The organism is Novosphingobium kaempferiae, from assembly GCF_021227995.1.
GTDB classification, from domain to species: Bacteria; Pseudomonadota; Alphaproteobacteria; order Sphingomonadales; family Sphingomonadaceae; genus Novosphingobium; species Novosphingobium kaempferiae.
Genome location: NZ_CP089301.1, coordinates 4,687,801 through 4,741,209, shown reverse-complemented (window position 1 = coordinate 4,741,209; position 53,409 = coordinate 4,687,801). Strand labels below are relative to the sequence as shown.

The following is a 53,409-nucleotide window of genomic DNA, read 5'->3' as shown; positions in this document are numbered from 1 at the left end:
GCCGTCCGTGCCGGTCGCCGAAATGGCCGAACACCATCGCCCCGACGGGCCGCATGAGATAGGCCATGGCGAAGCCCAGCAGCGCCGTCAGCACCGCGTCCTCGCCAAGGAAGAACACCCGCGACAGCACCGTCGCGAGGTAGAGGTAGAGCGTGAAGTCGTACCACTCCACCACGGTCGAAAGCGCCGCCAGCGCGAGCGAGCGCCTATCCAGCGAGCGGGGGGCGAGCGGGCGGGAGATCATGGGCGCAAGCGTAACGGGGGGAGTGTGCGCGGGCAACCGGGGCTCCCCGTTTCGTCATTGCGAGCGCAGCGAAGCAATCCAAGGTCGGCCCGTGACGCTGGATTGCTTCGCTACGCTCGCAATGACGAAATGAAGAAGCGCTCTCTCCGCCCCTCGCCCCTGCGCAGGCAGGGGCCCATCAGGTCTTTCGGCACGACACCTTGCTCACCGTAAGGACGCGAGCTTGGGATAGGCCCCTGCCTGCGCAGACGGCGTAGAGGTCAGGTTGAAATGCGGCGCACGCGCGCCCCATTTTCCTACACGGCCCGAATGTGATCTGATGCCGCGAAGGCTCGCCCTCCCCCCTTTCGCGTACCGGCATCGAGCGGCCGGAAAAGCGCTGCACGCGGAAGGTCACACCGTCCGCACACGGAAACCGCATCCGACGGCAACCAAAAACCGATGTTTTCCGCCATTCCTGACCTGCAAAACCGGCTCCGCGCCGCTCAGATCCCCGACACAAACAGCCCGTTTTTATTCAACGAAACCCTCAGCTCCAGGTGGCCTCGGGCGGCAGGCTCATCAGGATGGCGTCGATGTTGCCGCCGGTCTTCAGGCCGAACAGCGTCCCCCGGTCGTAGACGAGGTTGAACTCGGCGTAGCGCCCGCGCCATTCCAGCTGGGTCGCCTTGTCGGCGGGAGTGAACTCCATCCCCATGCGGCGACGGACGAGGCGAGGGAACACGGCGAGGAACGCCTCGCCTACGGCCTGCGTGAAGGCGAAGTTGGCCTCCCACGCGGCCTCGTCGGCGCATTCGAGGTGGTCGTAGAAGATGCCGCCGACGCCGCGATGGACCTTGCGGTGGGGGATGTAGAAATACTCGTCGGCCCAGGCCCGGAAGCGGTCGTAGTAGTCCGCGCCGTGGGCATCGCAGGCCGCCTTGAACTCGGCGTGGAATGCCTCGGTATCCTCGGCATAGGGCAGCGGCGGGTTGAGGTCGGCCCCGCCACCGAACCACGCCTTGGTGGTGGTCAGGAAGCGGGTGTTCATGTGGACCGCCGGGACATGCGGGTTCGCCATATGCGCGACAAGGCTGATACCGGTGGCCGAAAAGGCGTTGTTCTCGGCCGAAGCACCGCTGATGGTCGCGGCGAAGTCCTTCGCCAGCCCGCCCGATACGGTGGAGATGTTGACGCCGACCTTTTCGAACACGCGCCCTTTCATCAGGCCCCGCGTGCCGCCCCCGGTCTCGGCGCCCTCACCCTCGACGGCGGCGCGCTGCCAGGGGGTGTAGTCGAAGGCGGAGTCCGAACCGGCCTCGCGCTCGATCGCCTCGAACTCGGCGCAGATGCGGTCGCGCAGGGTGCGGAACCAGTCGCTGGCGCGGGCGGTGAAAGGGGTCCAGTCAGTCATCGGTGTCCTCATGGCAGGGTCCGCCCGTTCTGGCAGCCTTTGCTTTGCGCGGCGCTTGCCAAATCGGACAGGCTGCGGCAAGGGAAAGCCATGGTTCCCTTTTCGTTCTGCGGTGAGGAAATGCTGCTGCTCGACGGCGGCGGCAAAGGCGCGAGCGCACTCTACTGGCCGCGCGAACAGGCACTGCTGGTGGCGGACCTCCATCTGGAGAAGGCCAGCTTCTTCGCCCGCACCGGCCAGATGCTGCCGCCCTACGACAGCCGCGAAACGCTGGAGCGTTTAGCATCGGCAGTGCGGGCTACGGGGGCGCGGCGGGTCTTCGCGCTGGGGGACAATTTCCACGACAGCCGCGGGCCGGACCGGCTGGAACCCCACGCGGCAGGGATGCTGGCCGCCCTCACCCGCGCGCTCGACTGGGTGTGGATCACCGGCAACCATGATCCGCATCTGGGCGCCGAGGCAGGCGGGACGCGGCTGGAGGAACTGGTGCTCGGCGGGTTGGCGCTGCGGCATCAGGCACTGCCGGGGACGCAGGAGGCGGAAGTCTCGGGCCATTTCCACCCGCGCCTGATGATTGAGGCGCGCGGTCGGCGGATCGCACGGCCCTGCGCGGTGCGCGGCGGCAACCGGCTGATCCTCCCCGCCTTCGGTGCGCTGACCGGGGGCATGAACGCGGGCGATCCGGCGATCCTCTCCGCCCTGCAACCGGTGGAGGCGATCGAGGCGCTGGTTCCGGCGCGCGGGCAGCTTGTGCGTTATCCGCTCTGGCGAAAGGCGGCATGAATACCTATATCGCGCGCCTTGCCGGGAAACCGGCTCGGGGCCCCAGATGCAGCGTTGCGAAATCCCGCTTTGCGCGGGAGCACGAATCGCATTAATGACCGCCGAATCCCGCCACGTCGACAGTAACGACTCAGGAGAACGCATATAGCACCCCCACCCCGGCGCATGATGACGCCACCGGTCAAGAGTGGACCGCGCTACAACAACATGATCCAGACCGACAAGGTTCGCGTCATCGACGAGAACGGTGAGAACCTCGGCGTCATGTACACGCGCCAGGCGATCGAGCAGGCCATGGATGTCGGCCTCGACCTCGTTGAGGTTTCGCCGAACGCCGACCCGCCGGTGTGCAAGTTCCTCGACGTGGGCAAGTACCGGTACGAGGCGCAGAAGAAGGCCAACGCCGCTCGCAAGACGCAGAAGACGCAGGAGATCAAGGAGATCAAGATGCGTCCGAACATCGACGACCATGACTACGACACGAAGATGCGCAATGTCGTGCGCTTCATCGAGGACGGAGACAAGGTCAAGGTGACGCTGCGCTTCCGCGGGCGCGAGCTTTCGCACCAGCAGCTCGGCATGGACCTCCTCCGCCGCGTCCAGCAGGACGTCGAGGAAATCGCCAAGATCGAGGCCTATCCCCGCATGGAAGGCCGCCAGATGCTGATGGTGCTGTCGCCGAAGTAAGCGACGCTCGCCAGTGGAAGGCAAATGCGAAGGGCGCGGCCGGTGGCTGCGCCCTTCGTCGTTTCCGGCAGCAGCCCTGTCAGGTCGGCGGCGTGGACAGATCCGGCGGCGTGCCCGGCTTCGGTTTGCCCCGGCGCAAGCGCATGACGGCGGGCGGATCTGCGCCGTCGGTCTCCTCGAGAAACACCAGCCCCTTCCCCTCCAGCACCAGCGCCGCAGCGCCCTGGGGCCGGATCAGGTGAAGCGCGCAGCGCATCTCGCCCAGTTCGGACTGCTTCGTCGGCAGTACTCCGAGCGCGGTCAGGTTGCCGAACTCCTGCCGCAGCACCTGTCGCGTCACCGGTCCGAAATCGCGGTTCGTAACGAAGGCGATGCGTGTCTGCGCCCTCCCCGCCATCACCGTCACGATCTTGGCATGAACCGAGATGCCTTCGTCCGGGCGCGTTCCGTTGACCCAGTCGCCGAGGAAATCGGCAATGTGGCAATCCGGCGTCAGCCTCGTAGCGGCGGGAGAGCATCCCTCCAGCGACAGCGCGCCCGCAAGGAACAGCAGGGCCCACGTGGTCCGGCCACTCATGTCTGCAACCCCGGCAGGTAGGTGATCCGCCCTGTCTTGCGGTTCTTCTGCGCGGTCAGCACGGAGCGGCGGTTGCCCTGCCGGACCAGCGAGCAGTGAACCCACCCGGACGACGGCTCTCCGGCGGTGTAGAACTCGAGGATGAGTTGGTCGAACACAAGGTTGCCCTTGATCCAGAGCGCGATCTCCGCATTCGCGATGCCCGGCACCTCGAAGTCGACGGCCTCGGCTTTCATGTGTTGCGACTTGACCGAGCCACCGACGAGATCGTTGACCGCCTTCGAACGATAGCCGCTATTGACCTTGACCGACCGCCCGAACTGGCCGCGCACTCTCTCCAGAACCCAGTGGCAGATATATTGCAGCCGCAGGATCTCGTCCGGACTGGAGGGCCAGTTGTCCGCGCCGTGCGTGGTCCTGATGAGTTCGGAAAGGCGGAAATGCGGCGTGAGCATGATGTCGCGCCGCTGCTCGATCACGGCTGCGAGGCTCTGCACATCATAGTTCATCCCGACTCCTTCCAGGCGCCTGGGCGTCATCCGGGGGATCAGATGTTCTGCTTATGCGAACCCGCCCGAACGCTCCGCCGGAACATCCGGCGGCAAGCCACTATTCGATCATCAGCGCGAGCCCGGGATCGGCAATCGATTGATACCGTCCATTTCGGAGTAGCAAGGTTTGCGACCGACGCAAGCCCGCTACACTTAGGTATCGTAGCCTGGATACCCCGATTCGAGACGCTCAGTTACCCTTCCACTCGCGGCGCTCTTCCGCTGCGCGCAGGACTTCGTAGGCAAGCTGATAGGTCTGGAACGCCTTGGCGGCCTCCGGGTCGTTGGGCTTGACGTCGGGGTGGACTTCCTTGGCCCGGCTGCGCCACGCCTTGCGCACTGCGTCGAAATCCGCATCGGGATCGAGGCCGAGAGCTTCAAGTGCCCGCAGTTCATCGCGACTGCGGGTGCCGTCGCCGGAGCCGCCCCAACCGTAATGCGCGGATTCCTTGTAGCCCGAAGTCTCCGCCTGCTCGCTCGCCTCGCGCGCCGCGGCTTCCTCGGCGTCGAGACCGGCGAAGTAGTCCCAGCCCGCGTTGTATTCGGCGGCGTGCTTCTGGCAGAACATCCAGCGATCGGGGCTGTTCGGGCTTTTGGGCGCAGGACAATCGCCCGGTTCATTGCAGCCGTGCCGGTCGCACAGGCGCACCTGCGCTGCCTCGCGCGAGCTGCCGTAGCCGCGCCAGCGCGGAAAACCCCAGTCTGCGGATCGGCGTGCGCGGCTCATCCGGTCGGCGATACGCTGCGAATCGACTGCGATGCAACCCTTCGCGGCTGCAAAATTACGAAGCCCGAATGCAAAAAGGCCCGGCGCAGCACGCCGGGCCCTTCGCTGTTCGACCAGTCGGCCGATCAGTCGATCGTGACGGTCACCGCGCGGCGGTTCTGCGCCCACGATGCCTCGTCCGAGCCAAGCGCGATCGGGCGCTCCTTGCCGTAGCTTACGGTGGTGATGCGCGAGGGGTCGATGCCGAGGCTCGCCAGATAGTTCTTGGCGGCATTGGCACGGCGCTCGCCCAGCGCGATGTTGTATTCGCGGGTGCCGCGCTCGTCGCAGTGGCCTTCGATGGTGGCGCGCTTGTTCGGATACTGCTGCAGCCACTGCGCCTGCTTGGCGAGCGAAGCCTGATCCTGCGCATCGACGTCCGACTTGTCGAGGTCGAAGTAGATGGTGTCGGCACCCATCATCTTGGCGACGAAGTCAGCCTGGCTGCCGGCGGCCGGACCGTAGGATTCGGTCGGCTGCGTGGTCGAGGTCGCAGGGCCCGGATCGGGGGGAAGCTGCGCCAGAGCCTTCTTGCCGCAAGCGGAGATCGCCAGCGCGCCTGCCACGACGAGCGCCGTGGCGCCAACGCGGCTGATATGCAGGGATGAGAGGGAGGAAGGCATCGACAGTCTCCTAAGCTGCTCGACCCGATAGAATGGGCGGCAGGCGTGATAGTTCCGTTCAATTTTCTACACAGCGAACCTGAACACAAGCCAACGAGCCCGAATTTCTTCGAGCTCGCTGCCTTATGCAAGCGATATCAAGGCCGGATAGGGCCCCAGGCCGGGTCCGATGCCCCCACGGGGGTGGGCAGCTTGCGCTCGTTGCGGCCGGTCAGGTCGACCTGCCAGATGGAGGCGACGCCGGTGCTCTTGGTGGTGCGGAAGAACTGCACGATGCGGCCGTTGGGCGACCACGTCGGCGCTTCGTCCTGCCACGAATCCGTGAGGTGGCGCATGCCTCCGCCGTTCGGGTTCATGACCGCGACGCGCAGGTTTCCGGCGATGTGCGTGAAGGCGATCTGGTCCCCGCGCGGGCTCCATTCGGGCGTGGCCGCACGGCCGCCAAAGAAGCTGATGCGGCGCTGGTTCGAGCCGTCGGCGTTCATCACGTAGACCTGCTGCGAACCCGAGCGGTCGCTCTCGAACACGATCTGCGAGCCGTCCGGCGAATAGCTGCCGCCGATGTTGATGCCCGGGCCGTTGGTCAGGCGCTGCGGCGTGCCGCCACCGGCCGAGGAGATGCGGTAGATGTCGGTCGTGCCGCCACGCGCCATCGAGTAGAGCACCCACTTGCCGTCCGGCGACCAGCGCGGCGCCAGCGTCGGCGCGCCGGTGCGGGCGATCAGGGTCTGGCGATCGGTCGCCAGATCATACGCATAGATGCTCGGCTGCCCGTTGAGGTAGGACAGGTAGAGGATCTTGCTGTAGTCCGGCGAATAGCGCGGCGTCAGCGCCATCGACTGACCGCTGGTCAGGAAGCGGTGGTTCGCGCCGTCCGAATCCATGATCGCGAGGCGCTTCATGCGGCGGTCCTTGGGACCGGTCTCGGCGATATAGGCAATCTTGGAGTCGAAGAACGGACTCTCGCCCGACAGGCGCGAGTAGACCATGTCGGCGCATTTGTGCGCGGCGCGGCGCCAGTCGGACGGCGGAACCTGCCAGCCACCCTTCACCAGCTGCTGCTTGAGCTGCACGTCGTAGAGATAGCACCCGATCGTCAGGTTGCCGTCCCCGCCCGAGCGCACGAAGCCCTGCACCAGCATGTCCGCGCTACGCGAGGACCACGTGGCGTAGTCAGGCGCCTGCACCTGCGCATAGGCGGGCTGCGGCAGGCCGTCCGGACCGGAGGGCTTGAACAGGCCGTTGTTCTTGAGGTCTCCCGCGACGACCTGCGCAAGCGCGCGGCCGAGCTGGCCGGTGGTGCCGGCATTGGTGCGGGTCGGCACGTCCTGATCGGTCGCGAAAGTGGTAATGGCGATGCCGAGATCGTTCCAGGCGCTTTCGTCGGAAACGGTGACCTCAAGCCCGCCGTCTTCCTGCGGCGGCGGTGCATTCACCACGGGCGCCTGCTGGGCGAAAGCCGCGCCCGATACCGTAAGCATCAATCCCATTGCGATAATGCGGGTTATCTTCATTGCGATAGCCTTCTGTCAAACGTGGTCGTGACGACCTTCCAGCCCTCGTAGAGGTCGTCGGGCAAATCAAATGGTGCAGCGAGCTTCACGGCGCGCACGGCCTGTTCCTGGTGGCGGGCCACCTGCGCCTGGTTGGAAGCGGTGACGCCGCTGGTGCCGATCACCTCGGGCGCACTGGCCAGACTGCCATCGCGGTTGAGGCGGAACCGCACGCGGGTGACGAGCAGTTCGACGTCCGCGCCCTGCGGCGCCTGCCAGTGCGGCTTCAACTGCCGATTGATCGCCGCACCCAGCGCCGAGCGCGCCGAGGCGCCGATGGCCGCTGCGGGCGTGCCCGTCTGCTTGGGCGCGCTCGCTCCGGGAGTACCCGCCTTGAAGGCATCGTCGAACGCGCTCGTGCCGGCCTTCTTCGGCGGGGTGTTCGCCTTGCTGGACGAGCTCTGGCCGGTGGTCGCAGGCTTCGGCGACGGCTTGTTGACGATGGCGTCGATGGCGTTCGACTTGCGCGGGGGCTGGGCCGGCTTGGAAGCAGGCTTTGGCGGCGCAGGCTTCGGCTTGGGCGGCGCGGGCTTCGGTTGCGGCTTCGGCTGAGGCTTCGGCTTCTCGACCGGCTTCGGCTTGGGCTTCGGAACGGGCTTGGGTTCCGGCTTCGGCTCCGGACGCGGCTTCTCGACCGCGCGCGGTGCGGGCTCAGGCGCAGGAGCGGGTTCCGGCTCTGCCACCGGCGCAGGTTCAGGCGGCGGCGGTGCAGCCTCCGGCGCGGGTTCGCCCTGTTCCGGGCTCTTGTCGGGGCTCGCCTCGCCGGGATCGGGCGCGGTGGAGGTCATGCCGACCTCGTCGCTGATCGTCACCTCGATGCGCTCGGGCGGCTTGACCACGTCGTTCGAGCGTGGGCCGAACAGGATCAGGCCCAGCACCGCGACGTGCAGAAGCACCGCGACGACGAGGCCGATCCGCTCTTCCTTGCGCATCCCGCCGGAATGCTTGGTCGGATGTCCTGCTGCCGATGCCATCAGGCCGACCCTACCCGACGCGCCTTAACCGCCGCTGACATCGGTCACCAGCGAGATCGAGGTGAATCCGGCGCGGTTCAATTCGCCCATCACTTCCATCACGCGGCCGTAGTCGAGCGCCTTGTCGGCGCGCAGCGTCACCAGCGGCGGCTTGCCATCGGGACCCGGCTGGGTCGCGGCGAGGCGATCCGCCAGTTCACCGGGGGCAAGTTCGTCGGTCTCGTAGAATACCGCGCCATCGCGGCGCAGGGTGATCGTGATCTGGCCCTGCTCCTCGCTCATCGCCTTGGCGCGGCTTTCTGGCAGTTCGATCGGCACCGCCGCCTTGAGCAGCGGCGCGGTGACCATGAAGATGATGAGGAGCACCAGCATCACGTCGACCAGCGGCGTGACGTTGATCTCCGCCATCGGGCCACGACCGCCGCGCCCGCGACGGCGACCGCCGCCGCCTCCGGACATTCCCATGGCCATCAGCGCTGCTCCAGCTGGCGGGTCAGCGCGGCGTGGAGGTGATCGGCGAAGCGCTGGAGGCGCGCCTCGAAGCCGTTAACGCGGTGCGAGAAGCGGTTATAGGCGATGACCGCCGGGATCGCCGCGAACAGGCCGATGGCGGTGGCGAAGAGCGCCTCAGAAATGCCCGGCGCGACGACCGCGAGCGAAGAATTCTGCTGCTGCCCGATCTGGAAGAAGCTGTTCATGATGCCCCAGACGGTGCCGAACAGGCCGACGAAGGGCGCCACCGAACCGACGGTCGCAAGGAAGTTCAGACGATCGGAAAGCTTCTCCGCTTCCTCGCCCACGGACGAGTTCAGGATCGTCGCGATGCGCTGACGGGCGCCTTCGATGTCGATACCGGCACCGACGTTGCGCTTGAATTCGCCGAGGCCCGCGCCCGCGACCTTGCCCATGGGCACGTCGCCGCGCTTGCGCTCTTTCTGGTAGACGTCGAAGTTCTGGGCTTCCCAGAAGCCTTCTTCGTACTCGTCACAGCGGCGGTTGACCGCGCCGATGCGCAGCATGAAGGTGATGATGATCGTCCAGACCCACACGCTGGCGAGGATCAGGCCGGCCATGATCGCCTGCACGACGATGTCGGCATCGAGGAACAGTTTCACCGGGTTGAGATGGTCGTTGTCGCCGGCGAAGCTGATGGTCGAGGCAAGCAGGTCGAGCGTCATTCTGGTCCTTCCGGGGCCGGAGCGGCGATGGGAATTAGGGTTGTGAAGGCCTGTTGCCAGGCTTCGGGCTGTCGGCGCGGTCGTCCTTCAGGGCCGATGAACCCGACCTTTACGAGCGCCTCGCAAAGTCGGACACCCTCCCGCCAAGCGGTCTGGCGCAAGGTACAGGCGACCCGGCCCACATTGACCGCCGAAGTCTCGATCACGACGGTATCGCCGAGCCGGGCGGGCGCGAGATAGCGCAGGTTCGCCTCGGCTACGGTGTAGAGCCCGGTGCCGTCGTCGAGCGCCTTGCGCTGGTCGATGCCGAGCACGTCGAGCAGGTCGGACCGGGCGCGTTCGAACCAGCGCAAATAGTTGGCGTGATAGACCACGCCGCCCGCGTCGGTGTCCTCGTAGAACACGCGAAGGGGATAGCGGTGGACTTCGCCGTCGATCACGCCGGAAACCGGCGCGAGGGGGGGAACTGGTGCGTCCGTCATTGGGGCCGGTTGTGTAACGGGCAGGCGGGCGACTTCAACCCCGGGCCGCCAATAAGCGGCGTCGAGGGCTGATTTGCAGGGTAAATTTTCCGTGGATTGCCAGAAATCGGTCGGCGATCAGTCGGCGATCATCTGGAAGAACTGGCGACCGCCGAAGATGTGGACGTGCAGATGCGGCACTTCCTGATGGCCGTTGCCACCCATGTTGACCATCAGCCGATAGCCCGGCCCGTCGAGTTCGAGCTGGCGCGTGACGTTGCCGACTGCGCGCATGAACGCGGCGATCTCGGCGTCATCGGCCTTGGCGGTGAAGTCGTCCCACGACACGTACTTGCCCTTGGGAATCACCAGAACGTGGATCGGCGCCTGCGGGCGGATATCGTTGAAGGCGAGCGCGTGGTCATCCTCGTAAACCTTCGAGCACGGCAGTTCGCCGCGCAGGATCTTCGCGAAGATGTTGGCGTCGTCGTAGGGCAGCTTCGGGTCGATGGGCATCGCGGTCTCCACTGAGATGACGAGATCAGGATGATTTGCGGGCAGCCTTCTCGGCGATCCCCGAGACGCCTTCGCGACGGTCAAGCTCGGCCATCACATCGGCCAGCGGCACGCCCTTGGCGCCGAGCAGGACCATGAGGTGGAACAACAGGTCCGCAGCCTCTCCGACGAGGGCCTTCTCATCCTCGGTCAGCGCGGCGATCACCGTTTCGGTCGCTTCCTCGCCCAGCTTCTGCGCGATCTTGCCGAGGCCGCGGGCGTTCAGCTTGGCGACGTAGCTGGAATCGGGATCGGCCGAGCGCCGCTCGGCAATCGTGGCTTCGAGACGCGCGAGAGTGTCGGGGCTGCTCATGATGCGGCCATGCGGGCTCACGCACGCACGGTCAAGAGCGCGTCAGTCCTCGCGGCGCTTGGACGACAGCTTGCGGCCCACGGCGACGCCGACGACGCCAAGGCCGAGCAGCAGCATGCTGCTGGGTTCGGGAAGCGGGATGCCTCCTGCGGCAAAGGCGGGAACCGGCACGGCAAAGGCCGCGGCGAACGCCGGAAGATACTTCAAAAAAGGCACCGCGAATCCTCCTGTTGATCCGATGGCCGCATTCGCCATTGACGAGAGGGCGCGCGCCAGCAAGCGCGGTTCCGGCCGTGTCCCGATACGGATCAGTTCGTAACTCGGCGGTAATCCGCCATGAACCGTTAACGCTTGCGTGCGTTCACCCGCGCGCTGGCAGGCCCGCTGCGCGCAGGGCCGCGTGCGCTTCGGCAACGGTATGCTTGCCGAAGTGGAAGATCGAGGCGGCCAGGACCGCGCTCGCCTTGCCTTGCGTCACGCCTGCGACGAGGTGGTCCAGATTGCCGACGCCACCGCTCGCCACCACCGGCACCGAGACGGCTTCGGCAATGGCGCGGGTCAGTGCGAGATCGTAACCGTTCTGCGTACCGTCGCCATCCATCGAGGTGACGAGCAGTTCGCCCGCGCCGTAGTCCGCCAGCTTCACCGCATGCTCCAGCGCATCGATGCCGGTGGCCTTGCGCCCTCCGTGGGTGAATATCTCCCACTTGCCGGGAGCCGTCCGTCGCGCGTCCACCGAGGCGACGATGCACTGCGAGCCGAACTTCTCGGCGATGTCGGCCACGACTTCGGGGCGCGAGACGGCGGCGGAGTTCACCGCCACCTTGTCCGCGCCCGCCAGCAGCAGGGCACGCGCATCCTCGGCCGTGCGCACGCCGCCGCCAACCGTCAGCGGCATGAAGCAGACTTCGGCCGTGCGCTGCACCACGTCGAGCAGGGTGCCGCGTCCCTCGTGGCTCGCGGAGATGTCGAGGAAGCACAGTTCGTCCGCCCCGGCGGCGTCATAGGCGCGGGCCTGCTCCACCGGATCGCCGGCGTCCTTGAGGTCGACGAAGTTGACGCCCTTGACCACGCGCCCGTCACGGACGTCGAGGCAGGGGATGACGCGGATGCGGACGGTCATGGTGTCACTCCGGCTTGAAGAACAGCAGCACGGCGAAGACCGCGACCACGGCGCAGAGCGCGACGTTGAACGCGGTGTATAGCGCGAACTTGCGCGGGTTTTCGGCCTGCGTCGTTTCCACCTTCGAACGCGCGCGGCTGAACAGCATCAGCCTTGCCTTGCCCTCGCGCCAGTCCCGGAACGCGAACAGCGCTCCGGGCACGAAGATGGCGAGCGCCAGCACCGCCATGAGGCGGTTCTCGTTCACCCTTCGCGCTCCGCGAACTGGATCGCGGCGGCAAGGTCGAGGCGACCGTCGTAAAGCGCACGACCGGTGATGACGCCCTCGATCCCGTCCTTGGCATGAAGCGCCAGCAGGCGGATGTCGTCGAGGCCCTTCACGCCGCCCGATGCGATCACCGGCAGGTCGGTGCGGCGGGCAAGGTCCACGGTGGCGTCGATGTTCACGCCCTTGAGCAGACCGTCGCGGCCGATGTCGGTGAACAGCAGCGAGGCGACGCCCGCGTCCTCGAACCGGCGGGCCATGTCGACGATCGAGACGTCGGAAACTTCCGCCCAGCCCTCGGTCGCGACCATGCCGTCGCGCGCGTCCACGGCGACGACGATGCCGCCGGGGAACTCCTTCGCCATGTCCTTGACGAACTGCGGATCCTTCAGCGCGGCAGTGCCCATGACTACGCGCGACACGCCAAGGTCGAACCAGCCTGCCACAGCCTCGGGCGTGCGGATGCCGCCGCCGAGCTGGACGTGGCCGGGGAACACTTCGAGGATCGCTTCCACCGCCTCGCGGTTCTCGGCCCGGCCCGCGAAGGAGCCGTCGAGATCGACGACATGGAGGAACTGCGACCCGGCCTCGGCAAACAGCATGGCCTGCGCGGCGGGGTTGTCGCCATAGACGGTGGCGCGCGCCATGTCGCCTTCGGCGAGGCGGACGACCTGCCCTTGCTTGAGGTCGATGGCGGGAAAGACGATCATGATCTCAGGGCTTCCATTCGAGGAAACGGGACAACAGCGAGAGGCCGTATTGCTGGCTCTTCTCGGGGTGGAACTGCACGCCGACGACATTGTCCTTCGCCACCGCCGCGACGAGGCCGCCGCCATGGTCGGTCATCGCCGCCACAGTCGCGCCGTCATCGGGCTGGAAGTGATAGGAGTGCAGGAAATAGGCCTCGCCCGCGTCGATCAGGCCCTGTGCCGGATCCTTGCGGCCGAGCGAAACATCGTTCCAGCCCATGTGCGGGATCTTGATCTCGCGGTCGGTACGCTCGATCAGGCGGACTTCGCCCTCGATCCAGTCGAGTCCGCGCGTGACGCCATGCTCCAGCCCGCGCGTGGCGAGCAACTGCATGCCGACACAGATACCGAGGAACGGCGCGGCGCCGACGTGGACCCGCTCGGTCATCGCCTCGACCATGCCGGGGATCGCGCGCAGGCCCTCGGCGCAGGCCTTGAACGAGCCGACACCGGGCAGGACGACGCGATCCGCCGCGCGCACCACGTCGGGGCTGGCCGTGACCGCAAGATCCTCGCACCCCGCCGCGCGCAAGGCATTGGCGACCGAGTGCAGGTTCCCCGCGCCGTAGTCGACCAGCGCCAGCGTCATCCGCCGAGGCCTGCCACGCTATCGTCGAGGAAGCCGTGCGCCCACTCGATCACCTCGATGGTCGCGACGCCGCCGGTGACGAAGGGATCCTGCGAAGCGAGCGCTTCCACCGCCGCGCGGCTCTCGCCCTTCGCCAGCAGGATGCCGCCCTCGCGCGGAACCTTGCGGCCCCAGCCCAGCAGGTGCCCCGCCGCGTGCTGCTCGCGCAGCCAGGCGACGTGCGCTTCGAGCAGCGCGTCCACCGCCTCGATCGGGGCGGTGTAGGTCAGCGAAACGATGAAGCTGCTCATTTACAGGGACTCCTGTCCGAGAATGCCCTTGGTCGAGGGGATCGCCCCGCCCTTGCGCGGATCGAGTTCCACCGCCGTGCGCATGGCGCGCGCGAAGCCCTTGAAGATACCTTCGCAGATGTGGTGGTTGTTGGTGCCGTAGAGCAGTTCGATGTGGAGCGTGATGCCCACCGCCTGCGCGATCGAGTGGAACCAGTGCTCCACCATCTCGGTATCGAACTCGCCCAGCTTTTCCTGCGTGAAGGCCGCCTTCCACACGAGCCAGGGGCGGCCCGAGATGTCGAGCGACACCCGGCTCAGCGCCTCGTCCATCGGGGAGTTCACATCGCCGTAGCGGCCGATCCCGGCCTTGTCGCCGAGCGCCTTGGTGATCGCCTGCCCGATGGCGATGGCGCTGTCCTCGGTCGTGTGATGCTGGTCGACGTGGAGGTCGCCCTTGATGTGGCACTTGATGTCGATCAGCGAATGACGGCTGAACTGCTCGATCATGTGATCGAGGAAACCGATGCCGGTGGAGACGTCATAAGCTCCGCTGCCGTCGAGGTTGACCTCGACTGCGATGTCGGTCTCGTGGGTCTTGCGGGTGATCGAGGCGGTGCGCATGGCCCGTGCCTATATACTCGTATACGCCGGAATCAATTGCCCGCCCTGCCTGCGTGGCACAAGAATGCGCCAACGGCGTTTCATGAGTAATCTTCGGTCGTCAGGACGGCAAGCTAGGGAAAACCCGGTGAGCCATGCTATTTTCCGTTCGAACACGCTTGACCGGCCAAGGAACCATGAGCACGTAGGGCGCGATGAACGATACCACGCAAGACAGCCTGATCCCCTACGACGAGATCGTGCAGGAAGCGCTGCGCGCCGTCGTCGGCCGCGTACTCGGACAGGTGGAAAGCTCCGGCGGCGTCCTTCCGGGCGGCCACCACTTCTACATCACGTTCAAGACCGGAGCGCCCGGGGTCAGCATTCCCGCCGACCTCAAGGCCCGCTTCCCGGACGAGATGACGATCGTGCTCCAGAACAAGTTCTGGGATCTCGGCGTTTCGGAGAACGGCTTCACGGTCAGCCTCTCGTTCAACCAGATGCCCGCCAAGCTGGACATCCCGTTCTCGGCGATCACCGCCTTCGTGGACCCGGCGGTCGATTTCGGCCTCCAGTTCCAGGCCATGGCCGACGACGAGGCCGAGGAAGTCGCTCCGGCGGAGAACGATGCGGAACGCGATATCGCCTCGCGCATTACTCCCAGCGAAGACGGCTCCAACGTCGTCTCCGTGGATTTCGGCAAGAAGAAGTGACCGGGCTCGCCCGGAGATAGGGCGAAAATGGCGATCAAGCCGACCGGCAAGGTTCTGAAGGCACAGGCGAAGAAGGCGGCGAGCGTCGTCTCCGCGCCCGCGAAGGGCCTCAAGACGCTTGCCGACAACGGCGGGGAACTCCACGGGCCGAGCCCGAACCCCGCCACCAACCTCGTCATCGCCGACATCGCGCTGCGCACCGCGACCACCATCGCCCGCCGCGCCGTCGAACGCGGCGTGCTGGGCGCGAGCTATTCGCCGCGCAAGGCCAAGTCGATCCTCAAGGGCCGCACGATGGGCGAGACGCTGCTGCATGGCGCCCTTGCCCGAGTCGCGCTGACCTCCGTTCCCGGCGCACTGGTCGTCGGCGGGGCGCTTGTCGCCAAGACGCTCTACGACCGCAGCCGCGCCAGACAGGCGCGCGCCGAAGGGGCCGAACAGCTTCAGGACATGGCCGAGGACGGCGCGGAGGAGTAACGCTTCCCGCCTCGTCATTGCGAGCAAAGCGAAGCAATCGGGCGACCGACGCAGTCTTGGATTGCTTCGCTTTGCTCGCAATGACGAACGATATGGATCAGGTTGCGCCTTGATTTGCGGGCCGACCATCGCCATCGGAGGCCATGGTCCAGACTGCACCCTCCCCCGAAAAGACTCGCGCGCTGGCACGGCGCGGCCTCATGTTCATCCTGTCCTCCCCCTCGGGCGCGGGCAAGACGACGATCGCGCGCATGCTGATCGAGCATGACCCGCACTTGCGCAACTCCGTGTCCTGCACCACCCGCGCGCCCCGCCCCGGCGAGATCGACGGCGAGCATTATCACTTCGTCAGCCACGAACAGTTCGATCGCATGGTCGAAGCCGGCGAGTTCCTCGAATGGGCAACCGTGTTCGGCCAGAGCTACGGCACGCCCAAGGCGCAGGTGAAGGCCGGCCTCAAGGACGGCATCGACTACATGTTCGACATCGACTGGCAGGGCACGCAGCAGCTCTACCAGAAGCTGGAGCGCGACGTTGTGCGCGTGTTCCTGCTCCCCCCCAGCATCGAGGAACTGCGCCGCCGCCTGACCGGGCGCGGCACCGACAGCGCCGAGGTGATCCACGGCCGCATGGAGCGCGCGCGCTCGGAGATCAGCCACTGGGACGGCTACGACTACGTGGTCGTCAACGACGATATCGCCAGCTGCTTCGAGGAAGTGAAGAAGATCCTCCACGCCGAGCGCCTTCGCCGCGCACGCCAGACCGGGCTTATCGGCTTCGTGCGCGAACTGATGCAGCCTGACGACTGACTACACACAATTCGTCATTGCGAGCGCAGCGAAGCAATCCAGGGCCGAGGAAGCTGCCCCGGATTGCTTCGCTGCGCTCGCAATGACGAGATCGGACAGACGGCCTTGCCCCGCGCCCCATCTCCCTCTAGGCCGCGCCGCGACAGATTCATCGCTTCCGGAGACCACACAATGTCCGACCTCGCCGCCCAGATCGAAGCCGCGTTCGACGGGCGTGACACCGTCACCCCCGCGAGCGCGGACGTGCGCAAGATCGTCGACGAGGCGCTGGAACTGCTCGATTCGGGCCAGGCCCGCGTCGCCGAGAAGGTGGACGGCGAGTGGGTGGTCAACCAGTGGCTCAAGAAGGCGGTGCTGCTCAGCTTCCGCCTGAACGACAACGCCGTGATCGACTACGGCGCGGCCGGTGCGCCCGCCTACGACAAGGTGCCGCTCAAGTTCGCGGGCTGGGACGACGCGCGCTTCAAGGCTGCGGGCGTGCGCGTGGTGCCGGGCGCGGTGGTGCGCCGCAGCGCTCACATCTCCAAGGGCGTGGTGCTCATGCCGAGCTTCGTGAACCTCGGTGCCTACGTCGGCGAGGGCACGATGGTCGATACCTGGGCAACCGTCGGTTCGTGCGCGCAGATCGGCAAGAACGTCCATATCTCGGGCGGCGCGGGCATCGGCGGCGTGCTTGAGCCGCTGCAGGCCGGCCCGGTCATCATCGAGGACGGCGCATTCATCGGCGCCCGTTCGGAAGTGGCCGAAGGCGTGATCGTCGGCGAAGGCGCGGTTCTCTCGATGGGCGTGTTCATCGGCGCCTCGACCAAGATCATCGACCGCGCGACCGGCGAAGTCCACATCGGTCGCGTCCCTCCCTACGCGGTAGTCGTCCCCGGCTCGCTCCCCGGCAAGCCGCTGCCCGACGGCACCCCCGGCCCGTCGCTGTACTGCGCCGTCATCGTCAAGACCGTCGACGCGCAGACCCGCTCGAAGACCGGCATCAACGAGCTGCTGCGCGACTAAGTCATGGATACGCGGGGCAGGCGGCGGAACGTCGCCTGCCCTGGCGTGTTGAAGATTGAAACGGCCGCTTTCAGGCAGCCCGCAATCGGAGACACGCCATGGAAACCCGTGGACAGGAAGTCCATCTCGACAAGGAAGAGGCCCGCAGCGGCGCAACGCCGGGCGTCGTTCGCTATGTCCTCGTCATCAGCCTCGCCCTTGCGATCATCGGCCTTTCGGCGGCCTGGATCACCGGCGCGCTGACCACGCCGGAAACCGGCGGGACCGCCGACACGCAGAAAGCCGTAGCCGAGCAGCAGGGTCAGGCCCAGTGACCACCGCCTTCCGCAAGGGCGCGCAGGTCCGCTGGAACTGGGGCACCGGTACTGCCACCGGCAAGATCGCGGAACGCTTCGAACGCCGCGTCAGCCGCACCATCGCGGGCAAGCGCATCGTGCGTAACGGCTCTCACGACAACCCCGCCTACCTCGTCGAGCAGGAAGACGGCGCCCGCGCCCTCAAGAGCGGCTCCGAACTGGTACGCGCTGGATGAGCCTCGACCGCTTCGTGACCGCGCAGGAGAATATCTTCGATCAGGTCCGCAGCGAACTCGTCCATGGCGAAAAGCGGACGCACTGGATGTGGTTCGTGTTCCCGCAGATCGCGGGCCTCGGCTCAAGCCCGATGGCACGTCATTTCGCGATCGAGGGATTGGACGAGGCGCGACGTTACCTTGCCCATCCCCTGCTCGGCACGCGACTGGCGGAGGCGACGCAACTGATACTCGGCTGGGCCGGACGCTGCAGCGCTGTCGCGATCCTCGGCCAGATCGACGCGATGAAGTTCTGCAGTTCGATGACGCTGTTCGAGACCGCATCGCTCGGCGCCGAAGCCTCTCCCCGCTTCGCTCATGCCCTAGACGCCTTTTGCCAGGGACGTCGCGACGAGCGCACGATCCGCCTGCTGAACCGCACTCCGCCCCCATCCTGCGCGGCGTGAGCTTCCGGGAACTTTCCGCCCCGCATCGCCGTTCCCGAAGACGGCCCGATAGATAGCGCGGTCATGAAGGCCACCGTCGGGCCGACGGGAGAGCAGTCATGTATCGTTCCGGCGACGAGGTTCATCTCGACGACGACGAAGCGCGTGGGGGCAGTACGCCACATGTCGTTCGCTACGTGCTCATCACCAGCCTTGCGCTGGCAATTCTTGCGATGTCGACGATCTGGATAGCCCGCGCCCTCTCCGACAGGACGGAACGCGCCCCGGTCACGGCGGAGCAGCATGCGCTGAGCAACTAAGGGCGGGGAACAGGCGAAATGTCAGGAGCCGCCATGGAGTGCGGCTTCGGATCTTTCGCCCCCCGACGAACGATCCTCACCGGCTCACCGGCGGCTCCTGCCAATCCGGTGGCCGAAACCACCGTCTCCTGTGATTCCGGTTCTAGGGGCAAGGCGTTGCGAACTCGTTAACGGCACGCTTACCCTGCGATCAAAGGAGCGCTTCCGAAATCGCACGCCATTGCGGCATGAGCACGTCGAAGCTCCCGCCCTGCGGCCCGGCGATCACCTGAACACAGACATGGTCCGCCCCGGCGTCGAGGTGCGCCTGAACCCGCGCGCCAACCGCTTCCGGCCCGCCGATGGCGAACAGCGCATCGAGCAGCCGGTCGTCCGCCGCCTCGATCTCGGCCTCCGTGAAGCCGAGCCGCAACCAGTTGTTTCGATAATTGGGAAGCTGCCGGTAATGGCCCAGCGCAGCCAGCGCCATCTCCCGCGCCTTGGCCGAATCGCTCTCCAGCACCACGCCCTGTTCCGGCGCGAGCAGGGGTCCGGTCCCGAGGATCGCCCGCGCCTGCGCGCTGTGTTCGGGCGTGACGAGATAGGGATGCGAGCCCGCCGTCCGCTCGCCGGACAAGGCCACCATCTTCGGTCCCAGCGCGGCGAGGCACAGGTTCTCGCGCGGCATTCCCGCCGCATTGAGGCCGTCAAGAAACGCGGCGGTCACTTCCAGCGGCTTGCCCCACTTCTCGCCAATCAGTGGCCCGTGACTGATGCCGAGGCCGAGCAGCGTGCGCGCCCGCCATTCCTCCGGCAACCCGAGGAACCATGCCGCCAGTTCCGCCGGATCGTGCTTCCAGATGTTGAGGATGCCGGTCGCGATGGTGATGCGCGATGTCGCGCCGAGCAACCGCTCCACATCGGCGGGCGCGCCGTCGTCGATGCCGCCGGGGATCCAGATCGCGCCATAGCCCAGCGCCTCCAGTTCCACAGCAGCCGCGCTCGACGCCGCCTTGTCGCCGAAGCGCATTTCCAGCGACCACACGCCCAGCTTGCCGATCGCGGGTACGGCCATGGCATCCTCCTCTCGCCCAACGGAACGAAGGTGTCGCCGCGCCCTCAAGCCTTCAAGAACTTTGCGCCAATGCCCTCCCGCCATCGCCCGAGCGGCAATCGCGCGCCGCACGCACCTGTCCAAAGCGCTCGCTTGATCGCGCCGGACCTGCGGCATAGCCCTTGGAAATGGGAGAGTTCGACTACATCATCGTGGGCGGAGGCAGCGCCGGTTGCGTGCTCGCCAACCGCCTCAGCGCCGATCCGCGAAACCGCGTGCTGCTGCTGGAGGCGGGCGGCAAGGACGACTACATCTGGATCCGCGTGCCGGTGGGCTACCTCTACTGCATCGGCAATCCGCGCACCGACTGGTGCATGACGACCGAAGCGGAGGCCGGGCTCGGCGGCCGCGCGCTCAAGTATCCGCGTGGACGGGTGCTGGGCGGCTGCTCATCGATCAACGGCATGATCTACATGCGCGGACAGGCGGCGGACTACGACGGCTGGCGACAGGCGGGTAACACCGGCTGGGGCTGGGACGACGTGCTGCCCTATTTCACCCGCGCCGAGGATCACTACGAGGGGAACAGCGCCTTCCACGGCGGCGGCGGCGAGATCAGGGTGGAGAAGCAGCGCCTGCGCTGGGACATCCTCGAAGCCTTCCGCGACGCCTGCGAGGAGCACGGCATCCCGCATTCCACCGACTTCAACACCGGCGACAACGAGGGCGCGGGGTTCTTCCAGGTCACGCAGCGCAGCGGCTGGCGCTGGAGCGCGGCCGACGCCTTCCTCAAGCCCATCCGCAGCCGCGCGAACCTGAAGGTGGAGACCGGCGCGGTGGTGGACCGCGTGATCGTGCAGGCGGGTCGCGCGGTCGGCGTCGCCTACTCGGTTGGCAGCGACAAGCGCGAGGCGCGGGCGCGCGGCGAGGTCGTGCTGGCGGCGGGCGCGATCGGCTCGCCCGCGATCCTCGAACGCAGCGGCATCGGCGATGCGGCGCGGCTTCGCGATCTCGGCATCGCGCCGGTGCTCGACCGGCCCGAGGTCGGCGGCAACCTGCAGGACCACTTGCAACTGCGCTGCGCCTACCGCGTCTCCGGCGTCGCGACACTGAACGCGAAGGCGAGCAACCTGCTCGGCAAGGCGCTGATCGGGCTGGAATATGCGCTGCGGCGGACCGGACCGATGGCGATGGCGCCCAGCCAGCTCGGCGTCTTCACCCGCAGCCATGCGCGCTATGCGACGCCGAACCTCGAATATCACGTCCAGCCGCTGAGCCTTGCGGCCTTCGGCGGGGCGCTCGATCCGTTCCCGGCCTTCACCGCCAGCGTCTGCAACCTGCGGCCCGAAAGCCGGGGGACCACGCGGATCACGACCGCCGATCCCGCCGCTGCGCCGTCGATCCGTCCCAACTACCTTGCGACCGAGGAAGACCGCCGCGTCGCCGCCGCCGCCATCCGCATCACCCGCAGCATCGTCGCCCAACCCGCGCTGGCCCGCTACCACCCCGAGGAAGTGCGCCCCGGCCCCGCCTACGAGACCGAGGACGACCTGCAACGGGCGGCGGGGGAGATCGGCACGACCATCTTCCACCCTGTCGGTACGGTCGCGATGGGGGCGGTGGTGGACGAGCGGCTGCGGGTGATCGGCGTGGACGGCCTGCGCGTCATCGACGCCTCGGTGATGCCGACGATCACCTCGGGCAACACCAATGCGCCGACGATGATGATCGCCGAAAAGGGCGCGGAGATGATGCTGGCGGACCGCTAATTCCTCCGCGAGCTTGTCTCGGAGAGGTGGCAGGCGCGTAGCGGCTGACGGAGGGGGAATTGCGCGATCCATCCCCCTCCACCACCGCCTGCGGCGGCGGTCCCCCTCCCCGAGACAAGCTCGGGGAGGAATTGGCGTTATCTCCACCCACATTTCGTCATTGCGACCCCGGCGAAGGCCGGGGGAAGTAATCCAGCGGCATAGAACTGCGCTGGATTGCTTCGCTGCGCTCGCAATGACGAACGTCGGGAATGGACACACGAAAACGCCCGCTGGCGAGTGCGGGCCTAACGCCGGGGAAGAAACGCGAGGATCCGAGAGTGAACATCGGGTCGGCGTCGTGAGCGTCCGGACGGGACGCGGGGGTTTGGTTTCCGCAGCGCGTTGCGAGTGGCCGGGTAGGTGCGGAGAGCAGCCCGGCTCGACCTGTATTCCATCGGACCTGTCCGGTATGACCGACGTTGGGGTTCGCGTCGGTATCGGTCATGGGACTTCCGGGAGAGCCGCTCCCAGGCCGAGAACTCGGTTGGGGGAACGGCCGGGCCAGAGCCTAGAGGACGGTCCGGGTCTTCGATTGGACACCGTGGTGCGTAGCTACGGCTTGATACCGCATCCCGGCCCACGACGCCGACCCGATACACCGATGCGACGTGATCTGCGTCGAACCGGATGCTGGGCCATATAACCCAAATGGTTCAAAATGTCAAGTCAGACAAGAAACTCGCGCGTGCGCTTCACGATCTCGCCCACGTAGTCCCGCGCTTCGCGGCCGCTCTGCGCGGCGGCCATCAGCGGGACTTCCAGCCCCAGCACCTGCCCGCGCGGCAGAGCCTCGACGAATTCGCGCAAGGGCAGTTCGCCCTGCCCCGGGATCATGCGCCCGCTCATCGCCTCGGCCATGTAGTCGCCGTCGCCCTTGCGCGGCACGTCGCAGAGCTGGACGTGGCCGATCAGCGCCGGGTCGAGTTCCGCCACCTGCTTCACCGTCCCGCCCGAGCGGAAGAAATGCATGGTGTCGATCAGCACCGTCGCCTTGCCCGGCCCGATATGCTCGACCGCTTCCAGTGCCTCGTCCAGCGAGCGGATGGTGAAGACCGGCGTGAACTCGATGGAGAACTCCATGCCGCGCTCGTCCGCCATGTCGGCCAGTGCGGCAAGCTGGTCGAAGGCGCGTTCCCGTTCGACGCCCATGTCCACGGCGTTGACTCGCAGCGCGCCGAGGTCGGCGAAAAGGTCCATGTCCGCCGCCCGCTCCGAGGCATCGGTATCGTGCGAGACGCCCAGCCCTTCGGCAAGGCAGATCGTCACCCCGCGGTCAGCCATCACCGCCTTCATTTCGCGCCGCAGCGCCGGATCGTCGCGCAGCGACCATGCCGGATAGCCGTGCGGATTGAAGCGATCGGGCAGCTGGGTCAGCCCCATCGACACGCCCTTGCACCCGAGGTCCGCCGCCATGGTGACATGGGCGACCGGATCGAGCCCGAGCATGGTCAGCAGTTCGAGGCCAAGCGGATGCGGCATAGATGCGATTCCTCTCCCGTCGGCGCGGCTATACCGCGACCGCGCCCTCTATGAACGGATAAACGGCATAAACCGAAAGTTTGCGGCTCAGCGCAGTACGCCGTCCCGGCGCTTCGCCCACGCGAACCACAGGAGGCCGAGTTCGATGACCCAGATCATCGCGGTCATCGCCAGCATTCCCGGCGTCGTCATGCTCGGCGGCATCCCGGCGGAGAACTGCCAGGCCTGCGATATCGCCAGTCCGACAAGCGAGGCGACGAATGCCGTAACGGCATGGCGCGAACGGGCCAGCAGCAACAGCGAACCCAGCAGCGCGCCCCAGGTGCCGAGCGCCCATGGCACCAGCGTCCAGCTCGGCGCGGAATCGAGCCAGTCGACGATCTCGGGCGGCACTTGCGACAGATAGGCGGCGTTGCGCGTGACGGTCATCGTGAAGTCGAGGCACCCGAAGGCGTTCCACAGCACCGCCAGCACCGAGATGACCCAGTAGAGCCAGCCCGCACTTCGTCCCGTTCCGATCGTCGCCATGGTGCCTCTCCTTGGCCGCAAACTTACGCTCGTCCGCAAGGCGATGCAATTCGTCTGAAAATGCGCGTCCCGCGCATTTTATGCGGCACCGGCCCTCTCCCCCACCCGACCTCCCATCAAGGATACGCTCGTGGGAGGTCGGGTGGGGGAGAGGGCCGGTGCCGCCAATCCGGCCATAGCCGGATTGCCAAACAAACCCTAAGTACAAAGCATGGCCGACCTTTTCGCCGATGATCTCCCGCCCGCCACGCAGCCCGACGTGCTGCGCGAGGATGCCCCCCTCGCCGACCGCCTGCGTCCGCACGACCTGACCGAAGTCGTCGGGCAGGAGCACCTGACCGGCCCCGAAGGCGCGATCGGGCGCATGGTGGCGGCGGGGCGGCTGTCCTCGATGATCCTGTGGGGGCCGCCCGGCACCGGCAAGACCAGCATCGCGCGCCTGCTCGCCGATGCGGTGGGGATGCGCTACGTCGCGGTTTCCGCCGTTTTCTCGGGCGTCGCCGACCTCAAGAAGGCCTTCGCCGAGGCCGATGTCGCCGCGAAGGCCGGCCAGCGCACGCTGCTCTTCGTGGACGAGATCCACCGCTTCAATCGCGCCCAGCAGGACGGCTTCCTCCCTTTCGTCGAGCGCGGCACGGTGACACTGGTCGGCGCGACGACCGAAAACCCCAGCTTCGCGCTCAACGCCGCGCTGCTCAGCCGCGCGCAAGTGCTCATCCTCCACCGCCTCGGCCCCGAGGCGCTGAACGCGCTGCTCGACAAGGGCGAGGCGCTGGAAGGCCCCCTGCCCGTCACCCCCGAGGCGCGCGAGGCGCTGGTGGCGTCGGCGGACGGCGACGGACGGTTCCTGCTCAACCAGGCCGAGACGCTCTACGCGGCGAAGATCCCGGAACCCTTGGACCCGGCGGGGCTCGGCCAGTTCCTCCAGCGGCGCGTGGCCGTCTACGACAAGGACCGCGACGGGCACTACAACCTCATCAGCGCGCTGCATAAATCGGTGCGCGGGTCGGACCCGCAGGCGGCGCTCTACTACATGGCGCGGATGCTGACGGCCGGAGAGGAGCCGCTGTTCGTGCTGCGCCGCCTCGTGCGCATGGCCAGCGAGGACATCGGCATGGCGGACCCGCAGGCGCTGGTGCAGTGCCTCGCCGCCAAGCAGGCCTACGAGTTCCTCGGCTCACCGGAAGGCGAACTGGCGATCGTGCAGGCCTGCATCTACGTCGCCACCGCGCCCAAGTCGAACGCGGCCTACATGGCGTTCAAGTCCTCGTTCAAGATGGCGCGCGAGACCGGCTCGGTCAGCCCTCCGCAGAACATCCTCAACGCGCCGACCAAGCTGATGAAGGACATCGGCTACGGCAAGGACTACGCCTACGACCACGACGCGCCCGATGCCTTCTCCGGCGACGATTACTGGCCGGAAGAGATGGGGCCGCAGACCTTCTACGAGCCGGTCGAACGCGGCTTCGAGCGCGAGGTGAAGAAGCGCCTCGAATGGTGGGACAGGAAGCGGGCCGAGCGGCGGGCGGAGTAATTGCGCTTCTCCCACTTCATGGCCATCGACTGGTCCGGCGCGCAGGGCGAGCGGCAGAAGGGCATCGCCGTCGCCCTCTGCGCCGCCGGTGACGAAGCACCCCGCCTGCTCCGCCCATCCGGCTATGCGATCTGGTCCCGCGCCGAAGTGCTGGACCTGCTGCTCCACCGCCTGCCGCCCGACACGCTGGTCGGTCTCGACCTCGGCATATCGCTGCCCTTCGCCGACGCAGGCGCGTTCTTCCCCGGCTGGGCAGACAGCCCGACGGACGCCCGCACCCTCTGGGCATTGATCGACATGATCTGCGCCGACGACCCGCACCTCTCGGCAGGCAGCTTCGTCGATCATCCCCTGCTCAGCGCCTACTTCCGCCGCCACGGCGGGCGCGAGGGCGCGCACTTCCACCTCCCCGGCGCGCTCCACCGGCGCGGGCGGATGCGCGTGACCGAGGAAGCGCAGGCGCGCGCGGGGTGCCGCCCCTACTCGAACTTCAACCTCGTTGGCGCGGCACAAGTCGGCAAGTCCAGCCTGACGGGCATGCGCCTGCTGCACCGCCTTGCCGGACGCCTGCCCGTGTGGCCGATCGATCCGTTGCCCGAAACCGGCTCCGTCGTGACCGAGATCTACACCACCCTCGCCGCCGTCGAAGCCGGACGCTCGGCAGGCCGCGCCAAGATAACCGACCACGCCGCGCTCGATCTCGCGCTGCATGCGCTGGGCTCGCAGCCCACGGGAGGCAGCGGCCCCATCGACGATCACAGCGCCGACGCCCTCCTCACCGCCGCCTGGCTGCGCATCGCCGCGCCCCGAACGGACCTGTGGAAACCCGCTGAACTCACGCGCGAACTCGCCATGACCGAGGGCTGGACGTTCGGCGCGGCGTGACGCAGAAACTCCTGCATAAATCAGGAGAGCATCCCCCCATGAAGTCCATCCTGCTGGCAGGTCTCGCCTGCCTCGCGCTCACCGCCTGCAACGCGGCCGCCCCGCCGCCGCCCACTGCCGAGTGGAAGCCCTTCGTCAAGACCACCATCGACAAGTGGTTCGCCACCGACCCGTCCTTCGCGGTCTACGAAGGCGCCCACCAGTTCGACGGCAAGCTGCCCGACTGGAGCGCAAACGGCCTCAAGGCCCGCGCCGCCTTCCTGCATTCGGTGATCGACGATTCAGCGAAGTTCACCAACCTCTCCGAAGCCGACCGCTTCGAGCGCGACTACCTGGTGCAGGTCGCCAAGGGCCAGCTGTTCTGGCTGGAGGACGCCGACCAGCCGCACAGGAACCCGGCCTACTACATCAACGGCGGGCTCGACCCGAACGTCTACGTCAGCCGCGACTATGCCGACAAGCCGACGCGGATGAAGGCAATGATCGCCTTCTTCAAGGCCATCCCGGCGCAAGCCAAGAACATCAGCGCCAACCTGCCCGCCGCCATGCCCGCCAGCTTCATCAAGCTGGGCAAGGACGGCTTCGGCGGATTTGCCGCCTATTACCGCGGCGATGCCCGCGCCGCCTTCGCCGACGTCGCCGATCCCGCGCTCCAGGCCGAGTTCAAGTCCGCCTCAGAAGCCGCTGCCAACGCCATGCAGGCCGTGGCCGACAAGGTCGCAAAGGCCACCCCGACGCAGGACTTCGCGCTGGGCGCGGACAGGTTCGCCCGCATGGTCGCCGCGACCGAGGGCGTCGATGCCCCGCTCGACACGCTGGAGGCCGCCGGTCGCGCCGACCTCAAGCGCAACCAGATCGCACTCAAGGAGGCCTGCGCGAAGTTCGCCCCCGGCCAGACGATCCCGCAGTGCTTCGACAAGATGCGCGCCGACAAACCCAAGGACGGCCCCGTCGCCGAAGCGCGGCGCGAGATTCCGGAACTGGCGGAGTTCGTCCGCACGCACGACATCGCGACGATCCCCACGCCGAAAATGGCCCAAGTGGAGGAAAGCCCGCCCTACAACCGCGCCAATTCCGCCTACATCGACCCGCCCGGGCCGCTGGAGAACGGCGGCTCGTCGATCTACTATATCTCGCCGCCCGACCCGACGTGGTCGAAGCAGATGCAGATGGACTATATCCCCGGCAAGTCGGACCTGCTGTTCACCACCGTGCATGAAGTGATGCCGGGGCACTACCTCCAGTTCCTGCATTCCAACGCGGCGCCCTCGCTGGTGGGCAAGCTCTTCGTCGGCTACGCCTTCGCCGAAGGCTGGGCGCACTATGCCGAGGAGATGATGCTGGAGGCGGGCCTCGGAAACGGCGATCCCGGCGTGCAGGTCGGCCAGATCTCCAACGCGCTGCTGCGCAACTGCCGCTATCTCTCGGCGATCGGCCTCCATGCGCGGGGAATGACGCAGGCGCAGTCCAAGCAGATGTTCATGAACGAATGCTACCAGGACGAAGGCACCGCCGAGCAGCAGGCCGCGCGCGGCACGTATGACGCCGCCTACCTCAACTACACGCTCGGCAAGCTGATGATCCGCAAGCTGCGCGCCGACTGGACCGCGACGCGCGGCGACCGCAAGGCGTGGAAGGCCTTCCACGACGAGTTCCTCAACCACGGAGGCCCGCCCATCCCGCTGGTACGCCAGACGATGATGAAGGAAGACGCTCCGCACGCGGTCTTCTGATTTTGACTTTACCGGCGCCCCCCGCTCGCGGTAAGGGCGCCGGACTTGCTGTTTCAGCAAGGGCCGGCTTAGCTCAGTTGGTAGAGCACCTGATTTGTAATCAGGGGGCCACGGGTTCGAATCCTGTAGCCGGCACCATTTGGCTTACATTTTTGTAAGTCCGCAAACCCCCCGATGCGTTGACCGCAAAGTAAGATATTGGCCGTATCGGCCGATGGCCAAACAACGGGGGCAAATCATGAAGTATGTTTCTCTGGCGATTATCGCCAGCCTTTGCGCGTCTCCTGCAGTCGCGCAGACGAATACCAGCAGCACGGCAATCGAGGCGGCGGTCAAGGTCAACATGGCCGGGCAACCGATGCAGGGCAAGCTCATGCCCGCCAACACGACTTTGACCGTCACGCCGCTGGAAGAAATCTCGAGCAAGCATGTGGAAGTCGGGCAGACCTTCCGCTTCGCCACGGTTGGCGACGTGACCGAGAACGGCTTCGTGGTGATTCCGCGCGGGTCGCCGGTAACCGGGCTCATCACCTGGAAGACGGGCCGGGCTATCGGTGGCAAATCGGGCAAGTTCGAAGTCGAGTTCAAGAACGTCACCGTGAACGGTCGCGCAATGCCGCTGACGGGTAAGCATCGTCAGGAAGGCCGTGGCAACACGGTTGGCGCGCTGCTGGGCTCGATCTGGATCAGCGGCCGCTCGGCCGTCATGGTTCAGGGGCAGACGGTAACGGCGTTCACTGCCGAGCCGATCCCTTACTGAGCATGACAATTTGGCCGCCGGCTTTCGTCCGGCGGCCATTACCTTACTTTTCCGCCACCCATTCCCGGCGCAGGCCCGGTCCGGCCAGCGTCATCAGCAACGCGGCGAGCAGGTAGAGTACCAGCGCGAAGAGCATCGAGTAGCGCAGCGATTCGGTGCCCCAGACCGGCGCCAGCGCCTTCGACAGCGCACCCAGCGCATAGATGCCGCCGCCAAGGCCGATCAGGTTGTTTATCAGCAGGAACAGCGCCGATGCTGTCGCGCGGGCGGGCGGGTCGACGAGGTGCTGGATCGCGCCCGTCACAGGGCCGAGCCAGAAGTAGGCCAGAACCTGCGGGATCAGGAACAGCACGAAGGCGACGGGAACGTTCGTGGTCCAGATGCCGCCCGCGTAGAGCGGCACGGCGCAGACGAAACCGATCGCGGGCACGCGGCCGTACCAGGCGCGGTCGGCCTGTCCCAGCCGGTCCGCCAGCGCACCGCCGGTCAGCACCCCCACCGTGCCGCCCAGCAGCAGTACCGCGCCGAAGAACCACGATGTCTCGACGAGGGTGAGGTGGAAGCTGCGCTGGAGGAGGCTCGGCAGCCAGAAGGCGACGCCGTAGCCGAGCATGGAGCTGGAAGCCGCGCCGAAGCTCAGGAACCAGAACGCGCGCTTGCGGGCCAGCGTTCTGGCGACTTCGCCGAAGCGGACGGTCGGGGCGGTGGCGGCGGGCGGCTTGTCCTTCACCACCATCTTGAACAGCGGCGCAATGACGATGCCGCACAGACCGACGACAAGGAACGCGGTGCGCCAGTCCACCGCCTGCGCGACGTATCCGCCCGCCATGACGCCCGCCGCCGAGCCGAGCGGGATGCCGAGCGAGTAGACCGACAGCGCGAAGGCGCGGCGGTGGCTGGGAAAGTGGTCTCCGATCACCGCATAGCTGGGCGCCACGCCCCCCGCCTCGCCCACGCCGACACCGAGGCGGGCGAGAAAGATGTGCCAGAACCCCTGCGCCAGCGCGCAGGCGGAGGTGAACACGCTCCACACCACCAGCGAACCGGTGATGACCCATGACCGGCTCGTCCGGTCGGCCACCCACGCCAGCGGCACGCCGAGCGTCGAGTAGAGGATCGCGAAGGCCAGCCCGCCGAGCATTCCCATCTGCGCGTCGTCGAGCTTGAGGTCGGCCTGGATCGGCGCGGCGAGGATCGAGAGGATCTGCCGGTCGACGAAGTTGAAGATGTAGACCAGCAGCAGCATCGCCAGCACGAGGCGGGGGGAAGTGGTCTGACCTTCACGATTCATCACGTTCGCCTTCCCGTCGTCCCGGACCCGCTCCGGGACCGCTGGCCGTGAACGGCCCACTTTGCTGCGCGCGCAGCCGACATTCACCTAAAGACAGCCATCGGTCCCGGATCCCTGATCTTCATCAGGGCAAGCAAGTCCGGGACGACGGCAGATACTTGGCCAGAAACTTTTCGATCGCCGCCAGCGCCACCGGCTCGTCGAGGATCGGCGCGTGGCCGACGCGCGGCACTTCCACCGCCGAGTAAACCCCGGAGTGGCGGCGGGCCATCTCTTCGACCGTTGCTGCGCTCAGCAGGTCCGACAAGGCACCACGCACCACCAGCACCGGCACCACGTCGAGCAGTTCCCATAAGGGCCACAGGTCCGGCGGCACGGTGGACGGATCGTCCCCCGCGATGCTCTCCGAAATCGCCGGATCGTAGGCGAACGACACGCTGCCGTCCGCATTCTCCCGCGCAAGCCGCCGGGCGAAGGCATCCCACTGCGCGCCGCCATAGTCGGGGAACGCAGAACCGTTGATCGCACGGGTCCGCGCCGCCGCCTCGGTCCAGTCGGCCATCGCACCACCCGGGCCGACATAGCCCTGTATCCGCGCAAGACCCGCCGGATCGAGCACCGGGCCGATGTCGTTGAACACCACCACCTGCGCCAGTTCGGGCCGCAGCGCCTGCATCACCATCGCCATGAGCCCGCCCATCGAGGTGCCCACCAGCCCTGCCTTCGCGATGCCGAGGCCGTCCATCAGCGCCAGCATGTCCTGCGCATAGACGTCGGGCCGGTATTGCGTCGGATCGGCGTCCCATTGCGAGAGCCCCCGCCCGCGCTGGTCAGGGACGATCATGCGATAACGCCCGGTAAGCTTGCCCACCAGCGGCTCGAAGTCGGCGCTGTTACGGGTGAGGCCGTGCATCATCAGCAGCACCGGCGCGCCCTCGCGCGCCGCCGGGTAATCCCGCGCGACAAGGTCGAGCCGCCCGTCGGCACTGCGATAGCGATGGACGTGATAGTCCATGAAGTGTCCTTTCATCAGGCGGCCTCGTCGTCCCGGACGCGCGGTCCGGGACGACGGCCCCCGGCAGCCCTTAGAACGCCAGCGTCGCGGTTGCGAAGACCTGGCGTGGATTGCCGTAATAGGCGGTCAGCGTCCCCTCGGTCCCCAGCGTCGGCACGAAGCGACCATTCGGGAGGGTGCGCAGAGCGCCCGTAGTCGGATCGGTCGCGAGGAACGTGTAGCCCGAGGTCTTGTACCGCTTGTCGAAGATGTTCTTGCCGTGGACCCCGAAGCTCCAGCGCCCACCCGGCGCGCTGTAGACGAGGCTGGCGTCCACCAGCCCGAAGCCCTTCTGGTCGAGGTAGGGGTTGGGGATCTCGAACTGGTAGACCTTGCTGCGGTACGAGTAGGTCGTGCTGAAATCGAGGTCGCCCCCGCCTACCGGCGTCGAGTAGGCGAGCGTGGCGCTGGCTGTCCACTTCGGCGTGTTCTGGACCTGACGATAGGCGGCGACGTCGGTCGGCTGCGTGACGGTGGGCACCGCCGGATTGACCGGGATGTTGGCGATGTATTCCTTGTACTCGGCGTCGATGAAGCCGAGCGCGCCGGACAGGCTCAGGCGGTCTCCCGCCGTGGCAAGGTTCTGGCCAAGTCGTGCATTGGCCTCCAGTTCGAAACCCTTGAACCGCGCCTTGCCCGCGTTGGTGATGATGCCGCAGAAGGTCGGCACGCCGGCCACGGTGCAGCCTGCCGAGCCGGGGATCTGCACGTCCTTGTAGTCCATGTAGAACCCGGCCGCCGCGATGTAGAGCGCCCCGCCGAAGGGATTCCCCTTGTAGCCGACTTCGTAGCTGTCGACCGTCTCCGGCTCGAAGCTCAGGTAATCGGCGACTTCGGCATCGGTCGGGCGCCCCGGCGTCGCGGCAGGAGCATTGGCGCCGACGCCGCGGGGATCGAAGCCGCCGCCCTTGAAGCCCTGGCTGAAGCTTGCGTAGATGTTGTGGTCCGGCGTCGGCTTGAAGCTGATCGAGGCGCGCGGGGTGAACTTCTTGAAGGTCGCCTTGCCGGAGAAGTCCGTGCTGGGCGCGCCTGCCGCGACACCGGGGCCGCCGAATACCGGCGAGCCGCCAAGCAGGTAGTTCTGCCGCAGGATCTCGGCCCGCCGCTCGTCCCAGGTGTAACGCCCGCCGACCGAGAGGCTGAGTTGCTGCGTGAAGTCGAAGGTGAAATCACCGAAGACAGCGAACGTCTCGGTATCGACATTGGCCTGCGTGAACGCGGTCAGGCCGGGGAGAAGTGTCGGGTTCGCGGTGAACAGGCGGGTATCGAACTGCGTGTCCGCCTTGGCGCTCAGGTAATAGGCGCCGATCATGCCCTGCACCATGCCGCCGTCGTCATAGAGCAGCTGGAATTCCTGGCTCGTCTGCTCGTTGCGGTAATAGGCAGGCACGTCGAGATCGACGGTGGGCAACGCGTCGAAGTCGATCGGCGAGGCGCTGTCGTCCTTGCGCCACGAACTGATCGAGCGGAACGTCAGCCTGTCGGTCAGCTCGGCGCTGGCGTTGATCGCGAAGCCATAGGCTTCCACTTCCTGTCGCGGATCGTTGAGGCCGCCGCGCGTGTCGTAGACGTCACTCAGGACCGGCGCGCCCGAAGCATAGCCCGGGATCAGGCGGTGACCGCCACGCGCGTTGGACTTGTCCTTGGTATAGTCGCCCGAGATGCGGATCAGCACCGGCTCGCCATAACCGCCGATGTCCACGCTGGCGCGCGCACCCCAGATGTCCTTGTTGTAGTTGTCCTGCCCGGTGGTCAGGTTCGTGCCGAAGCCCCCGCGCGACAGCCGCGCCACCGATCCACCGACGCGGATGAGGTCGCTGACCGGCGCCGAGGCCGTGACGACGAGATCGGCCTGATCGTAAGTGCCGTAAGTCCCGCGCACCTTGAGCGAAAAGTCCTGCGGCAACTGCCTGGTCACATACTTCACCGCGCCGCCGATCGTGTTACGGCCATAGAGCGTGCCCTGTGGCCCGCGCAGCACCTCGATGCGTTCCACGTCGTAGATGTCGAGCACGGCGGCCTGCGGGCGGTTGAGGTAGACGTCGTCGAGATAGATGCCGACGCCCTGCTCGAATCCAGAGACCGGATCCTGCTGACCGACGCCGCGGATGAAGGCCGAGAGCGTCGAGTTGGTGCCGCGCGACGGCTCCAGCGTGACGTTGGGAGAGACGTTGGCGATCTCGGTCACGTCGATCGCGCCGGACTTCTCCAGCTGCGCGCCGCTGAAGGTGGACACCGCGATCGGCACGTCGACCAGACGCTCCTCGCGGCGGCGGGCGGTCACGATGATGTCACCGCCTTCGGCCACTGTCTCGGCGGCAGGCGCGGCCTCCTGCGCCAGTGCCGGGGCCGCTCCCAGCCCGCCCGACAGAGCCAGCACGCTTGAGGAAATCGCGAGGAATCGCACCTTGCGCATCTCAGACACTCCCATGTTTCGCTTCTTGTTGCGCACTCCATATTGATAGTTGAACCGAGTTTCAACTTTGAATGTTTGCCAAGCGGCACGCGCAGGTCTAACTGTGTCCTCGTGACCACAGAGCACGCCCCTGACGAGCCGATCGGAAAGGCCCCGCGCACCGAACGCGGGCGGCGCACCTTGCGCAAACTGCTGGATGCCGCAGCTTTCGAATTCGGCGAGCACGGCTTTCACGAAGCCTCGATCACCGGCATCACCCGCCGCGCGGGCACGGCGCTGGGCAGCTTCTATACCTACTTCAATTCCAAGGACGAAATCTTCCGCGCGCTGGTGGACGACCTCTCCGGCAAGGTCCGCGAAGCCGCCCGTAACGCCCGCCAACAGGACTTGCCCGCGCTGGAGACGGAGCGCGCCTCGCTGATCGGCTTCCTGCGCTTCGCTGCCGAGCACAAGGAAATCTATCGCATCATCGACGAGTGCGAATTCGTCGATCCGGCCAGCTTCCGCCAGCACTATCAGTCCACCGCCACCCGCATCCACGAACGCCTCTCCGAAGGCATCCGCAAGGGCGAACTCCGCGCCGATCTGGGCGAGGCGCATGCCTGGGCGATCATGGGCATGAACGTCTTCCTCGGCCTGCGCTACTCCGTGTGGGACGACGCCGCGCCCGAGGACATCGCCGAACTGGCAAATTCCATCCTGCGCGAAGGGATCGCGAAGCGGGAAAGTTAGCCTTCGGTTATACTGGCGCCTAACCGTCGTTTACGCGATGCTAAGGCGAACCTGTCAGGAGCGGATTCGCCCAACGAACCGGAATATCCCAGTGGACGCGCGCATCTTCCTCGCCTCGGGCTTCGTCGCCCTTGCCGCCATCGCCGGCGTGCTCGTCGTCGCGGCCTCGCCGGACAAGCCCGAGCCCGCCTCGCTCACCGAGGCGAAGCTGGAACAACCGAAGCCAGCGGTGGCCGCGAAGCCTGCGCCGAAGCCGGTCGCCAAGGCTGACGAGCCCTTCGTCATCAAGCGCATCCTGCCGATCAAGGGCGCGATCAAGTACGGCGAATGGCACTGGGACGACAAGGACGTTCCCCCCGGCCCCATCGTCGTCACGGTGGACTTGGAGGCGCGGGTGATCTCGGTCTTCCGCGGCGGGTACGAGATCGGCGCTGCCGCCGTCCTGCTCGGCACCGCGGACAAGCCGACGCCGCTGGGGATCTTCCCGATCACCCAGAAGGACAAGGACCACGTCTCCAACATCTACACCGGCGCGCCGATGCCCTACATGCAGCGCCTGACCAACGACGGGATCACCCTGCACGGCTCCGACGTGGCGCTCGGCTACGCCAGCCACGGCTGCGTAGGCATGCCCGACGCCTTCGCCGCCAAGCTGTTCGACACGACGAAGATCGGCGACAAGGTCTACATCACGCGCGGCAAGCAGGTCGGCATGGGCGACAGCCTCGTCGGCGGATAGCCCCTAGCGCTCGCGCCTGGCCGCCCGAACCGGCGCCTTGGCAAAGCTCCACCCGCCCGCATTGGGCCGCGCCACCAGATTGCCGATCGACGCCGCCTGCCCGGCCGACAGCGCATCGACCAGCCGCGCGATGGCGCCACCGCGCGCATCCTCGCCATCGAGTTCGCGCACGATCCGCGCCGCCACGCGCAAGATCACGGCGCGCGGCGCCTGCGGGCGATACTTGAGCCCCATGGGCTCCTTCTTCACGCACGAGCGCCATTCGAGCGCAGCCATCCAGTCCAACGCGGCGTCGGCCTCGGCGATGTGCGCGGCGCTCTCGGCGATGGCGGCAACGTCAAGCCAGTCCGCATCGGCCAGCGCCTTGCGTATCCGCACGCGGTCGAAGCGATCGTTGGCGTTACTGGGATCCTGCGCCGCGACGAGGCCCGCCGCCTCCACCACCGCGCCAAGCTCGGCGCGCCGCCAGCCGAGCACCGGGCGCAGCAGCGGCAGGTCCGTGCCGGGCACCCTGCCCCGGCCGCGAGCACCGGCAAGGCCCGCGACACCGCTCGCACGGTTGAGGCGCATCAACAGCGTCTCGGCCTGATCGTCGGCATGGTGCGCGGTCGCGATGGCGGCGATGCCGCGCTCTCCGGCCCAATCCGCCAGCGCTGCGTAGCGCGCCAGCCGCGCCTCAGCCTGCATGTTGCCGGGCGCAACCTCAACCGTCAGCGTGGCATGGGGAATGTCGAGAGCGGCGCAGACGCGCGCGACTTCGGCCGCCTCATCGGCGCTCCCGGCACGAAGCCGATGATCGACGGTTGCCGCCTCCACCCGCCCCGGCAGGGCCGCATGAGCGAGCAGCAGCAGGCCAAGACTGTCCGGGCCGCCCGACACCGCGATGCCGATCCGCGCCATCCCGTCGTCGATCCGGTCGGGCCAGACGCTTCCGAGATCGTCCCGGAAGCGTTCGACCTCAGCTACAGGCAAGCCCATTGCGTGTGGTGTTGTAGAGACCGGCCAGACGACCGGCGGCCTCGGCCGCGTAAGTCTCGCTGAACTCGGCCAGCGCGATGCAGGCGCGCTTGGTGTCCTTGAGCTGCTTCATCGAGACGGCAAGATAGAGCAGGCTGTCCGAAGCCCGGTCGCCGCGCTTGTCGGTCTGGAAGTTCTGGAGAAACCACTTCGCCGCCTCGCCCGGATTGCCGTCGTCGAGATAGGCGCGGCCCAGCAGGTTGCGGCCGAAACTGGCGCGAGCGTGCTTGGGGTACTTTTCGAGGTACAGCTTCAGCTGCTGCTGTGCCTCGGGATAGAACTTCGCTTCCCACAGGCGGAAGCCGTAGCTGTACTCGTCCTCTGCCGCGTCGGCGCTCTGCGGCTTGACGATGGCCTTGACCGCATCGATCCGCGAGTTGGACGGCGCGGTCGGCTTGGGTGCAGCGGCCACGGGCGCAGGCTTGGGAGCCGCCGCAACCGGCGTCGGCAGCGGAGCGGGCGTTACGGTCGCCGGTGCGGGTGCAGGCGTTGCGCCCGGCCCCGGCACGAAGTCGGAAACCGGCGGAGCCGCCGCTGCCGCAAGCTTGGCTTCAAGCTGGGCGATGCGGTTGGTGTTCTGCTCGACCTGCGCGGTCAGCTGCGTCATCTGCGCTTCCACCGCATCCATGCGCGTCAGCACATCAGTCAGCGGTGTGGTGGATGGCGCGCCGGGGGTCGGCGTGGGCGTCGGGGTGGCGCTGATCTGCGGTTCGAAGAACTTGCCGTCACCGCCCGGGAAGACCTTGCGCTGGAGCGCGCGGACTTCGGATTCGACCTTGTTGAGCCGCGCATTGGTGTTGGCGTCCTGCGCCTGTGCAGGCGCGGCGCCGAACAGGATCGCGGCCGTAGCGGCCGTCGCCAGCCAGCGCGCATTGCGCTTGGCCTGCCCACAGAATGCCGCAAGGGTACGTGTCATCGCCAAATCAACTCCCAAGAATCAAGTCACGCCGGAAAGCCCGTTGCCGCGCCTTGGCAGCGGCGGGTGAAACCGGGGATTAACCAATGGACCGGCTAACGGTGTTGCCCGAGCCGCCCCCAAGTGTCGAGGTGGTCCGCGTCGGAAATCCGTGGAAAGCGCTTACTGGACCGAAGGCGGCAGCAGGGATTCGGGCGTCGGAATCTCGGTCGGCTCGCGCGCGGCGGAGGTCGCGACGGCGCGCAGGGTCTGCCGAACCGGCGAACGCTCGGCCTGACGGCGGACCGGCGCGCTGGCTGCCGGGCGCGGAGCGGATGCAGCCACGGGCGTTGCCGGAGCAGGCGCTGCGCTCGGCGCGGGGGTGGGCGCTCCGGGAACGGTCGGAGTGCCGCGCGCGAGCAGGTCCGTCGCCGCGAGCGACACGCCGGAAACCAGCTTCGGCTCGGTCGACAGCGGTGGAATGGCCTTGCCGCCAACGGAAATCTGAAGCGCGTCGGGGCGCCCGGTGCGCAGTTGGAGGCCCGCGACATCGCCCGGCGCGGTCCAGCTTTCACCCTTGGCGAGTTCCTTCTGGAGCACCTGATCGCCCTTGGCGTCCGTCACCTTGACCCAGACCTGATCGCCGGTCGCCGTCAGCACCACCGGACCGTTCGGCGCGACAGCAACTGGCGGAGGACCGACCGGAACCGGGACCGGTGCGGGCGGCGTAGCAGCCTGCTCGGCCACCAGATCCGGCAACTCACCTTCAGGCGAGAGGAAATTGCTCCAGAATACCAGCAGCGCGCCGACGGCAACGACCACGCCCAGCGCCGCCACCCATGCAAGGCGGCGAGTGGGAACGCGCGCGGGATCGCCAGGCTCGAAACTGGGCACGTATTCGACACGCTCACCAGACTCGTTGTCGAGCTGCTCGCGCACCTTGGACGCGATCACGCGTTCGTCGAGCCCCACGGCACGGGCGTAAGTGCGCGCGAAACCCACGGCATAAGTCCGCGCGGCAAGGTCGCCGAGGCGATCCTCCTCCAGCGAGATGAGATGCCGTTCGGCGATCTTGGTCTGCGAGGCGATGTCGGCGCGCGTCTTGCCCAGCGCTTCGCGTGCCTCGCGAAGCTGGCTTCCTACGCTCTGCGGCCCACGCGCAAGATCCTGGGTTTCGACGTTTTCCATTCCGCTCCGTTAAGCGTGGTTAATGCGACCTGACCGGCGCCTAACCAAACCTTCTGACAAGGCAAAGTCAATCAGGCCGCGTTCATTCCGGTTAAATTTATACGGCAAATCATACCGCAAGCACACCCTAAACCGGAAAAGGTCACGATCCAGCCAACGTTCCCGGATCAATCCACCGAAATCTCGCGTGCCGCCGCCCAGGCTGCCATCGCCCCGCGCAAATCCGCGGGCGGCGCGGCGAGCCAGCCTTCCATGGCCGCAGCGATCTCGGCAAGGTCCACCTTGCCGACCAGTTCCTTGATCGGACCGACCGCAGCGGGCGTGATCGACAGCCGCCGGACGCCGAGGCCCAGCAATGCCAGTGCCTCCAGCCGCCGCCCGCCCATCTCGCCGCAGACGCTGATATCGACCGAAGTGCCGTCCAGCGTGCGCACGACGCGGCGCAGGAAGCGCAGGATCGCCGGGCTCAGCCAGTCGTAGCGTTCGGCCAGTTTGGGATTGGAACGGTCAGCGGCGAACAGGAACTGTGTGAGGTCGTTGGTGCCGATCGACAGGAACGATATCTTCGGCGCCAGCAGGTCGAGCTGTTCGGCCAGCGAAGGCACTTCAAGCATGACGCCGTAGCGGATCACCTCGGGCAACACCTTCTTCTGGCGACGCAGGAAGGCCAGCTGGTTGTCGAACACGGCCTTCGCGGCGTCGAATTCCCATGGTTCGGCGACCATCGGGAACATCACGTTGAGCTTGCGCCCTGCCCCGGCCTCCAGCAGCGCGCGGGCCTGCGCCTTCAGCAACGTCTCCCGCTCAAGGGCGACGCGCAGCGCGCGCCAGCCCATCGCCGGGTTCTCCTCACCCTCGCCGTCGTCGTGACGCAGGTAGGGCAGCGACTTGTCGCCGCCGATGTCGACCGTGCGAAACACCACCGGGCGCTCGCCTGCTGCGTCCATGACGTCGCGGTAGAGCCGGGTCTGCTTCTCGCGCTGGGGCAGCGTGGCGGAGACGAGGAACTGGAACTCGGTGCGGAACAGACCGATGCCGTCCGCCCCGGTCAGGTTGAGGTTCGCAACATCGTCGCGCAGCCCCGCGTTTATCATGACGTTGATGCGCGTGCCGTCGCGCGTCGTCGCCTGCACGTCGCGCATGCCGGCATAGACTGCCTGCCGCTCGCGGTTCTTGGCGAAGCGCGCCTCGAAGGCCTCCACCACGCCCGTCGAAGGGCGCACCATCGCGGTGCCCTGATCGGCGTCGAGCAGCAGCGGATCGCCTTCACGCACCAGCCCCCGCAGCGACCGCACGCGGCCGAGCACCGGGATGCCCATGGCGCGCGCGACGATGACAACGTGGCTGGTGAGCGATCCTTCCTCAAGGATCACGCCCTTCAGTCGCCGCTTGTCGTATTCGAGCAGTTCCGCCGGACCGAGGTTGCGCGCGATCAGGATCGCATCGTTCCTGAGGCCCATCGATGCCGCGGTGCCGAGCTGGCCCGAGACGATCCGCAGCAGGCGGTTCGCCAGATCCTCCAGATCGTGCATGCGGTCGGCGAGCAGCGGATCGTCGATCTGGCGCATGCGCATTCTGGTACGCTGCTGCACGCGCTCGATAGCGGCTTCGGCGGTGAGGCCGCTGTCGATCGCCTCGTTGATGCGGCGCGACCAGCCCTCGTCGTAGGCGAACATGCGATAGGTCTCGAGCACTTCCTCGTGCTCGCCGCCCATGCCGAACTCGGCCTGCCCGGCCATGCGGTCGATCTGTTCGCGCATGCGGTCGAAGGCGAGGATGACGCGCTGGCGCTCGGCCTCGGTATCCTCGGCGACGATGTGTTCGATGGTGACGCGGGGCTGGTGGTAAACGGCCACGCCGGAGGCAAGGCCCTTGACCAGCGTCAGGCCGCGAAGCTGCTCCGGCCCGGTCTGCGCGGCGCTGAGGGCGCGGGCGTCCTCCTCGTCGATGAGGTCGGCGTTGACGATGAGTTCGGAGAGAACCATCGCCACCGTCTGCAGCGCCTCGATCTCCACCTCTTCGTAGCGGCGCGGCTCGACATGCTGGACGCAGAGCGCGCCGACGGCCCGCTCGCGCCGCACGATGGGCACGCCGGCGAAGGAGTGGAACTTGTCCTCACCCGTTTCGGGGCGATACATGAAGTCCGGATGCGCGGCCGCCTCGGCGAGGTTCAGCGTCTCGATCCGGTCGGCGATCGAACCGACGAGACCTTCGCCTATGGCCATGCGGGTGACGTGAACCGCTTCCTGCGCCAGTCCTCGCGTCGCGAAGAGTTCGAGCATGCCCTCACGCAGGAGGTAGATCGAGCAGACCTCGCTATCGAGGCATTCGCCGATCACTTCGACCACGGTGTTGAGCTTGGCCTGCGCATTACTGCGCGAGGCCATCACCTCGTGAAGACGAGTGAGGATGGTGCGGGCTGCTTCGACGGCTCCGATGCTCATTCCTCTGGCGTAACGCAAAGTCATCGCTTTGGGAACGCAACGGATGCCGTCGAATCAGCTTATGCGGGTGATATCGGAAATCTGCCGGTTGTCCGGTGGAATTCTCCGCGTTCAGAACCCTCTCAAGACTGTCGATCGACGGTCAGAACCGCGCGATCTCCTCCTTGATCCTGAGCTTGCGCTTCTTGAGGGACTGGACGACCGCGGCATCAGGGATCGGGCGGCTCAATTCCTCGTGGATCTGCCGTTCGATACCGGCATGCTTGAGCTGCAGAGCGCTGACGTGCGAATTATCCATTGGACGTTCCTCCTTATGGGGCCGGACCCTTGCGAACGGAGCCCCCGAGCCGATTGCTGGGTGGGCGGTATGACGAGCGCCTGATTGACGACTCGCCTTGACGATCCGGCGCAAAACAGAGGGAACCACATCCGGGGCACCTTGCGAAGACCTCTCATGCTTCATATTCGGTGAGGTGCGTGAATCCTGCGTCGGCAGGAATCGGATCCCTGCGGCTCCGGTAACGCTCCAAGTGGCTCGAATACTGAGGAATTCCGGCGTGACCGAAGAGGAAATGCGAAAGCGCCTCGAAATCCTGAAGGTCGAACATCGCGATCTGGACGCCGCGATCGACGCCCTGATGAACGCCGGCGGGGGCGACATGCTGCAGATCGCGCGGCTCAAGAAGCGCAAGCTGCGGCTCAAGGACCAGATCGCGCAGATCGAGGACTATCTGATCCCCGACATCATCGCTTAAACATGTCCCGGCGGCGTACCGTTCGGGGACATGGGGATTTTTTGCGCGGGAAATCGGGCGGCGGGCGGTTGCGGCGGATTCCGGGTTAAGAAATATGAATGCGCCATGTCCAAACCCGCCACCATCAACCCGCGCATCGTCGAGGCGCTCTACTGCGAGGCGCTTGTCCTTTCGGACGAGGTGCGCTGCGCGTTCACGCTTTCGGGGCGGCTGGAGCGGATGGCGATCGACGGGGATTCCGGGCGCATCGCCTTGTCGAGCGAGGGGCTGCGGACGACGACGCGGATGATGCACGCGATCGCCTGGCTGCTCAATCACCGGGCATTTTTCCTGGGCGAGATCAGCGACTTGCAGCTGCGTCGCCATGGCCGCCTGTCGCCCGCGATGCGCCAGTCCGACCCTGCGCACGCCGCTCTGCTGGAACCCGCGACGGCGCAGCTGGTGGAGGCGACACGGCGTTTCTACGAGCGGCTGCTGCGCCTCGACCAGTCGTGGCGGCTGACGTCTCCCGCCGCAACCGGCGCAATTGCGCGCCTTCGCGAACGTGTCGAGGGCCGCGTTGCGGTGTAGGATCGCCCCTGCACTGAACGGCACCTAGACGCACCTGAACATTACCCAAGGTCGACAGAGCGCGACTGAAACCCCATATGACGCGCATGAACGGCTCCACCGAGATCGACCGGCCCTATACCGTCGCCGAAAGCATCGGACCGCTGGTCCGGCGCGTGCTAGCGCGCAACCCTTCGCCCTTCACCTTCACCGGCACCCAGACCTATCTGGTTGGGGAAGCGGGCGAGGTCGCGGTCATCGATCCCGGCCCTGACGAGCCTGAGCATCTCGACGCGCTCATCGCGGCCATCGGCGGCGACCGGGTGGTGGCGATCTGCTGCACCCATACCCACCGCGACCATTCGCCCGCCGCCGCGCCGCTCTCCAAGCTGACCGGCGCGCCGATCGTCGGCTGCGCGCCGCTGGTGCTGAGCGACGACGGCCCGCGCGCCGATGCGTCCTTCGACGCAACTTACGCGCCCGACCGCGTGCTGGCCGATGGCGAGGCGCTGACCGGAACGGGCTGGACCCTGCGCGCGGTGGAGACGCCGGGGCACACGTCCAACCACTTGTGCTTCGCGCTTGAGGAAACCGGCGCGCTGTTCACCGGCGACCATGTCATGGGCTGGTCGACCAGCGTCGTCTCCCCGCCCGACGGGGACATGACCGCCTACCTCGCCAGCCTTGCCCGCCTCTATGAGCGCGAGCAGGACACCGTGTACTATCCCGCGCACGGGCCCGAAGTGACCCGCCCGCGCCAGCTCGTGCGCGGCATGCTGGGCCACCGCCGCCAGCGCGAGAACCAGATCGTGCGCCAGATCGAATCGGGCGTGACCACCATCGCCGCGATGGTGCCGCTCATGTACCGGGGCGTCGACGAGAGGCTCTGGCCCGCCGCCGGGCGTTCGGTGCTTGCCCACCTGATCGATCTCGAAAAGCGTGGCATTACAACGCGCCATGAAGACGAGTGGACGCTGGTCGCCGCGCAATAGGCGTTCGTCGACAAGTATTGTCGTAGTATAGCCCGATCCATTATTCTCCGCCGCCATCACAAGGGTGGAGGGAATTCATGGCGACCGTTCCCGGCGTGCGCGCCGCGCGCCTGTCGTTCTGGGCGAAGATGGCGATCGGCATCAGCCTGTTCATCGTCTTCGGCTTCGCGCAGTTCGGCCTGCGCGGCTTCGTGCCGTACACGCAGGTGCCGGTGATCTTCCACATCCACGGCATGGCGATGCTGGCATGGCTCGGCCTCGTCTGCACGCAGGCGCTGCTGGCTGGGGGAGCGGGACTGGAACTCCACCGCAAGCTCGGCTGGGCAAGCGCCGTGATGCTGCCCACCATCGTCGTCCTCGCCAGCCTCACCTGCCTTGCGGGCCTTCGCGCGGGGATGTTCCCGCCGTTCTTCACCCCCGGCTACTTCCTCGCGCTCGTCCACGTCTCGGTGCTGATCTTCGCCGCGCTGGTCATCGCCGCCGTTGCCCGGCGCGACCGTTCGGACTGGCACAAGCGGCTGATCCTCGGCTCCACCATCCTCATCATGGAGCCCGCGCTCGGCCGCGTGCTGCCGATGCCGCTCATCATGCCGTGGGGCGAGTGGCTGTCGATGGTGATCCAGCTCGGCATGGTCGCCCTGATCGTCCGCCACGACCGGCGCGAACTTGGCGCGATCCACCCCGCCACGGGCGTGGTCGCCACGGCCATCGTGCTTGCCCATGTCGCCGTCGAGGTGCTGGCCGTCACCCCCGCATGGATCGCCTTCGCGGCGCAGTTCGCGGCCTGAGCGCTCGGGTCGAGAAAAGACGGGATCACGCGGAGGCGCGGAGACGCGGAGAAATTGAGCCGAGCCGCAGGCTCCTTCTGCACATTCGACCCATCGCAAACCGCAGCGTCGATGCGAAAGGCGGCTTCGCCGCAAGCGCCTGTTCCTCCGCGTCTCCGCGCCTCCGCGTGATTCCATTTTTGCTTGTTCACGACCCCCACCAATGTGAAATTTCCGCTTGGGTCTGCGGGCCGCCGTCCCTAGATAGGCCCCGCCCGGAGCAAGGTCCGGGACAGGATCAGGAACTGCCATGACCGTAATGCCCGCCGACCTTTCCGGCATCGACGTGCGCGCCGAAATCGAGCGTCTGCGCAAGGAACGCAACGCGGTCATCCTCGCCCACTATTACCAGAAGCCCGAGCTTCAGGATCTGGCCGACTTCGTGGGCGACAGCCTCGAACTGAGCCGCAAGGCCGCCGAGACCGATGCCGACGTCATCGCCTTCTGCGGCGTGAAGTTCATGGCCGACACCGCCAAGATCCTCTCGCCCAACAAGATCGTCGTCCTGCCCGACATCAACGCCGGGTGCAGCCTCGAAGATTCCTGCCCGCCCGAGAAGTTCAAGGCTTTCCGCGAGGCGCATCCCGATCACATCGCGCTGACCTACATCAACTGCTCGACCGAGGTTAAGGCGCTGTCCGACGTCATCGTCACCAGCTCCAGCGCCGAGACGATCCTCCAGCAGATCCCGCTCGACCAGAAGATCATCTTCGGTCCCGACCGCCACCTCGGCGGCTACCTCGCGCGCAAGTTCAACCGCGAGATGCTGCTGTGGCCCGGCGTCTGCATCGTCCACGAAGCCTTCAGCGAGACCGAGCTGCTCAAGCTGCGCGCCCAGCACCCGAACGCGCCGATCGCCGCGCACCCGGAATGCCCGCCGCACATCGTCGATCACGCGGACTATGTCGGCTCGACCAGCGGCATCCTGCAGTATGCCAAGACCATGCCCGGCGACACGCTGATCGTGGCGACCGAGCCGCACATCATCCACCAGATGCAGCTGGCCATCCCCGACAAGACCTTCATCGGCGCGCCGGGTGCGGACGGCAACTGCAACTGCAACATCTGCCCCTACATGGCGCTCAACAACCTCGAGAAGCTGTACATCGCCCTGCGCGACCTGACCCCGCGCGTGGAGATCGAGGAGCCCCTGCGCCTCGCCGCCAAGAAGAGCCTCGACCGCATGCTGGAAATGGCCAGCGGCACCGTCGGCAAGGGCGACCTCGGCGCACGCTGAACGACAAATTCCTCCCCGAGCTCGCTCGGGGAGGGGGACCGCCGCGAAGCGGTGGTGGAGGGGGAGAACCTCGCGCCATTCCCCCTCCGTCAGTCGCTGCGCGACTGCCACCTCCCCGAGACAAGCTCGGGGAGGAACTAGAGCTCACCCGTTGGGGGAGGAATTAAGGTTTCGCCATCGGCTGGCGAAACCGGCGCAACGTTTCTAAGTTAAGAGTGCGAAACGCACACCAAGGGGAACAGGAAAACTTGCGCGACATCCTCATCCTGAGGAAACTGAAGGTCTGGTGCCTGCTGCTGCTGGCCGCCGTCTTCGCGCACGCCCTGCTGCCGATCTCCATCCCCGAGGCGCGCGCCTCTGGCTCGCCGTTCAGCCCCTCGACGGTCGAAGTCTCGACCGGGCACGTCGCCCGTGCCAGCGTGGTGCGCCATGTCGCGCCGCAACGCGATCCGCTCGGCGGGGGGCAGGCGATCGCGCAGGCGGTCGCCTTCGCCCCCGACGCTGCCGCCCTACGCAGCGCCGCTTCGTCGGCGCAGGTGTCCACCCGTTCCGGCTGGCGCTGCGCCCTCTCCCAGCCCCGCGCTCCCCCCTTCGCCTGACACGCAGCCGGACCGGTAACGCCTTCCGGTCCGTGAGTTTCAGCAAGGCCGGGCCATGAGCCCGGCAGCGAAGCACGGGACGTTCAATGCCACATCACACACCACTCATCGGCACGATTGTCGCCGGTCTGGTGATCGCCTTCTTCATGGGGGCGCTTGCCCATCGCCTGCGGGTTTCCCCCATTGCAGGATATCTTCTCGCCGGGGTCATGGTCGGCCCCTTCACGCCGGGCTTCGTCGCCGATGCCGGGCTCGCACAGGAACTCGCCGAGATCGGCGTAATCCTCCTCATGTTCGGCGTCGGCCTGCATTTCTCGCTGCGCGATCTGCTGGCGGTGAAGAACATCGCCATCCCGGGCGCCTTGGTGCAGATCGCGGCGGCGACGCTGCTGGGCATCGGCATCGGCTACATGATGGGCTGGGATCTGGCCGCCGGGTTCGTCTTCGGCCTTGCGCTGTCGGTGGCCAGTACCGTGGTGCTGCTGCGCGCATTGCAGAGCCGCAACCTCGTCGAGACGGAGCGCGGGCGCATCGCTGTCGGCTGGCTGATCGTCGAGGATCTGGTGATGGTCCTCGCGCTGGTGCTGCTGCCCGCGCTCGCCTCCGCGCTGTCGGGCGGCGAAGGCGCGGCGACGCTGCCGTGGGTCATCTCGACGACGCTGCTCAAGGTCGCGGGCTTCGTGGCGCTGATGCTGATCGTCGGACGGCGGGTGCTGCCATGGGCGCTGCACTGGGTCGTCCATACCGGATCGCGCGAGCTGTTCCGCCTTGCCGTCCTTGCCGTGGCGCTGGGCGTCGCCTTCGGCGCGGCCTATGCCTTCGACGTCAGTTTCGCGCTGGGCGCCTTCTTCGCAGGGATGATCCTGGGCGAGACGCAGCTTTCCCGCCGCGCGGCGGAAGAGACGCTGCCCTTGCGCGACGCCTTCGCGGTGCTGTTCTTCGTATCGGTGGGCATGCTGTTCGACCCCTCGGTCGTCACCGAGCAGCCGATCCCGCTGCTGGTGACGGTCCTGACGATCATCGTCGGAAAGTCGCTCGCCGCCTGGCTGATCGTGCGCGCGTTCGGCCATACCAACGACAAGGCGCTGACGATTTCCGCCAGCCTCGCGCAGATCGGCGAGTTCTCGTTCATCCTCGCCGGGCTCGGCACCGGGCTCGGCCTGCTGCCCGAGGCAGGCCGCGACCTGATCCTGGCGGGCGCGATCATCTCGATCTTCCTCAACCCGTTCATCTTCAACCTTGCCGTCGGCAGCACCAGCGCGGTCAAGGAGAAGCAGGTCGAGGACGAGATCGAGCACGAGAAGAAGCGCGAGGAGCACGTCATCCTCGTCGGCTACGGCCGCGTCGGCAAGCTCGTCGCCAAGGGCCTGCGCGCGACGCCGACCGCGGTCCTGCTGATCGAGGCGCAGAGCGATCTCGCCCGCGAGGCCCGCGCCGACGGGTTCGAAGTCGTCACCGGCAACGCGGTGGAGCCCTCGGTCCTCAAGGAAGCGGGGATCGAGCGTGCCCACCGCATGCTCATCGCCATCCCCGAGGGCTTCGAGGCGGGCGCGATCTGCGAACAGGCGAAGAAGCTGCGCCCCGACCTCTCGGTCATGGCCCGCGCCCACAGCGACGCGCAGTTCGACCACCTCGTCCAGCACGGCTGCGACCGCGTGGTGCTGGGCGAGCGCGAGATCGCGCGCCAGATGCTCGAACTGATCGGCGCGGGGGCGAGCCGCATCGCGGCGGTGCCGCAGGGGGCGAAGTCGGCATGAAACCGCCCACAACTCCACGGCGCAAACCCCCGGCATGGTTCAAGTGGACGGTGCTGGGCGGGATGCTGCTGGCGGTCGCCGTGCCGACCGCCTGCGTCATGAACCACGGGCAGCTGCCGGGATACGACGCCCTGCCTGCGTTCGCGCACTAAGGCGTCAGGCCGCTGCCTTCGCGGCGGCCTGCGCCATCACCCGGCGCACCATCTCCGGCTCCGCCTCGATCACCGTGAGATAGGCGCGCACGGCGGGCGGAGGCATGTGCCGGGCGAGTTCGTACTGGCGGAGGTTGGCGACGGGAATGCCGAACGCATCGGCGAACTCCACCTGCGTCATGCCGAGATGGTGCCGCAGGATGCGAAAGCGGCGGCCCATATTCGCGCGCTCGAGCCCGGCGACGCTGACGGGAAAGTCTTCCGGGTCGTTGGGATCAGCCGGAATGGCGATCATAGTCTCTTTGTTCACCGGTGTTGCTCCGTCGTACCGAAATCAGCCTGATCCGCTCGTCTCGCCAGACATAGATCAGCGTGAAAAGCCTGCCATCCACCAAACCGACCGCCTTGTACCTGTCTTCTCCATCGACAGGACGGAACGAGGGCAGGACTTCATGCCTCGGATCGTCGAAAACCCGCATCCCGAACGCCAGTCCCAGCCCGTGCTTCGCGCGGTTGGCGTCGTCCTTGGCGGGGTCGAATTCGAACTCCATGCCGCGTGACTATGTGAATCACATATAGCACGGGAAGTTAAATGCCGTCCATCGCGGGGCCTGAGCGTGATCGCCAACGGCACTTCGTCATTGCGAGCGTAGCGAAGCAATCCAGCGGTACCGCTCGCCTCTGGATTGCTTCGCTACGCTCGCAATGACGACTGTAAATTACCCGCCCGCAGCCGCCTGCCTTGCCCAGGCAACGATCGCGGCGGGTGGCATCGCGCCGGACTTGCGCGCGATTTCGCGGCCCTTGCGGATGAGGATCATCGTCGGGATCGACTGGATGCCATAGCGCGCGGCGATGGCCTGCTCGGCCTCGGTGTCGAGCTTGCCGAGGCGCATCTCGGGCTCGAGCTGCGCCGCTGCCGCCGCGAAGGCCGGGGCCATCTGGCGGCACGGCCCGCACCATGCGGCCCAGAAGTCCACCAGCAGCGGGATGTCGCTCTTCGTCGCATGGGCATCGAAGTTGGCGGCGGTGAGCTTCACCGGCTCGCCCGCAAACAGCTCAGACTTGCACTTCCCGCACTTGCCGCCCGCGCCCAGCCGCTCCACCGGAACGCGGTTCGCGGTGGTGCAGGTGGGACAGACGACGATTCTGCTATCGGACATGGGACAGGCCTCCTTACCGCCCATGTAGGCGCAGGCGGATCACACCGCCACTTCGCGCCATTCTCCCGGTGCGATCCCGTCGAGCGACCAGTCGCCGATGCGCCAGCGCACGAGGCGCAGCGTCGGATGGCCGACGGCGGCGGTCATGCGGCGGACCTGCCGGTTGCGCCCTTCGCGGATGGAAAGTTCGATCCAGCAGTCCGGCACCGTCTTGCGAAAACGCACAGGCGGGTTGCGCGGCCACAGGTCCGGATCGTCGATCCGCCGCGCCTCGGCAGGGCGCGTCGGGCCGTCGTTCAGCACCACACCCTTGCGCAGCGCCTCCAGCGCGGCGGCATCAGGCTCGCCTTCTACCTGCACGCGGTAGGTCTTGGCGATCTTGAAGCGCGGATCGGCGATGCGCGCCTGCAGCCGCCCGTCGTCGGTCAGCAGCAGCAGCCCCTCACTGTCGCGGTCCAGCCGTCCGGCGGGGTAGACGCCCGGCACCTTCACGAAGTCCGACAGCGTGGCGCGCGGGCTCGGCGACTTGAGGTCGGTGAACTGCGAGAGCACGTCGTAAGGCTTGTTGAACAGGATCAGTCGCGCCATCGTCGTTATCCCTTTGCAGGCCGGTCGGAGGCACGCGCCATCGTCAGCGCGACGGCGAGCAGCACCATGCCGACGACGTCGATCGCGCTCAGCGTCTCGCCGAAGGCCAGCCAGCCCACCGTCGCCGCCAGCGCGGGTTGCGCCATCAGCGCAAGGCCGATGATGAGCGGGGTGAAGTGCCGCAGCGAATAGATCAGGAAGCCCTGCCCGATCAGCTGGCTCGACAGCGCCAGCGCGACCAGCGGCGTCCAGTCGTGCGGCATGACGACTTCGCCCAGCAGCACCGCGACAACCAGCATGGTCGGCGCGCTGGCGGTGGTGGAGACGGCCAGCAGCGAGTACGAGCCGCGCCCCTGCCGCACACCGTTCAGCATGATGATGTAGACCGCGTAGAATGCGCCGCCCAGCAGGCAGAACAGGTCTCCGACAAGGTTGGTGCGGCTGATCTCCAGCGACCCGCCCATCAGCAGGCCCGCGCCGACGAGCGCGAACAGCACCGCGCCGATCTCCAGCGCGCGCGGCGCGCGGTGAGCGGTGGCAAGGCCCCAGACCATCACGATCAGGCTGCCCGAATTGCCGAAGAGCGAGGCGTTGCCCACCTTGGTCCGCACGATGCCGAAGTGCCATGCGGCAAGGTCGAGCGCGAAGAACACGCCCGCGCCCAGCACCAGCGCCACGACGCCGCGCGGCATACGGCGCTGCTCCGCAGGCTCGCGCGCGGCGAGGAGCACCAGCACCGGCAGCGCGAGGGTCAGCCGCCAGAACCCGGCGGCGACCGGGCCGGTATCGGCCAGACGGACCAGCCATGCCCCCAGCGCCAGCGCGACGTTGGCCGCCAGCAACGCCAGCAGATGACGCGGCGCCCAGTCTGGGCCCGACCTCGCGGGCTGTGCCTCCGGGGCAAGGGCTTCGGCGGTGGTGCTCATCCGCCGCCTCGTAGCGGCATGGCGGGGGCGGCGCACCTGCTTATTGCCGCCCCGCGCGCATCATCAAGAACGAGGGATCAGTGCGGCAATTCTTCCGCGACGATCGGCCCCTCGCCCCGCGTCTTCCACAAGGACCAGAACACGCCGCCCGCGATCAGCGCCAGCGTCACACCAAGGCTGAGCAGCGGCGGGAACTTGGCGCCGCCAAGGGCGAAATCCGCGATCAGGATCTTGCCGCCGATGAACACCAGCACCAGCGCCAGCGCATACTTCAGGTAGTGGAAGCGGTGCACCATCGCCGCCAGCGCGAAGTAGAGCGCGCGCAGGCCGAGGATCGCCATGATGTTCGAGGTGTAGACGATGAAGGTGTCGGTCGTGATCGAGAAGATCGCCGGCACCGAATCGATGGCGAAGACCAGATCGGCCAGGTTGATGACCACCAGCGCCAGGAACAGCGGCGTCGCCGCCCAGACCAGGCGCCCGTTGGCGTTAGGCTCCTTCACGAAGAAGTGCTCGGCATGGTGGACCTTGGTCACGCGCATGTGGCGCGAGATCCAGCGGATCGCCGCGTTGTTGCCGATGTCCGGGTCATGGTCGCTGGTGAACAGCATCTTGATGCCGGTGAAGATCAGGAACCCGGCGAACAGGTACATCACCCAGTAGGCATGGGCGACCAGCGCCGCGCCGCCCGCGATCATCAGTCCGCGCAGCACGATCACCGCAAGGATGCCCCACAGCAACGCCCGGTACTGGTACTTGGGCGAGACGGCGAAGTAGCCGAAGATCATCGAGATCACGAAGACGTTGTCGATCGAGAGCGCCTTCTCGATGAAGTAGCCCGTGTAGTAGTCGATCGCCGGGGCCGATCCCTTGGCCCACCAGATCCACGCGCCGAAGGCCATGGCGATGCCGATGTAGAAGACCGAGAGCTTCAGCGATTCGGCGATGCCCATCTCCTTGTCGTCCTTGTGCAGGACGCCAAGGTCGAAGGCGGTGAGGAGAAGGACCACGCCGGCGAAGGCCAGCCAGAACCAGGCAGGCGTGCCCAGCCAGTCCGCGAAGAGAAATTCCATGGGTTCACATCCAGAAGGCCGGACCGATCGTGCCCGCCTTCGTCATCGCGAGGCCCGTATGGCCGTGGCGATCCACAGACGGCAGGATGTGCCGCTGAATTGCTTCGCTACGCTCGCAATGACGATTGACGGGAACTGGATCGAATCCGGAGGGAAACGGAAGGGTTACAGGCTCAGGGCGGGCTGCTGCGGCAGCAGGCGCGCCAGCCTTTCCCTCAGTCGGAGCTTCCTTCTGGTCAGCCGGGCGATCTCCATCGGATCGGCAAAGCGGCTCGCCCTGGTGCGGCGGATCGCGGCGTCGAGCTTCTGGTGCAGCTCAAGCAGGCGGAACATGCGGTCGGTCATCGTCGTATCCCTATCGAACGGGTTGTGGTTCGATCGGATGAGCGGCGCTGTGGTTGCGTAATGAATCAATGCTGAACCTGCACCGGGATCACCCGATGCGGTCCGACATCACGAGGCGTGCGGGACAAATCCCGTTCACGCCGCGCCAGAGGGGCCCGGCCCGCAGAGGCCTAGATACGATCAAATCGCTCCAGCTTCAACCCATTCCTCCCCGAGCTCGTCTCGGGGAGGTGGCAGCCCGTCAGGGCTGACGGAGGGGGATTTGCCGGATTTTCCCCCTCCACCACCGCCTGCGGCGGCGGTCCCCCTCCCCGAGACAAGCTCGGGGAGGAATGCGCTCACTCTTGACCGCCCACCTCAATTCGATATTAAAGTGATATCACTTTTAGAGGGGTGCCACCGATGTCCGATTCGCATCTGCCCATCAACGCCAGCCGGGAGAGCACCGCCTCCACCCAGAGCGGCTACCTGATGCTCCTGATCTTCCTGATGCTGACCGCTGCGATCGTATTCTGCGTCATCACGCTCGCGTCGAGCGGCGATCCGAGCGAGGGCACGATCCTCGGCTTCCTGGCCTTCATCATTCCCGCGATCATCATGAACGTGCTGATCCTTTGCGGCTTCTACATGATCCAGCCCAACCAGGCCGCCGCGATCACGCTGTTCGGCAGCTACAAGGGCACCGACCGCACCGCCGGTCTGCGCTGGGTCTGGCCGTGGATGGGCAAGACCAAGATCTCGGTCCGCTCCAACAACGTGGTCTCCGAAAAGCTCAAGGTGAACGACCTGCGCGGCAACCCGATCGAGATCGCCACCAACGTGGTGTGGCGCGTGGCCGACACCGCGCAGGCGCTTTACGACGTGGACGACTACAAGGCCTTCGTGAACGTGCAGATCGAGGCCGCAGTGCGCTCCATCGGCTCGCGCTATGCCTACGACGATGTCGAGGACGCCGAGATCACCCTGCGCGGCAGCCACGAGCAGGTGAACGCCGAACTGCGCACCGAACTGATCGCGCGCCTGCAGGTGGCGGGCCTGACCGTGGACGAGTGCGGCCTCACCCACCTCGCCTACGCGCCCGAGATCGCCGGGGCCATGCTGCGCCGCCAGCAGGCCGAAGCCGTGATCGGCGCGCGTCGCAAGCTGGTGGAAGGCGCCGTCTCTATGGTCGAGATGGCCCTCGCCCAGCTGTCGGAAAAGAACGTTGTCGAACTCGACGACGAGCGCCGCGCGGCGATGGTGTCGAACCTCATGGTCGTCCTGTGCGGCGAGCGTGACACCCAGCCCGTCGTCAACACCGGCACGCTCTACTCGTAAGCGGTCCCATGGCGTCCCCCGGCAAGAAGGCCTTCGCGCTCCGTCTCGATCCGGCGCTCTACGCAGCGCTGGAGCGGGCGGCGGCGGCCGACTTCCGCTCGGTGAACGCACAGGTCGAAGTGCTGCTGCGCGAGGCCCTCGCCCGGCGCGGCGTCAAGGTGGAGAGCGGCGAGCCCGCCAAACGCGGCCGCCCACCGAAGGAGACGGACGATGCTTCATAAGCTGTTCGAGCGCGGAGACTGGTTCCCGCCGAAGCGCTACGGCTACGGCGCGGGCCTGCCGATCGCGTGGCAGGGCTGGTTCCTGATGGCGAGCTATCTCGGCACGCTTGCGGGCATCGCCTTGCTCGACAGGTCCGGGATGCCGGGCGGACGGGCGCTGGCCCTCGCGCTGTTCATCGTGGTGACGGCGTGCTTTCTCATCGCGGTGGCGCGACGCACGCAGGGCGGGTGGAAGTGGCGCTGGGGTCAGCGGGACTGACGTTAACCTGTCAGTTGCCGCCTCCCCCTAACCTGCGGCGATGATCCGCCTTTCCCGACTCGCGCTGCCGCTCACCACCCTGCTCGCTGCCATGTCCGCTCCCGCCACATCCGCGCCCGACGGGCCGTACACCGTAGTTGAAACCGGGCGCAGCTACAGCCGGTTGCAGGATGCGGTGGATGCCATCGGCGGCAAGCGCGGGACCATCCGCCTCGCCTCGATGCGCTTCGCCGACTGCGCGGTGCAGGATCGCGGCGACGTGACCTACCAGGCCGCCGTGCCCGGCCAGTCGATCCTCGACGGCGTAGCATGCGAGGGCAAGGCCGCCCTCGTCCTGCGGGGCCACGCGGCGCGGATAGAGGGGCTGGTCTTCGCCAACATCCGCGTCTCCGACCGCAACGGCGCAGGCATCCGGCTGGAGCACGGCGACCTTGCCGTCGGCCAGAGCTGGTTCCGCGACAGCGAACAGGGCATCCTCTCCGGCGACGATCCCGAGGGCACCATCGCCATCGACAAGTCCACCTTCACCCGGCTGGGCACCTGCGAGGGCGCGGGCTGCGCGCACTCGATCTA

67 protein-coding genes and 1 tRNA gene (2 of these 68 cut by a window edge) are annotated in these 53,409 nt (G+C 66.9%); 30 read left to right on the top strand and 38 right to left on the bottom strand.

All coding sequences use genetic code 11. The features are described from left to right. Positions 1–244 carry the 5' end (the start) of an MFS transporter gene (locus LO787_RS21545; RefSeq protein WP_232493029.1) on the bottom strand. The gene continues 1,022 nt to the left of window position 1, outside the view, so only the first 244 of its 1,266 coding nucleotides appear in the window; its start codon is at positions 242–244; its stop codon lies off the left edge, out of view. A 529-nt stretch (positions 245–773) separates the two neighbouring features. Continuing rightward, entirely contained in the window at positions 774–1,637 is an 864-nt protein-coding gene (hemF, locus tag LO787_RS21540; protein ID WP_232493028.1) for an oxygen-dependent coproporphyrinogen oxidase, read from the bottom strand. A 90-nt stretch (positions 1,638–1,727) separates the two neighbouring features. On the opposite strand from hemF, the gene pdeM reads away from it, so the two are divergent. Both pdeM and infC read left to right on the top strand, forming a co-directional pair. After that, on the top strand, positions 1,728–2,420 hold the full coding sequence (gene pdeM, locus LO787_RS21535; RefSeq protein ID WP_232493027.1) for a ligase-associated DNA damage response endonuclease PdeM: 693 nt from the start codon (positions 1,728–1,730) through the stop codon (positions 2,418–2,420). A gap of 165 nt (positions 2,421–2,585) precedes the next feature. Continuing rightward, a complete protein-coding gene (infC, locus tag LO787_RS21530) occupies positions 2,586–3,107 on the top strand; it encodes a translation initiation factor IF-3 (RefSeq protein ID WP_232493026.1) in 522 nt (173 codons plus the stop codon). Positions 3,108–3,186: 79 nt separating this feature from the next. Here infC and LO787_RS21525 read toward each other — a convergent pair whose 3' ends face one another. The 18 genes from LO787_RS21525 to hisB form a co-directional block, all read right to left on the bottom strand. Then, on the bottom strand, positions 3,187–3,684 hold the full coding sequence (locus tag LO787_RS21525) for a hypothetical protein (protein ID WP_232493025.1): 498 nt from the start codon (positions 3,682–3,684) through the stop codon (positions 3,187–3,189). After that, the gene (locus LO787_RS21520; protein ID WP_232493024.1) at positions 3,681–4,193 is read right to left on the bottom strand and encodes a D-Ala-D-Ala carboxypeptidase family metallohydrolase; all 513 of its coding nucleotides are present in this window, start codon (positions 4,191–4,193) and stop codon (positions 3,681–3,683) included. The genes LO787_RS21525 and LO787_RS21520 overlap by 4 nt, the downstream gene beginning before the upstream one ends. Positions 4,194–4,425: 232 nt before the next feature. Beyond that, positions 4,426–4,962, bottom strand: a complete 537-nt coding sequence (locus LO787_RS21515) for a J domain-containing protein (protein ID WP_232493023.1) — start codon at positions 4,960–4,962, stop codon at positions 4,426–4,428. Between the two features lie 125 nt (positions 4,963–5,087). Further along, entirely contained in the window at positions 5,088–5,624 is a 537-nt protein-coding gene (gene pal, locus LO787_RS21510) for a peptidoglycan-associated lipoprotein Pal (protein WP_232493022.1), read from the bottom strand. 137 nt (positions 5,625–5,761) lie between these two features. Next, complete coding sequence (gene tolB, locus LO787_RS21505) at positions 5,762–7,138, bottom strand: Tol-Pal system beta propeller repeat protein TolB (protein ID WP_232493021.1); 1,377 nt, start codon at positions 7,136–7,138, stop codon at positions 5,762–5,764. Continuing rightward, positions 7,135–8,151 (bottom strand): hypothetical protein, encoded by a 1,017-nt coding sequence (locus LO787_RS21500; RefSeq protein WP_232493020.1) that lies wholly within the window; start codon positions 8,149–8,151, stop codon positions 7,135–7,137. The genes tolB and LO787_RS21500 overlap by 4 nt, the downstream gene beginning before the upstream one ends. A gap of 24 nt (positions 8,152–8,175) precedes the next feature. Then, on the bottom strand, positions 8,176–8,622 hold the full coding sequence (locus tag LO787_RS21495; RefSeq protein ID WP_232493019.1) for an ExbD/TolR family protein: 447 nt from the start codon (positions 8,620–8,622) through the stop codon (positions 8,176–8,178). After that, positions 8,622–9,329 carry a protein TolQ gene (gene tolQ, locus LO787_RS21490; RefSeq protein ID WP_232493018.1) on the bottom strand — a complete coding sequence of 236 codons (708 nt, stop codon included), beginning with the start codon at positions 9,327–9,329 and terminating at the stop codon, positions 8,622–8,624. Before tolQ ends, LO787_RS21495 begins: the two co-directional genes overlap by 1 nt. Then, the gene (locus LO787_RS21485) at positions 9,326–9,811 is read right to left on the bottom strand and encodes a YbgC/FadM family acyl-CoA thioesterase (RefSeq protein ID WP_232493017.1); all 486 of its coding nucleotides are present in this window, start codon (positions 9,809–9,811) and stop codon (positions 9,326–9,328) included. Before LO787_RS21485 ends, tolQ begins: the two co-directional genes overlap by 4 nt. A 117-nt stretch (positions 9,812–9,928) precedes the next feature. After that, positions 9,929–10,306, bottom strand: coding sequence for a histidine triad nucleotide-binding protein (locus tag LO787_RS21480; RefSeq protein WP_232493016.1), 378 nt, complete (start codon positions 10,304–10,306; stop codon positions 9,929–9,931). A gap of 25 nt (positions 10,307–10,331) precedes the next feature. Further along, positions 10,332–10,658, bottom strand: coding sequence for a phosphoribosyl-ATP diphosphatase (locus tag LO787_RS21475; RefSeq protein WP_232493015.1), 327 nt, complete (start codon positions 10,656–10,658; stop codon positions 10,332–10,334). Between the two features lie 42 nt (positions 10,659–10,700). Further along, a complete protein-coding gene (locus LO787_RS21470) occupies positions 10,701–10,874 on the bottom strand; it encodes a PEP-CTERM sorting domain-containing protein (protein ID WP_232493014.1) in 174 nt (57 codons plus the stop codon). 145 nt (positions 10,875–11,019) lie between these two features. Further along, positions 11,020–11,781, bottom strand: coding sequence for an imidazole glycerol phosphate synthase subunit HisF (gene hisF / locus LO787_RS21465; RefSeq protein WP_232493013.1), 762 nt, complete (start codon positions 11,779–11,781; stop codon positions 11,020–11,022). 4 nt (positions 11,782–11,785) lie between these two features. Then, complete coding sequence (locus LO787_RS21460; RefSeq protein ID WP_232493012.1) at positions 11,786–12,028, bottom strand: hypothetical protein; 243 nt, start codon at positions 12,026–12,028, stop codon at positions 11,786–11,788. Then, the gene (gene hisA / locus LO787_RS21455; RefSeq protein WP_232493011.1) at positions 12,025–12,756 is read right to left on the bottom strand and encodes a 1-(5-phosphoribosyl)-5-[(5-phosphoribosylamino)methylideneamino]imidazole-4-carboxamide isomerase; all 732 of its coding nucleotides are present in this window, start codon (positions 12,754–12,756) and stop codon (positions 12,025–12,027) included. The genes LO787_RS21460 and hisA overlap by 4 nt, the downstream gene beginning before the upstream one ends. A 4-nt stretch (positions 12,757–12,760) precedes the next feature. Next, on the bottom strand, positions 12,761–13,384 hold the full coding sequence (gene hisH, locus LO787_RS21450) for an imidazole glycerol phosphate synthase subunit HisH (protein ID WP_232493010.1): 624 nt from the start codon (positions 13,382–13,384) through the stop codon (positions 12,761–12,763). After that, the gene (locus LO787_RS21445) at positions 13,381–13,674 is read right to left on the bottom strand and encodes a YciI family protein (protein WP_232493009.1); all 294 of its coding nucleotides are present in this window, start codon (positions 13,672–13,674) and stop codon (positions 13,381–13,383) included. The genes hisH and LO787_RS21445 overlap by 4 nt, the downstream gene beginning before the upstream one ends. After that, complete coding sequence (gene hisB, locus LO787_RS21440) at positions 13,675–14,277, bottom strand: imidazoleglycerol-phosphate dehydratase HisB (RefSeq protein ID WP_232493008.1); 603 nt, start codon at positions 14,275–14,277, stop codon at positions 13,675–13,677. 194 nt (positions 14,278–14,471) lie between these two features. Between hisB and LO787_RS21435 the strand changes: the two genes are divergently transcribed. The 8 genes from LO787_RS21435 (at position 14,472) to LO787_RS21400 (ending at position 18,537) form a co-directional block, all read left to right on the top strand. Continuing rightward, positions 14,472–14,969: an SspB family protein gene (locus LO787_RS21435; RefSeq protein ID WP_232493007.1), complete on the top strand. Its 498-nt coding sequence runs from the start codon at positions 14,472–14,474 to the stop codon at positions 14,967–14,969. A gap of 27 nt (positions 14,970–14,996) precedes the next feature. Next, positions 14,997–15,446 carry a hypothetical protein gene (locus LO787_RS21430; protein WP_232493006.1) on the top strand — a complete coding sequence of 150 codons (450 nt, stop codon included), beginning with the start codon at positions 14,997–14,999 and terminating at the stop codon, positions 15,444–15,446. 143 nt (positions 15,447–15,589) lie between these two features. Next, complete coding sequence (gene gmk / locus LO787_RS21425; RefSeq protein ID WP_232493005.1) at positions 15,590–16,255, top strand: guanylate kinase; 666 nt, start codon at positions 15,590–15,592, stop codon at positions 16,253–16,255. 171 nt (positions 16,256–16,426) lie between these two features. Beyond that, entirely contained in the window at positions 16,427–17,260 is an 834-nt protein-coding gene (dapD, locus tag LO787_RS21420; protein ID WP_232493004.1) for a 2,3,4,5-tetrahydropyridine-2,6-dicarboxylate N-succinyltransferase, read from the top strand. A gap of 98 nt (positions 17,261–17,358) precedes the next feature. Continuing rightward, entirely contained in the window at positions 17,359–17,574 is a 216-nt protein-coding gene (locus LO787_RS21415) for a hypothetical protein (protein ID WP_232493003.1), read from the top strand. Next, positions 17,571–17,792, top strand: a complete 222-nt coding sequence (locus tag LO787_RS21410; RefSeq protein WP_232493002.1) for a hypervirulence associated TUDOR domain-containing protein — start codon at positions 17,571–17,573, stop codon at positions 17,790–17,792. Before LO787_RS21415 ends, LO787_RS21410 begins: the two co-directional genes overlap by 4 nt. After that, positions 17,789–18,238, top strand: a complete 450-nt coding sequence (locus LO787_RS21405) for a DUF1810 domain-containing protein (RefSeq protein ID WP_232493001.1) — start codon at positions 17,789–17,791, stop codon at positions 18,236–18,238. The genes LO787_RS21410 and LO787_RS21405 overlap by 4 nt, the downstream gene beginning before the upstream one ends. A gap of 98 nt (positions 18,239–18,336) precedes the next feature. Next, the gene (locus LO787_RS21400; RefSeq protein ID WP_232493000.1) at positions 18,337–18,537 is read left to right on the top strand and encodes a hypothetical protein; all 201 of its coding nucleotides are present in this window, start codon (positions 18,337–18,339) and stop codon (positions 18,535–18,537) included. A 190-nt stretch (positions 18,538–18,727) separates the two neighbouring features. Here LO787_RS21400 and LO787_RS21395 read toward each other — a convergent pair whose 3' ends face one another. Beyond that, positions 18,728–19,591, bottom strand: a complete 864-nt coding sequence (locus tag LO787_RS21395) for a TIGR03620 family F420-dependent LLM class oxidoreductase (RefSeq protein WP_232492999.1) — start codon at positions 19,589–19,591, stop codon at positions 18,728–18,730. 167 nt (positions 19,592–19,758) lie between these two features. On the opposite strand from LO787_RS21395, the gene LO787_RS21390 reads away from it, so the two are divergent. Beyond that, positions 19,759–21,339: a GMC family oxidoreductase gene (locus LO787_RS21390; RefSeq protein ID WP_232492998.1), complete on the top strand. Its 1,581-nt coding sequence runs from the start codon at positions 19,759–19,761 to the stop codon at positions 21,337–21,339. A gap of 708 nt (positions 21,340–22,047) precedes the next feature. On the opposite strand, the gene LO787_RS21385 is transcribed toward LO787_RS21390, so the two are convergent. After that, on the bottom strand, positions 22,048–22,860 hold the full coding sequence (locus LO787_RS21385; protein ID WP_232492997.1) for a sugar phosphate isomerase/epimerase family protein: 813 nt from the start codon (positions 22,858–22,860) through the stop codon (positions 22,048–22,050). Positions 22,861–22,947: 87 nt separating this feature from the next. Further along, positions 22,948–23,388, bottom strand: a complete 441-nt coding sequence (locus LO787_RS21380; RefSeq protein WP_232492996.1) for a hypothetical protein — start codon at positions 23,386–23,388, stop codon at positions 22,948–22,950. Positions 23,389–23,599: 211 nt separating this feature from the next. Here LO787_RS21380 and LO787_RS21375 point away from each other — a divergent pair, with 211 nt between their 5' ends. The 5 genes from LO787_RS21375 to LO787_RS21355 all read left to right on the top strand — a co-directional run bounded on the left by LO787_RS21375 (position 23,600) and on the right by LO787_RS21355 (position 28,300). Continuing rightward, positions 23,600–24,922 (top strand): replication-associated recombination protein A, encoded by a 1,323-nt coding sequence (locus LO787_RS21375; RefSeq protein WP_232492995.1) that lies wholly within the window; start codon positions 23,600–23,602, stop codon positions 24,920–24,922. Between the two features lie 18 nt (positions 24,923–24,940). Continuing rightward, entirely contained in the window at positions 24,941–25,807 is an 867-nt protein-coding gene (locus tag LO787_RS21370; protein WP_232492994.1) for a hypothetical protein, read from the top strand. 38 nt (positions 25,808–25,845) lie between these two features. Continuing rightward, complete coding sequence (locus LO787_RS21365) at positions 25,846–27,540, top strand: DUF885 domain-containing protein (protein ID WP_232492993.1); 1,695 nt, start codon at positions 25,846–25,848, stop codon at positions 27,538–27,540. 62 nt (positions 27,541–27,602) lie between these two features. Next, positions 27,603–27,678, top strand: a tRNA-Thr gene (locus tag LO787_RS21360). A 100-nt stretch (positions 27,679–27,778) separates the two neighbouring features. Next, complete coding sequence (locus LO787_RS21355) at positions 27,779–28,300, top strand: hypothetical protein (protein WP_232492992.1); 522 nt, start codon at positions 27,779–27,781, stop codon at positions 28,298–28,300. 43 nt (positions 28,301–28,343) lie between these two features. Here LO787_RS21355 and LO787_RS21350 read toward each other — a convergent pair whose 3' ends face one another. The 3 genes from LO787_RS21350 to LO787_RS21340 form a co-directional block, all read right to left on the bottom strand. After that, positions 28,344–29,591: a spinster family MFS transporter gene (locus tag LO787_RS21350; RefSeq protein WP_232492991.1), complete on the bottom strand. Its 1,248-nt coding sequence runs from the start codon at positions 29,589–29,591 to the stop codon at positions 28,344–28,346. 124 nt (positions 29,592–29,715) lie between these two features. Continuing rightward, positions 29,716–30,606 (bottom strand): alpha/beta fold hydrolase, encoded by an 891-nt coding sequence (locus LO787_RS21345; protein WP_232496389.1) that lies wholly within the window; start codon positions 30,604–30,606, stop codon positions 29,716–29,718. A gap of 70 nt (positions 30,607–30,676) precedes the next feature. Continuing rightward, a complete protein-coding gene (locus tag LO787_RS21340) occupies positions 30,677–33,061 on the bottom strand; it encodes a TonB-dependent receptor (protein WP_232492990.1) in 2,385 nt (794 codons plus the stop codon). Between the two features lie 111 nt (positions 33,062–33,172). Between LO787_RS21340 and LO787_RS21335 the strand changes: the two genes are divergently transcribed. Together LO787_RS21335 and LO787_RS21330 are read left to right on the top strand one after the other, a co-directional pair. Then, positions 33,173–33,793, top strand: coding sequence for a TetR/AcrR family transcriptional regulator (locus LO787_RS21335; RefSeq protein ID WP_232492989.1), 621 nt, complete (start codon positions 33,173–33,175; stop codon positions 33,791–33,793). A 91-nt stretch (positions 33,794–33,884) separates the two neighbouring features. Beyond that, complete coding sequence (locus LO787_RS21330) at positions 33,885–34,532, top strand: L,D-transpeptidase family protein (protein ID WP_232492988.1); 648 nt, start codon at positions 33,885–33,887, stop codon at positions 34,530–34,532. A 3-nt stretch (positions 34,533–34,535) separates the two neighbouring features. On the opposite strand, the gene tilS is transcribed toward LO787_RS21330, so the two are convergent. From tilS to LO787_RS21305, 5 genes are all read right to left on the bottom strand, one after another. Next, positions 34,536–35,510 carry a tRNA lysidine(34) synthetase TilS gene (gene tilS, locus LO787_RS21325; protein WP_232492987.1) on the bottom strand — a complete coding sequence of 325 codons (975 nt, stop codon included), beginning with the start codon at positions 35,508–35,510 and terminating at the stop codon, positions 34,536–34,538. Next, complete coding sequence (locus tag LO787_RS21320) at positions 35,491–36,465, bottom strand: tetratricopeptide repeat protein (protein WP_232492986.1); 975 nt, start codon at positions 36,463–36,465, stop codon at positions 35,491–35,493. The genes tilS and LO787_RS21320 overlap by 20 nt, the downstream gene beginning before the upstream one ends. A 162-nt stretch (positions 36,466–36,627) precedes the next feature. Beyond that, positions 36,628–37,632, bottom strand: a complete 1,005-nt coding sequence (locus tag LO787_RS21315; RefSeq protein ID WP_232492985.1) for a helix-turn-helix domain-containing protein — start codon at positions 37,630–37,632, stop codon at positions 36,628–36,630. Between the two features lie 167 nt (positions 37,633–37,799). Further along, the gene (gene ptsP, locus LO787_RS21310) at positions 37,800–40,076 is read right to left on the bottom strand and encodes a phosphoenolpyruvate--protein phosphotransferase (protein ID WP_232492984.1); all 2,277 of its coding nucleotides are present in this window, start codon (positions 40,074–40,076) and stop codon (positions 37,800–37,802) included. A 142-nt stretch (positions 40,077–40,218) separates the two neighbouring features. After that, on the bottom strand, positions 40,219–40,374 hold the full coding sequence (locus LO787_RS21305) for a YdcH family protein (RefSeq protein WP_232492983.1): 156 nt from the start codon (positions 40,372–40,374) through the stop codon (positions 40,219–40,221). A gap of 259 nt (positions 40,375–40,633) precedes the next feature. On the opposite strand from LO787_RS21305, the gene LO787_RS21300 reads away from it, so the two are divergent. The 8 genes from LO787_RS21300 to LO787_RS21265 all read left to right on the top strand — a co-directional run bounded on the left by LO787_RS21300 (position 40,634) and on the right by LO787_RS21265 (position 46,944). Further along, a complete protein-coding gene (locus tag LO787_RS21300; RefSeq protein WP_232492982.1) occupies positions 40,634–40,831 on the top strand; it encodes a YdcH family protein in 198 nt (65 codons plus the stop codon). A 105-nt stretch (positions 40,832–40,936) separates the two neighbouring features. Beyond that, positions 40,937–41,401 carry a DUF1465 family protein gene (locus tag LO787_RS21295; protein WP_232492981.1) on the top strand — a complete coding sequence of 155 codons (465 nt, stop codon included), beginning with the start codon at positions 40,937–40,939 and terminating at the stop codon, positions 41,399–41,401. Between the two features lie 86 nt (positions 41,402–41,487). Continuing rightward, complete coding sequence (locus LO787_RS21290) at positions 41,488–42,372, top strand: MBL fold metallo-hydrolase (protein WP_232492980.1); 885 nt, start codon at positions 41,488–41,490, stop codon at positions 42,370–42,372. 77 nt (positions 42,373–42,449) lie between these two features. Further along, positions 42,450–43,160 carry a hypothetical protein gene (locus LO787_RS21285; protein ID WP_232492979.1) on the top strand — a complete coding sequence of 237 codons (711 nt, stop codon included), beginning with the start codon at positions 42,450–42,452 and terminating at the stop codon, positions 43,158–43,160. A gap of 289 nt (positions 43,161–43,449) precedes the next feature. Further along, positions 43,450–44,436 (top strand): quinolinate synthase NadA, encoded by a 987-nt coding sequence (gene nadA, locus LO787_RS21280; RefSeq protein WP_232492978.1) that lies wholly within the window; start codon positions 43,450–43,452, stop codon positions 44,434–44,436. Positions 44,437–44,684: 248 nt separating this feature from the next. Next, positions 44,685–45,035: a hypothetical protein gene (locus tag LO787_RS21275; protein ID WP_232492977.1), complete on the top strand. Its 351-nt coding sequence runs from the start codon at positions 44,685–44,687 to the stop codon at positions 45,033–45,035. Between the two features lie 86 nt (positions 45,036–45,121). After that, positions 45,122–46,792: a YbaL family putative K(+) efflux transporter gene (gene ybaL, locus LO787_RS21270; RefSeq protein WP_232492976.1), complete on the top strand. Its 1,671-nt coding sequence runs from the start codon at positions 45,122–45,124 to the stop codon at positions 46,790–46,792. Next, positions 46,789–46,944 carry a hypothetical protein gene (locus LO787_RS21265; protein WP_232492975.1) on the top strand — a complete coding sequence of 52 codons (156 nt, stop codon included), beginning with the start codon at positions 46,789–46,791 and terminating at the stop codon, positions 46,942–46,944. The genes ybaL and LO787_RS21265 overlap by 4 nt, the downstream gene beginning before the upstream one ends. Before the next feature lie 4 nt (positions 46,945–46,948). On the opposite strand, the gene LO787_RS21260 is transcribed toward LO787_RS21265, so the two are convergent. The 7 genes from LO787_RS21260 to LO787_RS21230 form a co-directional block, all read right to left on the bottom strand. Continuing rightward, complete coding sequence (locus tag LO787_RS21260; protein ID WP_232492974.1) at positions 46,949–47,254, bottom strand: helix-turn-helix domain-containing protein; 306 nt, start codon at positions 47,252–47,254, stop codon at positions 46,949–46,951. Beyond that, positions 47,220–47,495: a BrnT family toxin gene (locus tag LO787_RS21255; protein ID WP_232492973.1), complete on the bottom strand. Its 276-nt coding sequence runs from the start codon at positions 47,493–47,495 to the stop codon at positions 47,220–47,222. The genes LO787_RS21260 and LO787_RS21255 overlap by 35 nt, the downstream gene beginning before the upstream one ends. Positions 47,496–47,663: 168 nt before the next feature. Beyond that, positions 47,664–48,107 (bottom strand): thioredoxin TrxC, encoded by a 444-nt coding sequence (trxC, locus tag LO787_RS21250; protein ID WP_232492972.1) that lies wholly within the window; start codon positions 48,105–48,107, stop codon positions 47,664–47,666. Between the two features lie 39 nt (positions 48,108–48,146). Further along, complete coding sequence (locus LO787_RS21245) at positions 48,147–48,695, bottom strand: pseudouridine synthase (RefSeq protein ID WP_232492971.1); 549 nt, start codon at positions 48,693–48,695, stop codon at positions 48,147–48,149. A gap of 5 nt (positions 48,696–48,700) precedes the next feature. Beyond that, complete coding sequence (locus tag LO787_RS21240) at positions 48,701–49,621, bottom strand: DMT family transporter (protein ID WP_232492970.1); 921 nt, start codon at positions 49,619–49,621, stop codon at positions 48,701–48,703. Positions 49,622–49,698: 77 nt separating this feature from the next. Continuing rightward, positions 49,699–50,694, bottom strand: a complete 996-nt coding sequence (locus tag LO787_RS21235) for a TerC family protein (protein ID WP_232492969.1) — start codon at positions 50,692–50,694, stop codon at positions 49,699–49,701. A 165-nt stretch (positions 50,695–50,859) separates the two neighbouring features. Beyond that, entirely contained in the window at positions 50,860–51,039 is a 180-nt protein-coding gene (locus tag LO787_RS21230; RefSeq protein ID WP_232492968.1) for a DUF465 domain-containing protein, read from the bottom strand. A gap of 402 nt (positions 51,040–51,441) precedes the next feature. Here LO787_RS21230 and LO787_RS21225 point away from each other — a divergent pair, with 402 nt between their 5' ends. The 4 genes in view from LO787_RS21225 to LO787_RS21210 are tightly spaced (at most 40 nt apart) and all read left to right on the top strand, a layout consistent with a single transcriptional unit that may run on beyond the window. Then, complete coding sequence (locus tag LO787_RS21225) at positions 51,442–52,356, top strand: SPFH domain-containing protein (RefSeq protein ID WP_232492967.1); 915 nt, start codon at positions 51,442–51,444, stop codon at positions 52,354–52,356. Positions 52,357–52,364: 8 nt separating this feature from the next. Further along, complete coding sequence (locus LO787_RS21220) at positions 52,365–52,577, top strand: type II toxin-antitoxin system antitoxin (protein WP_232492966.1); 213 nt, start codon at positions 52,365–52,367, stop codon at positions 52,575–52,577. Next, positions 52,567–52,836, top strand: coding sequence for a hypothetical protein (locus LO787_RS21215; protein WP_232492965.1), 270 nt, complete (start codon positions 52,567–52,569; stop codon positions 52,834–52,836). The genes LO787_RS21220 and LO787_RS21215 overlap by 11 nt, the downstream gene beginning before the upstream one ends. Before the next feature lie 40 nt (positions 52,837–52,876). Further along, positions 52,877–53,409: the 5' portion of a right-handed parallel beta-helix repeat-containing protein gene (locus LO787_RS21210; RefSeq protein ID WP_232492964.1), read on the top strand. 412 nt of this gene lie beyond the right edge of the window; only the first 533 of its 945 coding nucleotides appear in the window; it begins with the start codon at positions 52,877–52,879; the stop codon falls past the right edge of the window.

Bases quoted from the DNA above. Each gene is read 5' to 3' on its own strand.
- hemF (WP_232493028.1), bottom strand. From the start codon at position 1,637: ATGACTGACTGGACCCCTTTCACCGCCCGCGCCAGCGACTGGTTCCGC.
- pdeM (WP_232493027.1), top strand. From the start codon at position 1,728: ATGGTTCCCTTTTCGTTCTGCGGTGAGGAAATGCTGCTGCTCGACGGC.
- infC (WP_232493026.1), top strand. From the start codon at position 2,586: ATGATGACGCCACCGGTCAAGAGTGGACCGCGCTACAACAACATGATC.
- LO787_RS21525 (WP_232493025.1), bottom strand. From the start codon at position 3,684: ATGAGTGGCCGGACCACGTGGGCCCTGCTGTTCCTTGCGGGCGCGCTG.
- LO787_RS21520 (WP_232493024.1), bottom strand. From the start codon at position 4,193: ATGAACTATGATGTGCAGAGCCTCGCAGCCGTGATCGAGCAGCGGCGC.
- LO787_RS21515 (WP_232493023.1), bottom strand. From the start codon at position 4,962: ATGAGCCGCGCACGCCGATCCGCAGACTGGGGTTTTCCGCGCTGGCGC.
- pal (WP_232493022.1), bottom strand. From the start codon at position 5,624: ATGCCTTCCTCCCTCTCATCCCTGCATATCAGCCGCGTTGGCGCCACG.
- tolB (WP_232493021.1), bottom strand. From the start codon at position 7,138: ATGAAGATAACCCGCATTATCGCAATGGGATTGATGCTTACGGTATCG.
- LO787_RS21500 (WP_232493020.1), bottom strand. From the start codon at position 8,151: ATGGCATCGGCAGCAGGACATCCGACCAAGCATTCCGGCGGGATGCGC.
- LO787_RS21495 (WP_232493019.1), bottom strand. From the start codon at position 8,622: ATGGCCATGGGAATGTCCGGAGGCGGCGGCGGTCGCCGTCGCGGGCGC.
- tolQ (WP_232493018.1), bottom strand. From the start codon at position 9,329: ATGACGCTCGACCTGCTTGCCTCGACCATCAGCTTCGCCGGCGACAAC.
- LO787_RS21485 (WP_232493017.1), bottom strand. From the start codon at position 9,811: ATGACGGACGCACCAGTTCCCCCCCTCGCGCCGGTTTCCGGCGTGATC.
- LO787_RS21480 (WP_232493016.1), bottom strand. From the start codon at position 10,306: ATGCCCATCGACCCGAAGCTGCCCTACGACGACGCCAACATCTTCGCG.
- LO787_RS21475 (WP_232493015.1), bottom strand. From the start codon at position 10,658: ATGAGCAGCCCCGACACTCTCGCGCGTCTCGAAGCCACGATTGCCGAG.
- hisF (WP_232493013.1), bottom strand. From the start codon at position 11,781: ATGACCGTCCGCATCCGCGTCATCCCCTGCCTCGACGTCCGTGACGGG.
- hisA (WP_232493011.1), bottom strand. From the start codon at position 12,756: ATGATCGTCTTTCCCGCCATCGACCTCAAGCAAGGGCAGGTCGTCCGC.
- hisH (WP_232493010.1), bottom strand. From the start codon at position 13,384: ATGACGCTGGCGCTGGTCGACTACGGCGCGGGGAACCTGCACTCGGTC.
- LO787_RS21445 (WP_232493009.1), bottom strand. From the start codon at position 13,674: ATGAGCAGCTTCATCGTTTCGCTGACCTACACCGCCCCGATCGAGGCG.
- hisB (WP_232493008.1), bottom strand. From the start codon at position 14,277: ATGCGCACCGCCTCGATCACCCGCAAGACCCACGAGACCGACATCGCA.
- LO787_RS21435 (WP_232493007.1), top strand. From the start codon at position 14,472: ATGAACGATACCACGCAAGACAGCCTGATCCCCTACGACGAGATCGTG.
- LO787_RS21430 (WP_232493006.1), top strand. From the start codon at position 14,997: ATGGCGATCAAGCCGACCGGCAAGGTTCTGAAGGCACAGGCGAAGAAG.
- gmk (WP_232493005.1), top strand. From the start codon at position 15,590: ATGGTCCAGACTGCACCCTCCCCCGAAAAGACTCGCGCGCTGGCACGG.
- dapD (WP_232493004.1), top strand. From the start codon at position 16,427: ATGTCCGACCTCGCCGCCCAGATCGAAGCCGCGTTCGACGGGCGTGAC.
- LO787_RS21415 (WP_232493003.1), top strand. From the start codon at position 17,359: ATGGAAACCCGTGGACAGGAAGTCCATCTCGACAAGGAAGAGGCCCGC.
- LO787_RS21405 (WP_232493001.1), top strand. From the start codon at position 17,789: ATGAGCCTCGACCGCTTCGTGACCGCGCAGGAGAATATCTTCGATCAG.
- LO787_RS21400 (WP_232493000.1), top strand. From the start codon at position 18,337: ATGTATCGTTCCGGCGACGAGGTTCATCTCGACGACGACGAAGCGCGT.
- LO787_RS21395 (WP_232492999.1), bottom strand. From the start codon at position 19,591: ATGGCCGTACCCGCGATCGGCAAGCTGGGCGTGTGGTCGCTGGAAATG.
- LO787_RS21390 (WP_232492998.1), top strand. From the start codon at position 19,759: ATGGGAGAGTTCGACTACATCATCGTGGGCGGAGGCAGCGCCGGTTGC.
- LO787_RS21385 (WP_232492997.1), bottom strand. From the start codon at position 22,860: ATGCCGCATCCGCTTGGCCTCGAACTGCTGACCATGCTCGGGCTCGAT.
- LO787_RS21380 (WP_232492996.1), bottom strand. From the start codon at position 23,388: ATGGCGACGATCGGAACGGGACGAAGTGCGGGCTGGCTCTACTGGGTC.
- LO787_RS21375 (WP_232492995.1), top strand. From the start codon at position 23,600: ATGGCCGACCTTTTCGCCGATGATCTCCCGCCCGCCACGCAGCCCGAC.
- LO787_RS21370 (WP_232492994.1), top strand. From the start codon at position 24,941: ATGGCCATCGACTGGTCCGGCGCGCAGGGCGAGCGGCAGAAGGGCATC.
- LO787_RS21365 (WP_232492993.1), top strand. From the start codon at position 25,846: ATGAAGTCCATCCTGCTGGCAGGTCTCGCCTGCCTCGCGCTCACCGCC.
- LO787_RS21355 (WP_232492992.1), top strand. From the start codon at position 27,779: ATGAAGTATGTTTCTCTGGCGATTATCGCCAGCCTTTGCGCGTCTCCT.
- LO787_RS21350 (WP_232492991.1), bottom strand. From the start codon at position 29,591: ATGAATCGTGAAGGTCAGACCACTTCCCCCCGCCTCGTGCTGGCGATG.
- LO787_RS21345 (WP_232496389.1), bottom strand. From the start codon at position 30,606: ATGGACTATCACGTCCATCGCTATCGCAGTGCCGACGGGCGGCTCGAC.
- LO787_RS21340 (WP_232492990.1), bottom strand. From the start codon at position 33,061: ATGCGCAAGGTGCGATTCCTCGCGATTTCCTCAAGCGTGCTGGCTCTG.
- tilS (WP_232492987.1), bottom strand. From the start codon at position 35,510: ATGGGCTTGCCTGTAGCTGAGGTCGAACGCTTCCGGGACGATCTCGGA.
- LO787_RS21320 (WP_232492986.1), bottom strand. From the start codon at position 36,465: ATGACACGTACCCTTGCGGCATTCTGTGGGCAGGCCAAGCGCAATGCG.
- LO787_RS21315 (WP_232492985.1), bottom strand. From the start codon at position 37,632: ATGGAAAACGTCGAAACCCAGGATCTTGCGCGTGGGCCGCAGAGCGTA.
- ptsP (WP_232492984.1), bottom strand. From the start codon at position 40,076: ATGAGCATCGGAGCCGTCGAAGCAGCCCGCACCATCCTCACTCGTCTT.
- LO787_RS21305 (WP_232492983.1), bottom strand. From the start codon at position 40,374: ATGGATAATTCGCACGTCAGCGCTCTGCAGCTCAAGCATGCCGGTATC.
- LO787_RS21295 (WP_232492981.1), top strand. From the start codon at position 40,937: ATGTCCAAACCCGCCACCATCAACCCGCGCATCGTCGAGGCGCTCTAC.
- LO787_RS21290 (WP_232492980.1), top strand. From the start codon at position 41,488: ATGAACGGCTCCACCGAGATCGACCGGCCCTATACCGTCGCCGAAAGC.
- LO787_RS21285 (WP_232492979.1), top strand. From the start codon at position 42,450: ATGGCGACCGTTCCCGGCGTGCGCGCCGCGCGCCTGTCGTTCTGGGCG.
- nadA (WP_232492978.1), top strand. From the start codon at position 43,450: ATGACCGTAATGCCCGCCGACCTTTCCGGCATCGACGTGCGCGCCGAA.
- ybaL (WP_232492976.1), top strand. From the start codon at position 45,122: ATGCCACATCACACACCACTCATCGGCACGATTGTCGCCGGTCTGGTG.
- LO787_RS21265 (WP_232492975.1), top strand. From the start codon at position 46,789: ATGAAACCGCCCACAACTCCACGGCGCAAACCCCCGGCATGGTTCAAG.
- LO787_RS21255 (WP_232492973.1), bottom strand. From the start codon at position 47,495: ATGGAGTTCGAATTCGACCCCGCCAAGGACGACGCCAACCGCGCGAAG.
- trxC (WP_232492972.1), bottom strand. From the start codon at position 48,107: ATGTCCGATAGCAGAATCGTCGTCTGTCCCACCTGCACCACCGCGAAC.
- LO787_RS21245 (WP_232492971.1), bottom strand. From the start codon at position 48,695: ATGGCGCGACTGATCCTGTTCAACAAGCCTTACGACGTGCTCTCGCAG.
- LO787_RS21240 (WP_232492970.1), bottom strand. From the start codon at position 49,621: ATGAGCACCACCGCCGAAGCCCTTGCCCCGGAGGCACAGCCCGCGAGG.
- LO787_RS21235 (WP_232492969.1), bottom strand. From the start codon at position 50,694: ATGGAATTTCTCTTCGCGGACTGGCTGGGCACGCCTGCCTGGTTCTGG.
- LO787_RS21230 (WP_232492968.1), bottom strand. From the start codon at position 51,039: ATGACCGACCGCATGTTCCGCCTGCTTGAGCTGCACCAGAAGCTCGAC.
- LO787_RS21225 (WP_232492967.1), top strand. From the start codon at position 51,442: ATGTCCGATTCGCATCTGCCCATCAACGCCAGCCGGGAGAGCACCGCC.
- LO787_RS21220 (WP_232492966.1), top strand. From the start codon at position 52,365: ATGGCGTCCCCCGGCAAGAAGGCCTTCGCGCTCCGTCTCGATCCGGCG.
- LO787_RS21215 (WP_232492965.1), top strand. From the start codon at position 52,567: ATGCTTCATAAGCTGTTCGAGCGCGGAGACTGGTTCCCGCCGAAGCGC.